Source organism: Microbispora hainanensis (assembly GCF_006874475.1).
In the GTDB taxonomy this organism is placed as follows: domain Bacteria; phylum Actinomycetota; class Actinomycetes; order Streptosporangiales; family Streptosporangiaceae; genus Microbispora; species Microbispora hainanensis.
The window spans coordinates 112257-167685 of record NZ_VIRM01000008.1 but is presented as its reverse complement, the minus strand read 5'-3'; the positions used below and the strand labels follow the sequence as shown (position 1 = coordinate 167685).

57 protein-coding genes (2 of these 57 only partly in view) are annotated in these 55429 nt (G+C 71.4%); 29 read left to right on the top strand and 28 right to left on the bottom strand.

Annotated features, from left to right (window positions below):
• Nucleotides 1–419, bottom strand: the 5' end (the start) of a protein-coding gene (locus FLX08_RS09570) for a globin domain-containing protein (RefSeq protein ID WP_142617930.1). The gene continues 766 nt to the left of window position 1, outside the view; 419 of the gene's 1185 nt are visible here — the first part of the coding sequence; it begins with the start codon at nt 417–419; its stop codon lies beyond the left edge, outside the window.
• A gap of 74 nt (nt 420–493) precedes the next feature.
• The gene (locus FLX08_RS09565) at nt 494–922 is read right to left on the bottom strand and encodes an RrF2 family transcriptional regulator (RefSeq protein WP_142617928.1); all 429 of its coding nucleotides are present in this window, start codon (nt 920–922) and stop codon (nt 494–496) included.
• A 139-nt stretch (nt 923–1061) separates the two neighbouring features.
• On the opposite strand from FLX08_RS09565, the gene FLX08_RS09560 reads away from it, so the two are divergent.
• Nucleotides 1062–1622, top strand: coding sequence for a cysteine hydrolase family protein (locus FLX08_RS09560; RefSeq protein WP_142617926.1), 561 nt, complete (start codon nt 1062–1064; stop codon nt 1620–1622).
• 156 nt (nt 1623–1778) lie between these two features.
• The gene (locus FLX08_RS09555) at nt 1779–2426 is read left to right on the top strand and encodes a protein-L-isoaspartate(D-aspartate) O-methyltransferase (protein ID WP_244312520.1); all 648 of its coding nucleotides are present in this window, start codon (nt 1779–1781) and stop codon (nt 2424–2426) included.
• Here FLX08_RS09555 and FLX08_RS09550 read toward each other — a convergent pair.
• Nucleotides 2414–4018: a fatty acyl-CoA synthetase gene (locus FLX08_RS09550; protein WP_142618003.1), complete on the bottom strand. Its 1605-nt coding sequence runs from the start codon at nt 4016–4018 to the stop codon at nt 2414–2416. The two genes, FLX08_RS09555 and FLX08_RS09550, sit on opposite strands and share 13 nt — an antisense overlap.
• Nucleotides 4019–4187: 169 nt before the next feature.
• On the opposite strand from FLX08_RS09550, the gene FLX08_RS41990 reads away from it, so the two are divergent.
• Complete coding sequence (locus FLX08_RS41990) at nt 4188–5162, top strand: inositol monophosphatase family protein (RefSeq protein WP_244312519.1); 975 nt, start codon at nt 4188–4190, stop codon at nt 5160–5162.
• 15 nt (nt 5163–5177) lie between these two features.
• Here the strand turns inward: FLX08_RS41990 and FLX08_RS40495 are convergent, their stop codons facing one another.
• The gene (locus tag FLX08_RS40495; protein WP_167530340.1) at nt 5178–5321 is read right to left on the bottom strand and encodes a hypothetical protein; all 144 of its coding nucleotides are present in this window, start codon (nt 5319–5321) and stop codon (nt 5178–5180) included.
• A gap of 107 nt (nt 5322–5428) precedes the next feature.
• Nucleotides 5429–6301 carry a LysR family transcriptional regulator gene (locus FLX08_RS09540; protein WP_142617924.1) on the bottom strand — a complete coding sequence of 291 codons (873 nt, stop codon included), beginning with the start codon at nt 6299–6301 and terminating at the stop codon, nt 5429–5431.
• A gap of 116 nt (nt 6302–6417) precedes the next feature.
• On the opposite strand from FLX08_RS09540, the gene FLX08_RS09535 reads away from it, so the two are divergent.
• Nucleotides 6418–7281, top strand: coding sequence for an aldo/keto reductase (locus tag FLX08_RS09535; protein ID WP_142617922.1), 864 nt, complete (start codon nt 6418–6420; stop codon nt 7279–7281).
• Nucleotides 7282–7402: 121 nt separating this feature from the next.
• On the opposite strand, the gene FLX08_RS09530 is transcribed toward FLX08_RS09535, so the two are convergent.
• Both FLX08_RS09530 and FLX08_RS09525 read right to left on the bottom strand, forming a co-directional pair.
• Nucleotides 7403–8242 (bottom strand): ACT domain-containing protein, encoded by an 840-nt coding sequence (locus tag FLX08_RS09530; RefSeq protein WP_142617921.1) that lies wholly within the window; start codon nt 8240–8242, stop codon nt 7403–7405.
• A gap of 113 nt (nt 8243–8355) precedes the next feature.
• Nucleotides 8356–8742 (bottom strand): VOC family protein, encoded by a 387-nt coding sequence (locus tag FLX08_RS09525; protein WP_142617919.1) that lies wholly within the window; start codon nt 8740–8742, stop codon nt 8356–8358.
• A 114-nt stretch (nt 8743–8856) separates the two neighbouring features.
• Between FLX08_RS09525 and FLX08_RS09520 the strand changes: the two genes are divergently transcribed.
• Nucleotides 8857–9681, top strand: coding sequence for an SAM-dependent methyltransferase (locus tag FLX08_RS09520; protein WP_142617917.1), 825 nt, complete (start codon nt 8857–8859; stop codon nt 9679–9681).
• 159 nt (nt 9682–9840) lie between these two features.
• Here the strand turns inward: FLX08_RS09520 and FLX08_RS09515 are convergent, their stop codons facing one another.
• From FLX08_RS09515 to FLX08_RS09480, 8 genes are all read right to left on the bottom strand, one after another.
• Nucleotides 9841–10644, bottom strand: a complete 804-nt coding sequence (locus tag FLX08_RS09515; RefSeq protein ID WP_142617915.1) for an ABC transporter permease — start codon at nt 10642–10644, stop codon at nt 9841–9843.
• Nucleotides 10641–11621 carry an ATP-binding cassette domain-containing protein gene (locus tag FLX08_RS09510; RefSeq protein WP_142617913.1) on the bottom strand — a complete coding sequence of 327 codons (981 nt, stop codon included), beginning with the start codon at nt 11619–11621 and terminating at the stop codon, nt 10641–10643. Before FLX08_RS09510 ends, FLX08_RS09515 begins: the two co-directional genes overlap by 4 nt.
• 33 nt (nt 11622–11654) lie before the next feature.
• The gene (locus FLX08_RS09505; RefSeq protein ID WP_167530339.1) at nt 11655–12500 is read right to left on the bottom strand and encodes a DUF4097 family beta strand repeat-containing protein; all 846 of its coding nucleotides are present in this window, start codon (nt 12498–12500) and stop codon (nt 11655–11657) included.
• Nucleotides 12501–12586: 86 nt separating this feature from the next.
• The gene (locus FLX08_RS09500) at nt 12587–13132 is read right to left on the bottom strand and encodes a toxin-antitoxin system HicB family antitoxin (protein ID WP_142617910.1); all 546 of its coding nucleotides are present in this window, start codon (nt 13130–13132) and stop codon (nt 12587–12589) included.
• Between the two features lie 312 nt (nt 13133–13444).
• Complete coding sequence (locus tag FLX08_RS41270; protein WP_208761351.1) at nt 13445–14167, bottom strand: TetR/AcrR family transcriptional regulator; 723 nt, start codon at nt 14165–14167, stop codon at nt 13445–13447.
• A 17-nt stretch (nt 14168–14184) separates the two neighbouring features.
• Nucleotides 14185–15801: an MFS transporter gene (locus tag FLX08_RS09490; RefSeq protein ID WP_142617908.1), complete on the bottom strand. Its 1617-nt coding sequence runs from the start codon at nt 15799–15801 to the stop codon at nt 14185–14187.
• 36 nt (nt 15802–15837) lie between these two features.
• Complete coding sequence (gene ligD, locus FLX08_RS09485; protein WP_142617907.1) at nt 15838–16785, bottom strand: non-homologous end-joining DNA ligase; 948 nt, start codon at nt 16783–16785, stop codon at nt 15838–15840.
• Nucleotides 16786–16817: 32 nt separating this feature from the next.
• Nucleotides 16818–17447: a TetR/AcrR family transcriptional regulator gene (locus FLX08_RS09480; RefSeq protein WP_208761350.1), complete on the bottom strand. Its 630-nt coding sequence runs from the start codon at nt 17445–17447 to the stop codon at nt 16818–16820.
• Nucleotides 17448–17535: 88 nt separating this feature from the next.
• Between FLX08_RS09480 and FLX08_RS09475 the strand changes: the two genes are divergently transcribed.
• The 4 genes from FLX08_RS09475 (at nt 17536) to FLX08_RS09460 (ending at nt 22453) form a co-directional block, all read left to right on the top strand.
• Nucleotides 17536–19680: an MMPL family transporter gene (locus FLX08_RS09475; RefSeq protein ID WP_142617906.1), complete on the top strand. Its 2145-nt coding sequence runs from the start codon at nt 17536–17538 to the stop codon at nt 19678–19680.
• A 36-nt stretch (nt 19681–19716) separates the two neighbouring features.
• Nucleotides 19717–20529: a methyltransferase domain-containing protein gene (locus FLX08_RS09470; protein WP_142617905.1), complete on the top strand. Its 813-nt coding sequence runs from the start codon at nt 19717–19719 to the stop codon at nt 20527–20529.
• Nucleotides 20530–20698: 169 nt separating this feature from the next.
• A complete protein-coding gene (locus FLX08_RS09465) occupies nt 20699–21835 on the top strand; it encodes a CapA family protein (protein WP_142617904.1) in 1137 nt (378 codons plus the stop codon).
• A gap of 12 nt (nt 21836–21847) precedes the next feature.
• Nucleotides 21848–22453 carry a CBS domain-containing protein gene (locus FLX08_RS09460; RefSeq protein WP_142617903.1) on the top strand — a complete coding sequence of 202 codons (606 nt, stop codon included), beginning with the start codon at nt 21848–21850 and terminating at the stop codon, nt 22451–22453.
• Here the strand turns inward: FLX08_RS09460 and FLX08_RS09455 are convergent.
• Nucleotides 22450–22902: a MarR family winged helix-turn-helix transcriptional regulator gene (locus tag FLX08_RS09455; protein ID WP_142617902.1), complete on the bottom strand. Its 453-nt coding sequence runs from the start codon at nt 22900–22902 to the stop codon at nt 22450–22452. The two genes, FLX08_RS09460 and FLX08_RS09455, sit on opposite strands and share 4 nt — an antisense overlap.
• Before the next feature lie 97 nt (nt 22903–22999).
• Between FLX08_RS09455 and FLX08_RS09450 the strand changes: the two genes are divergently transcribed.
• From FLX08_RS09450 to FLX08_RS09440, 3 genes are all read left to right on the top strand, one after another.
• Nucleotides 23000–23770 carry a pirin family protein gene (locus FLX08_RS09450; protein ID WP_142617900.1) on the top strand — a complete coding sequence of 257 codons (771 nt, stop codon included), beginning with the start codon at nt 23000–23002 and terminating at the stop codon, nt 23768–23770.
• A gap of 85 nt (nt 23771–23855) precedes the next feature.
• Complete coding sequence (locus FLX08_RS09445) at nt 23856–24191, top strand: GNAT family N-acetyltransferase (protein WP_142617898.1); 336 nt, start codon at nt 23856–23858, stop codon at nt 24189–24191.
• On the top strand, nt 24188–25150 hold the full coding sequence (locus tag FLX08_RS09440) for a pirin family protein (protein ID WP_208761349.1): 963 nt from the start codon (nt 24188–24190) through the stop codon (nt 25148–25150). Before FLX08_RS09445 ends, FLX08_RS09440 begins: the two co-directional genes overlap by 4 nt.
• Here FLX08_RS09440 and FLX08_RS09435 read toward each other — a convergent pair.
• Nucleotides 25143–26606 (bottom strand): MFS transporter, encoded by a 1464-nt coding sequence (locus FLX08_RS09435; protein ID WP_244312518.1) that lies wholly within the window; start codon nt 26604–26606, stop codon nt 25143–25145. The genes FLX08_RS09440 and FLX08_RS09435 overlap by 8 nt on opposite strands.
• A gap of 118 nt (nt 26607–26724) precedes the next feature.
• Between FLX08_RS09435 and FLX08_RS09430 the strand changes: the two genes are divergently transcribed.
• Nucleotides 26725–27648: an SDR family oxidoreductase gene (locus tag FLX08_RS09430; RefSeq protein ID WP_142617894.1), complete on the top strand. Its 924-nt coding sequence runs from the start codon at nt 26725–26727 to the stop codon at nt 27646–27648.
• A 1-nt stretch (nt 27649) separates the two neighbouring features.
• Nucleotides 27650–28489: a MaoC/PaaZ C-terminal domain-containing protein gene (locus FLX08_RS09425; RefSeq protein ID WP_142617892.1), complete on the top strand. Its 840-nt coding sequence runs from the start codon at nt 27650–27652 to the stop codon at nt 28487–28489.
• A 39-nt stretch (nt 28490–28528) separates the two neighbouring features.
• On the opposite strand, the gene FLX08_RS09420 is transcribed toward FLX08_RS09425, so the two are convergent.
• Complete coding sequence (locus FLX08_RS09420; protein ID WP_142617890.1) at nt 28529–29194, bottom strand: TetR/AcrR family transcriptional regulator; 666 nt, start codon at nt 29192–29194, stop codon at nt 28529–28531.
• A gap of 175 nt (nt 29195–29369) precedes the next feature.
• Here FLX08_RS09420 and FLX08_RS09415 point away from each other — a divergent pair, with 175 nt between their 5' ends.
• Together FLX08_RS09415 and FLX08_RS09410 are read left to right on the top strand one after the other, a co-directional pair.
• Nucleotides 29370–30539: an acyl-CoA dehydrogenase family protein gene (locus FLX08_RS09415; RefSeq protein WP_142617889.1), complete on the top strand. Its 1170-nt coding sequence runs from the start codon at nt 29370–29372 to the stop codon at nt 30537–30539.
• Nucleotides 30536–32677 (top strand): acetate--CoA ligase family protein, encoded by a 2142-nt coding sequence (locus FLX08_RS09410; protein WP_244312517.1) that lies wholly within the window; start codon nt 30536–30538, stop codon nt 32675–32677. Before FLX08_RS09415 ends, FLX08_RS09410 begins: the two co-directional genes overlap by 4 nt.
• Before the next feature lie 88 nt (nt 32678–32765).
• Here FLX08_RS09410 and FLX08_RS09405 read toward each other — a convergent pair whose 3' ends face one another.
• Entirely contained in the window at nt 32766–33344 is a 579-nt protein-coding gene (locus FLX08_RS09405; RefSeq protein WP_167530338.1) for a class I SAM-dependent methyltransferase, read from the bottom strand.
• A gap of 241 nt (nt 33345–33585) precedes the next feature.
• Between FLX08_RS09405 and FLX08_RS09400 the strand changes: the two genes are divergently transcribed.
• Nucleotides 33586–34161 carry a TetR/AcrR family transcriptional regulator gene (locus tag FLX08_RS09400; RefSeq protein ID WP_167530337.1) on the top strand — a complete coding sequence of 192 codons (576 nt, stop codon included), beginning with the start codon at nt 33586–33588 and terminating at the stop codon, nt 34159–34161.
• A gap of 36 nt (nt 34162–34197) precedes the next feature.
• Here the strand turns inward: FLX08_RS09400 and FLX08_RS09395 are convergent, their stop codons facing one another.
• Complete coding sequence (locus FLX08_RS09395) at nt 34198–34929, bottom strand: alpha/beta fold hydrolase (protein WP_208761348.1); 732 nt, start codon at nt 34927–34929, stop codon at nt 34198–34200.
• 204 nt (nt 34930–35133) lie between these two features.
• Here FLX08_RS09395 and FLX08_RS09390 point away from each other — a divergent pair, with 204 nt between their 5' ends.
• The gene (locus tag FLX08_RS09390; protein ID WP_142617884.1) at nt 35134–35877 is read left to right on the top strand and encodes an AraC family transcriptional regulator; all 744 of its coding nucleotides are present in this window, start codon (nt 35134–35136) and stop codon (nt 35875–35877) included.
• Nucleotides 35878–36057: 180 nt separating this feature from the next.
• The gene (locus FLX08_RS09385) at nt 36058–36483 is read left to right on the top strand and encodes a cellulose binding domain-containing protein (RefSeq protein WP_142617882.1); all 426 of its coding nucleotides are present in this window, start codon (nt 36058–36060) and stop codon (nt 36481–36483) included.
• 30 nt (nt 36484–36513) lie between these two features.
• Here the strand turns inward: FLX08_RS09385 and FLX08_RS09380 are convergent, their stop codons facing one another.
• Nucleotides 36514–36963 carry a winged helix-turn-helix transcriptional regulator gene (locus FLX08_RS09380; RefSeq protein ID WP_142617880.1) on the bottom strand — a complete coding sequence of 150 codons (450 nt, stop codon included), beginning with the start codon at nt 36961–36963 and terminating at the stop codon, nt 36514–36516.
• 85 nt (nt 36964–37048) lie between these two features.
• Here FLX08_RS09380 and FLX08_RS41265 point away from each other — a divergent pair, with 85 nt between their 5' ends.
• A complete protein-coding gene (locus FLX08_RS41265) occupies nt 37049–37708 on the top strand; it encodes a VOC family protein (RefSeq protein ID WP_208761347.1) in 660 nt (219 codons plus the stop codon).
• An 18-nt stretch (nt 37709–37726) separates the two neighbouring features.
• Here the strand turns inward: FLX08_RS41265 and FLX08_RS09365 are convergent, their stop codons facing one another.
• The 5 genes from FLX08_RS09365 to FLX08_RS09345 form a co-directional block, all read right to left on the bottom strand.
• The gene (locus tag FLX08_RS09365; RefSeq protein WP_142617878.1) at nt 37727–38353 is read right to left on the bottom strand and encodes a Uma2 family endonuclease; all 627 of its coding nucleotides are present in this window, start codon (nt 38351–38353) and stop codon (nt 37727–37729) included.
• A gap of 78 nt (nt 38354–38431) precedes the next feature.
• Nucleotides 38432–40738 (bottom strand): hypothetical protein, encoded by a 2307-nt coding sequence (locus tag FLX08_RS09360; RefSeq protein ID WP_142617877.1) that lies wholly within the window; start codon nt 40736–40738, stop codon nt 38432–38434.
• 147 nt (nt 40739–40885) lie between these two features.
• Nucleotides 40886–42013, bottom strand: coding sequence for a thiolase C-terminal domain-containing protein (locus FLX08_RS09355; RefSeq protein ID WP_142617875.1), 1128 nt, complete (start codon nt 42011–42013; stop codon nt 40886–40888).
• Nucleotides 42010–42444, bottom strand: a complete 435-nt coding sequence (locus FLX08_RS09350) for a Zn-ribbon domain-containing OB-fold protein (protein WP_142617873.1) — start codon at nt 42442–42444, stop codon at nt 42010–42012. Before FLX08_RS09350 ends, FLX08_RS09355 begins: the two co-directional genes overlap by 4 nt.
• A 75-nt stretch (nt 42445–42519) precedes the next feature.
• Nucleotides 42520–43032: a VOC family protein gene (locus tag FLX08_RS09345; RefSeq protein WP_142617871.1), complete on the bottom strand. Its 513-nt coding sequence runs from the start codon at nt 43030–43032 to the stop codon at nt 42520–42522.
• 177 nt (nt 43033–43209) lie between these two features.
• On the opposite strand from FLX08_RS09345, the gene FLX08_RS09340 reads away from it, so the two are divergent.
• Nucleotides 43210–44529, top strand: coding sequence for an MFS transporter (locus tag FLX08_RS09340; RefSeq protein ID WP_142617869.1), 1320 nt, complete (start codon nt 43210–43212; stop codon nt 44527–44529).
• Nucleotides 44530–44532: 3 nt separating this feature from the next.
• On the opposite strand, the gene FLX08_RS09335 is transcribed toward FLX08_RS09340, so the two are convergent.
• Complete coding sequence (locus FLX08_RS09335; RefSeq protein WP_142617867.1) at nt 44533–45168, bottom strand: TetR/AcrR family transcriptional regulator; 636 nt, start codon at nt 45166–45168, stop codon at nt 44533–44535.
• Nucleotides 45169–45244: 76 nt separating this feature from the next.
• On the opposite strand from FLX08_RS09335, the gene FLX08_RS09330 reads away from it, so the two are divergent.
• The 6 genes from FLX08_RS09330 (at nt 45245) to FLX08_RS09305 (ending at nt 53566) form a co-directional block, all read left to right on the top strand.
• On the top strand, nt 45245–46231 hold the full coding sequence (locus FLX08_RS09330; protein WP_142617865.1) for an ATP-binding cassette domain-containing protein: 987 nt from the start codon (nt 45245–45247) through the stop codon (nt 46229–46231).
• A complete protein-coding gene (locus FLX08_RS09325) occupies nt 46228–47082 on the top strand; it encodes an ABC transporter permease (RefSeq protein ID WP_142617863.1) in 855 nt (284 codons plus the stop codon). The genes FLX08_RS09330 and FLX08_RS09325 overlap by 4 nt, the downstream gene beginning before the upstream one ends.
• A 175-nt stretch (nt 47083–47257) precedes the next feature.
• Nucleotides 47258–48400: a polyprenyl synthetase family protein gene (locus FLX08_RS09320; RefSeq protein ID WP_142617861.1), complete on the top strand. Its 1143-nt coding sequence runs from the start codon at nt 47258–47260 to the stop codon at nt 48398–48400.
• A gap of 272 nt (nt 48401–48672) precedes the next feature.
• The gene (locus tag FLX08_RS09315; protein ID WP_142617991.1) at nt 48673–50046 is read left to right on the top strand and encodes a family 2B encapsulin nanocompartment shell protein; all 1374 of its coding nucleotides are present in this window, start codon (nt 48673–48675) and stop codon (nt 50044–50046) included.
• The gene (locus FLX08_RS09310; protein ID WP_142617859.1) at nt 50046–52238 is read left to right on the top strand and encodes a terpene synthase family protein; all 2193 of its coding nucleotides are present in this window, start codon (nt 50046–50048) and stop codon (nt 52236–52238) included. The genes FLX08_RS09315 and FLX08_RS09310 overlap by 1 nt, the downstream gene beginning before the upstream one ends.
• Entirely contained in the window at nt 52235–53566 is a 1332-nt protein-coding gene (locus tag FLX08_RS09305) for a family 2B encapsulin nanocompartment shell protein (RefSeq protein ID WP_142617857.1), read from the top strand. The genes FLX08_RS09310 and FLX08_RS09305 overlap by 4 nt, the downstream gene beginning before the upstream one ends.
• Before the next feature lie 74 nt (nt 53567–53640).
• Here the strand turns inward: FLX08_RS09305 and FLX08_RS09300 are convergent, their stop codons facing one another.
• Nucleotides 53641–54405, bottom strand: coding sequence for an SDR family NAD(P)-dependent oxidoreductase (locus FLX08_RS09300; protein WP_244312515.1), 765 nt, complete (start codon nt 54403–54405; stop codon nt 53641–53643).
• 54 nt (nt 54406–54459) lie between these two features.
• On the opposite strand from FLX08_RS09300, the gene FLX08_RS09295 reads away from it, so the two are divergent.
• Together FLX08_RS09295 and FLX08_RS09290 are read left to right on the top strand one after the other, a co-directional pair.
• The gene (locus tag FLX08_RS09295; RefSeq protein ID WP_142617853.1) at nt 54460–54804 is read left to right on the top strand and encodes an ArsR/SmtB family transcription factor; all 345 of its coding nucleotides are present in this window, start codon (nt 54460–54462) and stop codon (nt 54802–54804) included.
• A gap of 82 nt (nt 54805–54886) precedes the next feature.
• Nucleotides 54887–55429: the 5' portion of an IclR family transcriptional regulator gene (locus FLX08_RS09290; protein WP_167530335.1), read on the top strand. Its footprint extends 255 nt past the window's final position; only the first 543 of its 798 coding nucleotides appear in the window; the start codon lies at nt 54887–54889; the stop codon falls past the right edge of the window.

Sequence of the window (55429 nt, the reverse complement as noted above, 5' to 3'; positions counted from 1 at the left end):
TCCAGGCCGATCAGCGTCTCGGCCATGAGCCAGTAGACCTCGTCCCACGCCCGGGCGACCTCGGGCGTCACGGCGTCGCCCAGCACCTCGGCGATCGCGCCGAACAGGTACTTGTGCACCACGGCGTACTGCTCCTCGGTGACGCCGAGGGAGGCGTGCTTGTTGGCGATCCTGGACAGCATCGTGCGGGGCGGTTCCCCGGAACGCTCCACCAGCGCGGACGCGAACGCGGCGATCGAGCCCGCCAGTGCCACGCGCTGCTCGCCGTTGGCCTGGTTGCCGCGGTTGAACAGGTCGCGCAGCAGTTCGGGGTTGTCGGCGAACATCGTGTCGTAGAAACGGGCGGTGATGTCCTGGATCGCGCCCGCGATCACGGGCAGGGTGGCGCGGACGGTCGCGGCCGACTCCGGGGAGAGCATGACATCCTCCAAATTGGTATGACAGATGCAAATTTAACGCCATGAACCTGCGTGTTCTTTTTTGTTGACGCAGGTCAGGAGAGGCTGAGCAGCACCGGCCTCGACGTGGAGGAGGCCAGCTGATCCACCGTGATGGGATCGAGGGAGGCGTAGAAGGCCTGCTGCGCCGCACGCAGCGCCCCGCGCAGGCTACAGGCGGCCCGCAGCGGACAGGGGACATCCCCCTCGCAGGTCACGACCTCCTCCTCTCCCTCCAGCTCGCGGACCAGCCAGCCGATCGAGGCCGTGTGGCCGAACTCGGTCAGCTCCAGGCCGCCCCCGCGTCCCCGGCGGGCCTCCACGACGCCGAGGTGCTGCAGGCGGGCGATGGCCTTGGCGGTGTGGTTGTAGGGGATGTCCATCGCGTCTGCCACCTGGCGGGTGGTGAGCGACGCCCCCGGTTCCAGGACCGCCAGGCGCATGGTCACGCGCAGGGCCAGGTCCGTGAACTTCGTCAACCTCACGCCTCTGACGCTAGCAAATCGGCATGTAGCACTCCAATTTGGGGTGCTTCGTGTTTGGGGTACTTCGCGCGTGGGCTGAATGTCGGTGGCCCGTTCTAGGGTGAGATGCACGAGGTACGCGACGAGAACGGGAACCCCCATGACCACTCTTGCCGATCGCCCGAACACCGCGCTGCTGGTCATCGACGTGCAGAGCGGGGTGGTGGCGGGCGCGCCCAACCGCGACACGGTGATCGCGAACATCGACACCTTGATCGGCAAGGCGCGCGCGGAGGACGTGCCGGTGATCTGGGTGCAGCACTCCGACGACCACGATCTCCAGCGGGGCAGCGAGAGCTGGCAGTACGTGCCCGAGCTGGTCCGCCGCGACGAGGAGCCGCTCGTCCACAAGAGGTACGGCGACTCGTTCGAGGACACCGGCCTGGAGGCGCTGCTCGCCGAGCGCGGGGTGGGCGGTCTCGTCGTCACGGGCGCCCAGACCGACGCGTGCATCCGCTCCACCCTCCACGGGGCGTTCGTCCGGGGATACGACGTGACGCTGGTCGGAGACGCGCACACCACCGAGGACCTCACCGCCTACGGCGCGCCGTCCCCCGAGCAGGTGATCGCGCACACGAACCTCTACTGGCAGTGGCAGAGCGCCCCCGGCCGCCACGGGAAGACGGTCGCCACGGCCGAGGTGACCTTCGCCGCCGGCTGAGCCCTCCGCGTCCGGGCTCGGATTCCGCACGCGAATTCAGGGTGCGAATTCAGGGCGCGGATTCCGGGCGCGGATTCCGGGCGCGGCCGAGGGGGCATCACCGGGGATGAGCGGGCCGCCGGGGGAGGGTGCGGCTCATCGCCGAACGTGAGCGTGGTGGACGTGACCGCAGCCGCCTGTCCCGAAGACCTCGTCCGGGCCGTCCGGGCGGTGGGCGTGCGCGACGAGCGCCTGCTCCAGGCCGTGCGGTCGACGCCGAGAGCGGGTTTCGTCCCCCCGGAGCACGCCGCCCACGCGTACGAGGACGTGCCGATCCCCATCGCGCACGGGCAGGTGACCACCCAGCCGTCGCTGTCGGCCACGATGATCGAGGGACTCGGGCTCACCGGCCGTGAGCACGTGCTGGAGGTCGGCACCGGTCTCGGCTACCAGACCGCGCTGCTCGCGCGCATGGCCGCCGACGTGGTCAGCGTCGAGTTGTGGCCCGACCTCGTGCGCGGCGCGCGCCGCAACCTCGCCCGGCAGGGCATCCGCAACGCGGAGGTGCTCGTCGGCGACGGCAGCAGGGGGGTGCCCGAGCACGCCCCCTACGACGCCGTCATCGTCTCGGCCGCCTTTCCCACGGTCCCCACGCCGCTGGTCGAGCAGTTGCGGCTCGGCGGACGCCTGGTGCAGCCCATCGGCACGGGCGGCCGGGAGGAGGTCGTGCTGTTCGAGCGCACGGTCATCGGTCTCGAACCGCTGCGGGTCCTCACGCTGGCCCGCTTCGTCCGCCTCCACGGCCGCCACGGCTACCCCTCCTGACCGCCCGGGGGCCGCAGGCCGGGGATGCGGTCGGCGAGGGCGGCGTGGCGGTCCCTGAGCTCACGCTTGAGGATCTTGCCGCTCGGGTTCTTCGGCAGCGCGTCCACGAACGCGACGGCCTTGGGCACCTTGAACGCGGCCAGCCGTGCCCGCACGTGGGCCCGCAGCTCCTCCTCGCTGACGGTCATGCCCGGCTTGGTCACCACGATCGCGACGACCGCCTCGATCCAGCTCGGGTGGCGGACCCCGACGACGGCCACCTCCGCGACCGCCGGGTGCTCGTAGACGACCTCCTCGACCTCGCGGCTGGCGACGTTCTCCCCGCCGGTCTTGATCATGTCCTTGATCCGGTCGACGACCGTGAGATAGCCCTCCTCGTCCATCACCCCGAGGTCGCCCGAGTGGAACCAGCCACCGCGGAACGCCTCTGCGGTCTTCTCGGGGTCGTCCAGGTAGCCGAGGATCGCGTGCGGGCTGCGGTGCACGATCTCCCCGATCTCCCCGGGCGGGACGTCATTGCCGTCGGCGTCCACGACCCGCGTCTCGACGTTCAGCGCGGCCTGGCCGGCCGAGCCCGCCTTGCGGATCTGGTCCTCCGGCTGGAGCATCACCGCGACCGGCGCCATCTCGGTCTGGCCGTAGAAGTTCCACAGGCGCACGTCCGGCAGTCGCTCGCCGATCTCCCGCAGCACCTCGACCGGCATGATCGCGGCGCCGTAGTAGCCCTTGCGCAGTGAGGACAGATCGCGCCGGTCGAAGTCCGGGTGGCGCAGCAGCGAGATCCACACCGTGGGCGGCGCGAAGAACTTGGTCACGCCGTGGCGCTCGATCGCCTCCAGCACGGCCGCCGGGTCGGCCCCGGGCAGGATGTGGCCGGACGCGCCGAGCTGGATGTCCGGCACCAGGAAGCAGTGCTGCTGGGCGCAGTGGAACAGCGGCATCGCGTGCAGTTCGACGTCGTCGCGGGTCATCCCGCCGTCGATGACGCAGCTCGCATACTGGGCGATCAGCGCGGCGTGGGACAGCACGGCGCCCTTCGGGCGCGACTCCGTGCCCGAGGTGTAGAGGATCTGCGCGGGGTCGTCGGGCCCGATCGGCACGACCGGCTCGGCCACGTCTTCGGCGAGCAGCGCGTCGAACGGCTCCCAGCCCTCCTCGGGCGCCGTGCCGAACACCATGCGCAGCCGCAGCCCGTCGGCCTGCTTGGCCGCGTCCCGCGCGACCGAGAGCAGCGCGTCCTGCGCGATCAGCGCGACCGCGCCCGAGTGGGACAGCACGTAGGCGATCTCGTCGGCGCCGAGCATGAAGTTGACCGGCACGAGGACGGCCCCGGCGCGGGCCACGCCGAAGATGGTCCGCACGTAGTCCACGCTGTTGCGCGACAGCACCGCCACGCGGTCGCCGGGACGCACGCCCCGGGCGATCAGTGCGCCCGCCACCCGCGTCACGTCCTCGTCGAGCTCCGCGTACGTGCGCACCTGCGCGGCGTCCGCGACGGCCAGCCGGGCGGGCTGCCGCCGGGCGGAGCGCCGGAGCAGGTCCGCGAGCGACTGACGGCGGGCGAGGGCGACATCCGGCGAGGCGGGGGACATGAGCGGCTCCAGCACCTGAACAGAGGAAACTTCTGGATCAGCCTAGTGAGAACCGATCGCCTTGGGGAGATCCCCGGAGACGCCGCCCGCGCGGCATGACGGCACGGGTCGGCGGCACGGGTCGGCGGCAGCGGTCGGCGGCGCCGGGAGGCGTGATAGTCCTGTCCTCGTGTCGATCACAGATGAGGAACTGGCCCTGGCGGCGGCGCGAGCCGGAGCCGCCGTCGTGCGCGCCATGTGGGGGACGTCGCTGACGCGCTTCGCGAAATCCGCGGACGACTTCGCCACGGTCGCCGACATCGAAGCGGAGAAGGCGATCCTCGGCGTCATCCGCGCGGCTCGCCCGGACGACGCCGTGACGGGCGAGGAGACCGGCCGCACCGGGCGGGACGGCGCGGAGCGCATGTGGCTGGTCGATCCTCTGTGCGGCACGCTGAACTACGCCGCGCGCACCATGCTCGTCGGGGTGAACGTCGCCCTGCGGACGGGCTCCGCCGTCACGGCGGCGGCCTGCGCCGATCCCTTCACCGGCGAGGTGTTCTGGACGGACGGCGCGCACGCGTACGTGCGCCGCGACGCCGGAGCGGCCGGGGCTGCCGGGGGTGGAGGGAATGCTGGAGGCGCTGGGGACATCAGGGACGCCTGGGGCGGGGGGGATGCTGGGGACGTCGGGGACGCCTGGGGCGAAGGGGATACGGGAGGCGCTGGGGATGCCGGAGGCGCAGGCTGCGCTGGGGAGGCCGGGGGCGCCGGGGGCACCGGGGACGAGCGGCTCACGCCGTCGGCCGAATCGCGGCTGGTGGACGTCAATCTCGACCCGCCGTTCCCGAACGCACCGGCCTTCCGGGCCGCCGCGCTCCTCGCCGACCCGGGGTTCGCCGAGCGCTTCCGCCCACGGGTCGTCTCCACCACCCTGGCGGTGGCGTGGGTCGCCGCCGGCCGGCGCGCCGCGTACGTCACCGACGGCCACCTGCGCGACAGCGTGCACTTCGCGAGCGGGATCGCGCTGTGCCAGGCCGCCGGTTGCGTGGTGACCGGCATCCGCGGCGAGCCGCTGCACACCGGGGCGGGCGGGCTCGTCGTGGCGGCCGACCGGGAGACGCACCGCGGGTTGCTGGAGATCATCGCCCGCGCCGGGCGGTGAGCACGGTCAGGCGGCTCAGATGTTCTCGGGTTCGCCCTCGTCGGCCTGGAAGAACGTCTCCCAGGAGGCGCCGCAGTGGCAACTTGTCCGCTCCAGTAGCTGACCGTCCTCGGTGACTGCGTAACCGTCGTTGAGGCGGACGTGGACGTGCACGCTCATGGGAGTCGCCTTCGTGGTCGTCGGCCGTTCGGGAGGAGCCTTGGGACCGAACCCCGAAGGCTTGTGAAGGTGTTATATACCAATTTGGGGGATTTTTGACGAGAAAGTCAACGTGAGGCGTGGTAGATCTCCTCCAGCAATGCCGCCCCCGCGGCGCCGCCGGGCGCTGCGCTCACCGCCACCGTCTCCCACATCGGAACGGGATCGGTGAGTTCCAGGAAGCACACGCGCGCGGTCTTGAGGGAGAACGACCGGGGGACCAGGGCGACGCCGAGGCCGTTCCCCACGAGATCGAGCAGGGAGTGGACGTCGGTGACCTCCAGCGCCACGTGGCGGTCGACGCCGGCGGAGGCGAGCGCCTCGTCCGCCCGTGTGCGGGTGCCCCAGTCGGGCGGGAAGTCCACGAACCGCTCGCCCCGCAGCGCCTCCAGCCGCACCTTCCCGTACGCGCTCAGCGGGTGCCCCGGCGCGCAGGCCAGCACGAGCGGCTCGGCCGCGAGAGGGGCCACCACGACGTCGTCGGGCTCGTGCGCCGGGCGGGACACCAGGGCGAGGTCGAGGCGGCCCTCGCGCACCTGCTCGACCAGCTCGCCCGAGCCGCCGTGGCGCAGCCGGATGTCGAGGCCGGGATGAGACTCCACGAACCCGGCGAGCACGGCCGGCAGGTCCACCGCGTGCAGGCACTGCAGCGATCCGACGGACAGCGATCCGCGCAGCAGGCCCTGCACGGCGGCCACGGCCTCACGGGCCGCGTCGCTCGCGGCGAGCGCTCGCCTGGCCTCCACCAGCAGTGCCCGGCCTTCGGGCGTGAGCCGGACCTGCCGGGTGTTGCGGCGGAACAGGGCGGCGCCCAGCTCCCGTTCGAGCGCGCGGATGGACGCCGACAGACCGGACTGCGCGATACGCAGGCGATCGGCCGCTCGTGTGAAGTGGCTCTCTTCGGCGACCGCCACGAAGTACCTGAGCTGCCGTAACTCCACCGCTTATCACCCACGCTGCTCAATGCGATCGGAATCTTCTGTTGGACGGCTTAATGCCAAATCCGCAGGATAGGACACAGAACTCTGATCTGTGTCATTCGAGGGGGGATCTTCTTATGCGGACTCGCCGCATCGGCGACGTGCAGGTCGGCGCGATCGGTCTCGGGGGCATGCCGATGTCCATCGAGGGGCGGCCCGACGAGCAGCGCTCCATCGCGACCATCCACGCGGCCCTGGACGCCGGGGTGACGCTCATCGACACGGCCGACGCCTATCACCTGCACGCGAACGAGGTGGGCCACAACGAGACGTTGATCGCCAAGGCTCTGGCGAGCTACGGCGGCGACACCTCGGACGTGCTGGTCGCCACCAAGGGCGGGCACCTGCGCCCGGGCGACGGCACCTGGACGCAGAACGGCTCGCCCGACTACCTCAAGCAGGCGTGCGACGCCTCGCTCAAGCGGCTGGGCGTCGACGCGATCGGCCTCTACCAGTTCCACCGGCCCGACCCGCGGGTGCCGTACGAGGACTCGGTCGGGGCGATCCGCGACCTGCTGGACGCGGGCAAGATCCGCTACGCCGGCATCTCGAACGCCAACCCCGACCAGATCCGCCAGGCCAATGACATCCTCGGCGGCCGTCTGGTCAGCGTGCAGAACCAGTTCTCCCCGGCCTTCCGTTCCAGCGAGCCGGAGCTGGAGCTGTGCGCGGAGCTGGACATCGCGTTCCTGCCCTGGAGCCCGTTCGGCGGCATCACCAAGGCGGGCGAGCTGGGTTCGCGCTTCGCGCCGTTCGCGGAGGTGGCGCGGGAACGCAACGTGAGCCCGCACCAGGTGTGCCTGGCCTGGATGCTGGCCAAGGCGCCGGTGGTCATCCCGATCCCCGGCTCGTCGCGCCCGGAGACGATCCTCGACTCGGTCAAGGCCGTGGACCTGGAGCTGTCGTCCGAGGAGCTCGGCCGCCTCGACGCGGCGGGCTGAGGACCGGTACGCCCATCCGGGGACGGGCGGCTCACCCGTCCCCGGACGGAACCGGCTCGTCCAGGGGCGGCTCCGGGGCCGAGCCGAATTCTCCGGACGAGCTGATTCGTCCGGAGCCGGCTCACTCGTCCGCCCACTGGCGGTGCCGGGCCGCCGCGGCCAGCGCGGCGGCCCGCGCCGCCTCGGTCGGCGTGAACGGCAGGTCCGGCCGCCGCGCCACCAGCACGCCGCCGGGCAGGGGAATGGTCATCACGGTCGGCTCCTCCGCGGGGACCGGCTCGCCGGGGCCCTGCCTGCCGATGTCGGCCGTGCGCAGCAACTCGGTCATGGCCGCGACCAGCTCGCCCGGGTCGTCGCGTACGCGCCGGCCCAGCAGCAGCGCCTGGATGCCGGGGTCGATGAGGTCCCTGACCTGGGCGGGGACGATCACGGCGTCCGCCCCGCCGGCCCGGTCGACCGCGCGCCGCAGGTCGCCGGGCGTCAGCGAGGCCGGGGCCTCGACGATGAACTCGTCCAGGGCGTCGCAGCCTCCCGGCAGCATCGACGCGCTTCCGGCGGGCGCGATCTGCAGGGCGAGGATGTTGCAGCGCAGCCGGGCGAACGCCCCGGCGAGCGCGGCGAGGCGGCCGGGGCGCTCGGCGACCCGGGCACGCACCCGCCACAGGCTCGTGGGCTGCTCCGCGGCAGCCTTTGCGCGCAGCCGTACGCCTCCGGGGGCCGACAGCCGCCGGTGCGCGGCCGAGCCGAGGATCAGCGCCAGGCCGAGGCCGACGAGGATCACCGGGCCGGGGTCCCGGTGGCCGAGCAGGGTGGTCAGCACGTGGGCGAGGCCGACGGCGAGGAAGAGCGCGGCCAGTTCCGCGACCTCCCGCCGCCAGGACCGCCGGTGATGCGGGTGCCGGTGATGCGGGCCGGGAGACGCGTGACCGCCCCCGTCGGCGGCATTTCTCGGTTCGCTCATACTCCGGAAGTCTGACCAGGCGTTGTTACGTGGTCACCGTCCGTGGAATGTCGCCCGCATTAATCCGTTTTCACCGGCCCGCCGTCCTCACCGCCAGATCATCGGGGCGCGGGTCAGCCCGTCCTGATCCACAGGCAGAACGGGTGCCCCGCCGGATCGAGGTAGACCCGCACGTCGTCCTGCGGCTGATGGCCGGCGAGGGTCGCGCCCGCTTCGACGGCGTGGGCCCCGGCCGTGCCGAGATCGTCCACCTCGATGTCCAGGTGGAGCATCATCTGCTGCTCCCCGGGCGCCGCGGGCCACACGGGCCGCTCGTATCGCTTCTCGGTCTGGAACGACAGGCCCGTCCCGCCGCCCGGCGGGCGCAGCGTGACCCATCCGGGTTCGTCGTCGATCGGCCAGCCCAGCAGCCGCTGGTAGAAGAGCGCCAGCTCGCGTGCGTCGGGTGCGTCGAGCACCGCCGCCGTCAGGGTCATGCGCGGTGGCATGCGTGGTGTCATGCGTCCTCCTTAGGTCGTCCCATCGCGCTGCCCCGTTGCCCCTGGGCGAATCTCAGGGGATGATCATCACCGTACGGAATTCGTGGGAGCGGTCCCACCAGCGAGGAGCGACGTATGGACGACTTCGGACGGGCACCGGCGGGCATCGATCCCAGCGTGCCCAGCGTCGCCCGGATGTACGACTACTACCTGGGCGGCAAGGACAACTTCCCGGCCGACCGGGAGGCCGCCGAGAAGATGCTCGCCATCGGCCGCCAGATGGGCAACGACGGGCGGGAGATCGCCCGGGAGAACCGCGGCTTCCTCGGCCGCGCCGTACGGCACCTGGCCGAGTCGGGCGTCACCCAGTTCATCGACATCGGCGCCGGGCTGCCCACGCAGGAGAACGTCCACCAGGTCGCGCAGCGGCACGCCCCGGGATCGCGCGTCGTCTACGTGGACAACGACCCCGTCGTCCTCGTCCACGCGCGGGCGCTGCTGGCCGACAATCCGGACACGATGGTCATGAACGGCGACCTCCGCGATCCCGGCGCCATCTTCGACGACCCGGCGGTGCGGGCCCACATCGACTTCACCCGGCCGTTCGCCGTCCTCCTGGTCTCGGTGCTGCACTTCGTGACCGAGGACGAGACCGCCGCCCGCGTTGTGGCGGAGGTGCGGGAACGGCTGATCCCGGGCGGCCACCTCGTGCTGTCGCACATCTACAGGGGCGACATCCGGGAGGAGGTCGTGGAGGCGAGCAAGCAGGTCTACTCGGCCACGTCCTCGGGCGGGCTGGCGGGCCGGTCGCTGGCGCAGATCACGTCGTACTTCGACGGGCTGAAGATCCTGGAGCCCGGCGTGGTCCCCGTGCAGGCGTGGCGCCCCGACGTCCCCTGGGCGGTGCCGGCGGACCCGGGCAACTCCGGCATCCTGGGCGCCGTCGGCCGCAAGCCCTGACCCGGCGCCCGCTCTGGGCACCGCGCACCCGGTCTGGCCGAACGAACGGCCGGACGAGCGGGCCGGACGAGCGGGCCGGACGAGCGGGCCGTACGACGGGCCGGCTCGCGAGAGCCCGCCACCGGCTCCGGCGGCGGGCTCTCGCGACGGCGTGCGTGGTCAGGCGCTGACCGCCTTCTTGTAGAGCCGGGTCGCCAGCGGGACGAACACGACCAGGATGACCGCGATCCAGAGCAGCGACGCCGGGACGGCGTGCTGCAGGGGCCAGGCGTCCGCGGTCTTCATCGCGGCGCTGGTGTTGCCGAAGAGCTCGCGCACGCCCTGGGTGATGGTCGAGACCGGGTTCCACTCGGCGACGACGCGGAGCGGCGTGGGCAGCGCGGAGCTGTCGAGGAAGGCGTTGGAGACGAACATCAGCGGAAAGGAGAGCGTGGTGGCGACGTTGTTGAAGCTCTCCGGGGTGCGCAGGGCCAGCGCGACGGTCGCGGTGAACCAGGAGAACGCGTAGGCGAACAGCAGCAGCAGCCCGAAGCCGAGGACGGCCTCGTGCGGCGCGGTGTGCACCCGCCAGCCGACGATCAGCCCCATCACCGCCATGACGACCAGGCTGGCGAGGTTCATCAGCAGGTCGCTCACGGTCTGGCCGATCAGCACCCCGGACGGGGCCATGGGCAGCGAGCGGAACCGGTCGAAGATCCCCTTCTGCAGGTCCAGGGTCAGCGTGTAGCCCGTGACCTGCGCGCTCACGAGCACGGCCTGGACGAAGATGCCGGGGATCAGGAACTCCCGGTAGGACATCCCCGGGACGTGGATGACGCTGCCGAAGACGTAGGCGAACATCAGCACGAACACGATCGGGAACATGATCGCGGAGCCGAGCAGGTCAGGCGACCGCCTGATCTTGAGGGTGTTGCGCTTGGCGATGGTCCAGCCGTCGGCGACGGGCATGGTGAGCGCGTTCATCGGGCGGCCTCCCGGGCCTCGGAGTCGGAGTCGGTGCCGGACGCCTGGTGCCCGGTCAGGGTGAGGTAGACGTCGTCGAGGGTGGGCCGCCGCAGGCCGGCGTCGCGCACCCGGACCCCGGCGTCGGCGAGCAGGCCGAGGACCTGGCGCAGCGCCTCGGGGCCGTCGGTGACCGGGACGGTGATCTGGAGCGATTCCGGCACGGTCCGCATATCGCCGGCGGCGAACCGGGCGAGGGTCTGCCGGGCCGTCTCCATTTCGGCGGCGTCGGTCACGGTCAGCTCGATGCGGCTGCCGCCGACCTGGTCCTTGAGCTCGTCGGCGGTGCCGCGGGCGATGGCGCGGCCGTGGTCGACCACCATGATCTGGTCGGCCAGGTGGTCGGCCTCCTCCATGTACTGGGTGGTGAGCAGCAGCGTGCTGCCGCCCGCGACGAGTTCGGAGATGGTGTCCCACAGCGCGGCCCGCGCGCGGGGGTCCAGGCCCGTGGTGGGCTCGTCGAGGAACAGCACCGGCGGGTCGGCGACCAGGGCGCCGGCGAGGTCGATGCGGCGGCGCATGCCGCCGGAGTAGCCCTTCACCGGACGGTCCGCCGCCTCGGTGAGGTCGAAGCGTTCGAGCAGCTCACGGGCGCGGGCCTTGCTGTGCCGTGCGCCCAGGTGATAAAGCCGCCCGATCATCTCCAGGTTCTCGGCGCCGGTGAGGTGCTCGTCGACGGCGGCGTACTGGCCGGACAGTCCGATGGACGAGCGCAGCCGCCGGGCGTCGCCGACGACGTCGCATCCGGCGACGGTGGCGCGGCCTTCGTCGGGCCGCAGCAGCGTGGTCAGGACCCGCACGGTCGTGGTCTTGCCGGCGCCGTTCGGGCCGAGCAGGGCGAGCACCGTCCCCTGCGGGACGGTGAAGCTCAGCCCGTCGAGAGCGGTCACCTCGCCGTATCTCTTGACCAGTCCTTCGGCCGTGATCGCGTCGCTCATAGGGGGTCTCCTTGCCGGGTGTGGTGTGCGGAGTCAGGACCGGTGGACGTCGATGTCGCCCCAGTTGGTGTTGACGTGCACCTCGGCGACCCTGTCGGTGGTCCCGGGGCCTTCGGCGGGGTCGAGGGCGTTGCGCACCACGCCGTTCTTGGAGTGCAGATCCAGCCACGCGGACGTCCCCTCGGCGATGCCGACGCCGATCTTGCCGTAGCCGGTCTCCAGGTGGACGGTGCCGCTCGACACCGCGTGCACCCGGATGCCTCCGTGCGCGGTCTTGGCGGTGAGGTCGGCCACCGCGCGGTCGACGATGATGTCGCCGTGGGCGGTTTTCAGCTGCAGCGCACCGGCCGCCTCGCCGAGGGTGATGCCGCCGGTGGAGGTTCGCAGCGTGCCGGGGCCGTCGATGGTCTCGATCCGGATCGTCCCGGTGGACGTGGTCACCTCGGCGGGGCCGATCACCCGGTCGATCGAGACGTCGCCGTACGACGCCTTGATCTCCAGGGGGCCGGTCTCGTCCAGGCGCAGGCCACCGTACGAGCTGTGCAGGACGGCCTGGCCGAGCGGGCCGGTGGCGACGAGATCCATGGCGCCCTGGGTCTCGACGCGGGAGCCGGCCGGCAGTTCGACGGTCACCTCGACGGAGCCGCGCCAGGGCAGCAGATATCTCAGGGCCTTGGGCTTGGGGTCCTTGACCAGCAGCCGTCCGCCGGAGAACTCGACGATGATCCGCTCGGCGACCTGCACGCTCGCCTCGTTGGAGGGGTCGCTGGGACGCACCTCCACCACGGTGTCGGCGCGGTCGCTCGCGTGGACGCGGACCTGGCCGAGGTAGATCTGGATGTCGGCCGTGATCGGCTCGGGGGTGTCGAAAGCGGGCATGGCGGAGCCCTCCTCATGGGTCCGGTGGAACATCCCGGCCTCGGGGCCGGGCGAAGAGTGGTGGCGGGTGACGAGGCCGGGCGGGGTTAACGCACCCAGCCGGTGTAGCTGCGCCCGCTCCGGGGCTGCTGGGGGCGGCCGGCGGGAGCACTCCCGGCGCCCGGCTCGAACGCGGCGGAGACGGCGCGGACCAGCCAGGCGTTGACCGAGACGCCCTGCCGGGCGGCCGCCTCTTCGACCCGCACCTTGAGGTGCTCGGGCAGCCGCAGGGTCACCCGCGCGGTGCCGCCCTCCTCGCCGTACGGCTGCGCGGCGGGCGGGGCGGCCTCCGGCGCCGCCGGTGGCGCGGTCTCCGTCACGCCGGCCGCGTCATCCGACGACGGTCCCGCGTGCGGTGGCGTCACCACGAACGCCGGGTCGCCGCCGCGGAGCCGCACGTCGACCGAACCGGGGGCGAGATCTCGGGTGATCTCGTCCGCCGCCGCCGACAGCGCCTCCAGCAGGGTGAGCCTGGTCGCCGATTCGAGAGCGCTCGTGAGGCGCTCGGCGAGCGCGCGCGCATCGGGACCACCCGCCTCGGCGGCGACGGCGAGCTGACGGCGGAGGTTCTCGACGTACGGCATCAGATCCATGACCCAACTATGACGCCATAATGACGTCATGTCAATCGGCAATGACGTCATCAAGCATCATGGTGATGTCATGCGAGGGGGTCACTCACGAAACGGCAGCAAGGGAGTGGCGCAGGACGACGTCACGGGCGCGTCACATGCCAGCGGAACAGGGCAGCGGGGAGCGGGGAGCGGGGAGCGGGGAGCGGGAAGCGAGGATGGTGCAGCAGGATACGGTGCAGCAGGATGACGCCATGAGCGGCTCGACGCCGCCCTCGCGCATCAAGCGTCCCGCGCACCGACCGGTGTTCGCGTCCGCCTGTCGGCAGGGGGTCAGCGCAGGGCGCGGGTGAGCACGTCGAGGGTGATCTCGATGATGTCGTCCGGGTCCGCGTCCGCCGTCGCGGACTCCGGCTCGTGAGCCGTGGACTCCGGGCCGTGAGCCGTGGACCCTGGGTCGTGAACCGTGGACCTCGGATCGTGAACCGCCGGCTCCGGATCGTGAACCGCCGGGTCCGGGTGGTGTGCCGCCGCGTCGGGCATGAGGCGGCGGGCGCCCGCCCGCAGCACGCCCCACGCCAGCTCGGCCCGCAACGCCGGATGGTCGGCCCCGGCCTCCCGTAGCGCGTCGGCGAGCGGTGCGATCAGCTCGCCGTGCAGCTCGTCCACCCGGACCCGGCACTCGCCCGGCAGTCCGATCGCCTGCAGCGCCGGAATCAGCGCATAGTCGGGGCTGCCGACGAAGTCGAGCGCGGCCCTGCCGTACGCGCGGATCCTGGCGGGCAGGGACGCGTCAGGACCGGCAGGGGCGATGGCGGCGCGCAGGCGGTCCGACCAGCGGGGAAAGGCGTCCTCCACGAGCTGGGCCAGGATGTCGGCGGTGGAGGAGAAGTAGCGGTAGACGCTGGAGCGGGCGAGGCCGATGCGGGCGCCGACGGCCGCCGGGGTGAGCGCGTGCACGCCCTCGGAGACCAGGATCTCCCGCGCCGCCTCCAGCAGGGCGGCGTGCTGGTTGGCCCGGTGATCCGCTACGGTCGCCGCGCTGATCCTCGGCATTACCCCCTCCAGGGTCGCTACATGTCCAGGTCGCGACCTCCAGTATCCGGCCCGCCCGCGGCGACCGGCTCCGGCGGCTCGTCCTTGGCGGCCGGTGTGCGGGGGAGCAGGAGGGTGACGCCGACGCCGGCGAGCAGCGCCAGCGCCGTGATGAACGTGACCCTGCGGGTCGACTCGGCGGCGGCGTCGACCGCCACCGCGTGGATCACCGGGTCGCGGAGCGCGGGGATGGCGGCGCCGGCGCTCTCCTCGACCGCGCGCGCCGCGCTCGTACGCACCTGTTCGGGCCGGTCGGCGAGCCCGCGCTCGACGGCCGAGCCGAGCCCGGACACCAGCACCCCGCCGAGGATCGCGACTCCCAGCGCCGCGCCGAGCTGGCGGACCGTGCTCTGGAGCGCGGACGCGCCGCCCGACAGCCGTGCCGGCACGTCGGCCATGAGTACGCCGGTGAGCTGCGCGGTGGCGAAGCCGATGCCCGCGCCGTAGAGGAGCAGCCACGGCACGGGCCGCCAGGCGCCCATGTCGGCGGACAGGGACAGCCCGATCCCGGCCGCGCCGACGGCCTCCAGGGCGAGGCCGATCCGCACGATGGTCCGCGGCGACCACCTCTTCGACAGCGGGGGGACCAGCCCGCCCGCGAGGAAGGTGCCGAGGGCCAGCGCGGCGATGACGAGGCCGGCCCGGAAGGCGGTGTAGCCGAGCGCGGACTGCAGGAAGAGCGGCAGCACGAGGATCATGCCGAACTCGCCGAGCGCCACGATCACCGCCGCCATCGCGCCGTAGCGGAAACTCGGCAGCTCGAACAGCGTCAGGTCGACGAGCACGGGCAGGCCGGCGCGCCCGCGCCGCCGTTCGCGCACGACGAGGACGGCCAGTGCGAGGATGCCGATGCCGAAGGCGAACGGCACGGGGGAGACGCTCGCGAACCGCAGGCCGAACACGTCCGCGATCCGCCGCGGCTCCCACCAGCCGTACTTCTGGCCCTCGATCAGGGCGAAGACCACGCCGGTCGTGCCGAGCACGGCGAGGACGAGTCCGAGCAGGTCGCCGCCCGTCGCGTGGCCGTCCCGCGACTCGGGCACCCGCAGCGAGCCGAGCAGGAGCAGCGCGGCGATGGGCAGGTTGATCCAGAACGCGGCCCGCCAGCCGTGCTCGGTGACGAGCCAGCCCCCCGCCAGTGGCCCGACGGCGGCCATGCCGCCGATGATGGAGCCCCAGACCGCGAAGGCGATCACCCGCTGACGGCCCACGTAGACGCGGTTGATGATCGCGAGGGTCATCGGCACGGCCATCGCCGCCCCCACGCCCTGCACGGCTCGTACGCCGATGAGCATGGGCCCGTTCACCGACATCGCCGCCAGCACGCTCGCCAGCAGGAAGACCGCGACCCCCAGGGCGAACAGGCGGCGCCTGCCGTAGCGGTCGCCGGCCCGGCCGAACGGGATGAGCAGCGCCGCGAACATCAGCGAGTAGATCGAGTTGACCCACTCCACGTCGGTGGCGCCGAGGCCCAGGTCGGCGATGATGGCCGGCACCGCGACGTTCACGATCGTGGCGTCGATGACGACCATCGACACGCCCGTGGCGAGCACGACGAGGGGGATCCAGCTCTGGCGCGTTGTTGGCGACGACATGTCGCGAACTATAGCAACACGCTGTCGCCAACTCACTCACGAGCGCCGGGCGCGGGCACGGCGCTTGCCCTCGTGCATGGCCCGCACGCGGGCGACCGGGATGGTGTGACCCTCCTCGATCAGGTCGCGGGGGAGCCGCTGGGGCTCCGGCATGAGCATGGCCCAGGGGTCGCGGTCCCGCAGCAGCCCGGCCGCCGTGTGGATGGTGAAGTCGCCGGGGGTGACCCGATCCAGGTCGTCCCAGGCCACCGGGAACGACACGGGAACGCCGGGCCGTACGCGCGGGCTGTAGGCCGCCACCACGGTCGCGCCGCCCGTCCGGGTCGAGTCGATGAACACCTTGTCTCCCCGGTCCTCGCGGATGAACGCCGTCGTGGCGAGGGCGGGGTCGAGGCGCTCGGCGCGTACGCCGAGCGCGCGGGTGGCCGCGGCGACGTCCTCGGTCGTGTGCGCCTCCAGCGGCACGAACACGTGCAGGCCCTTGGCGCCGCTGGTCTTGACCGCGCCCGACAGGCCGGCGTCGGCCAGCGCCCGGCCCACCAGGTGGGCGGCGGCGACGGCCCGCGGGAACGCCTCGGCCGACGGCGGGTCGATGTCGAGCACGAGATGGGTGGGACGGTCCCATTCGCCGACACGGACGAGTGTCGGGTGATACTCCACCGCCCTCTGGTTGGCGAGCCACAGCAGGGTGCGCCGGTCGTCGCACAGCGCGTACGACACCCGCCGCTGCGACGACTCGGCCCAGACGGTGACCCTACGCACGAAATCCGGGGCGTAGGAGGGCAGGTTCTTCTGCATGAACGGCGCCTGGCCCTGCCGCACCCGCACCACCGTCAGGGGCCGGTCGCGCAGCACCGGGATGATGCGGTCGCGAACCGCGTCGAGGTAGTCGACAAGGTCGCGTTTGGTCGCGCCCGCGTCGTCGAAGAGCGGCTGGTCGAGGTTGGTCAGCGTGACTCCGTCGCGCACCTCATCGCTGGTCATCCGATCACCATGCCCGCGCTGGGGCCGGGGAATCAACCGTCGAGCGGGGCCAGGTAGCCGCGCAGCACCTTCTTCAGCTCGCGCACCTCGGCCTCCCGCTCCTCCTCGGAGGCCGCCGCCACCACGACCGGCGTCATCGCCTGGAAGATCTGCACGAGAACCCGCGCGCTGCGGGCCCGCTCGGGGGCGGACAGGCCGGGCGACCGTACGGCGAGGATCGCCTCGACCCGGCCGAGCAGCGCCGACTGGATCGGCCCGGCCGCCGTCGCGAGACCCGGCGGCATGTCCGGACGGGCGAACAGCGCCTTGAACCCCGGGTTGGCGATGTTGAACGCCACCAGCGGATCGACGACCCGGTCGATCAGGTCGTCCAGGTCGAGGGCGGCCAGGGCGGCCAGGCCGGCCGGGGCGAACGCCTCTCCGTGCGCGTCGCGCATCTGGGCGGTGAACCGGTCGGTGAGCGCCTGCGCGACGGCCTCCTTGCTGCGGAAGAACTGGTAGAGCGATCCGGGGGAGATCCCGGCCGCCGCCGCGATGGCGTTCGTCGTGGCCTTCTCGTAGCCCTGCTCGGCGAACACGGCCGCCGCCGCGTCGAGGATCTCGCTCATCCGCCGCTCGCCGCGCGCCTGCCGCCGCCGGGGCCGCGCCTCCTCGCTCTCCATTGCACCCCTCATTGTCAATACGAGTAATTGCTCGTATTCTCGGGCCGTAAACACGAATGATCGCTCGTAACACTATCAGGGGGGCTCGTTGCCGGCCGGAATCGTCGTACGCGGAGCGCGGTGGGTCGTCGTGGTGAGCGTGCTGATCACGCTCGCCGCCGGGGTCGTGGGCGCCGGGACCGTCGGCGCGCTGTCCCTCAACAGGTTCGAGGCGCCGGGCTCGGAGTCGGCGCGGGCGCGCGACGACCTCGCCCGGCTGTTCCGCACAGGCAGCCCCAATGTGGCGCTGCTGGTCACCGCCCGGCAGGGGACGGTGGACAGCGGCCCCGTGGAGGCCGCAGGGCGGGCGCTGACCCGGGAGCTCGCGGCCTATCCCGGCGTCGGCGACGCCTGGTCGTACTGGACGAGAGGCGCGCCCGCGACGCTGCGCTCCGGCGACGGGCGGCAGGCGATGGTGCTCGCCTGGGTGCCCGGCGACGCCGACAGGGTGCGGCGTGCCGTGCTGCCCGCCCTGACCCCGCGCTTCAGGCGGAGCGACGCCGTGATCGACGTCCGCGCCGGAGGTTCGGACGAGGTCTTCCGCGCCGTCATGGAACAGGCCAGGCAGGACTTCGTGCGGGCCGAGCTGGTCGTGCTGCCGATGGTCCTGTTGCTGCTCTGGCTGGTCTATCGGCGGCTCGCGGCGGCCCTGGTCACCCTCGGGGTCGGGATCTTCGCCGTGGCCGGGTCGCTGGCGCTGCTGCGCGGCGTCGTGCTCGTCACCGAGGTCTCGACGTTCGCCTCGAACATCGCCCTGGTCATGGGCGTCGGGCTCGGGGTCGACTACGGGCTCTTCGTGATCTTCCGGTTCCGTGAGGAGCTGCGGCGCGGCCTGCCGGTGCCGGAGGCGGTGACGCGGACCGTCCGCACCGCCGGGCGCACGGTGCTGTTCAGCGGGGTCACCGTCGCCGCCTCGCTGTCGGTGCTGTTCGCCTTCCCCTTCCCGTTCCTGCGCTCGTTCGCGTACGCGGGGATCGCGGTCGTGGTCGCCGCGGTGGCCGGCGCCACCGTCGCGCTCCCGGCCGCGCTCGCCCTGCTGGGTCACCGGGTCGCCCGTGCCGCGCCCGTCTGGGCCGCGCGTCGCGGGTTCTGGCACGGTCTCGCCCTGCGCGTGGTGCGGCGGCCGCTGGCGTTCGGCGGGGCCGCCCTGGCGGTCGTGCTGCTGCTCGGGTCGCCCTTCCTGGGCATCCGCTTCGGCCTGCCCGACGATCGCGTGCTGCCGTCCTCGGCGCCCGTACGCCAGATGTACGACCAGATCAGGGCGGGCTTCTCCCAGGAGGAGGCCGACGCGGTCCATGTGGTCGCGCCGGAGGGGAGCGCCGCCGAGGCGGGGCCGTACGCCGCCGCGCTGTCGCGGATCGACGGCGTGATGCGGGTGGACTCGGCCGCCGGGTCCTATACGGATGGACGGCCGGTGGCGGGGCCCGCGGACACGCGGTTCGCCGCCGCACGCGGCACCTGGCTGTCGGTGGTGGCGGCGAGCGACCGTCTCGACGCCGACGCGCCCGGGCTGGTGCGCCAGGTGCGGGCCGTCCCGGCGCCCTTCCCGGTGGAGGTGGGCGGCTACCCCGCCGAGCTGACCGACTATCGCGACGGCGTGACCGCGCGTCTGCCGCTGATCGGTCTGCTGATCGTGCTCGTGACGTTCGCGGTGCTGTTCGTCATGACCGGCAGCGTCGTGGCGCCGCTGAAGGCGTCGGCGCTCAACCTGCTGAGCCTGTCGGTGATGTTCGGCGCGCTGGTGTTCGTCTTCCAGGACGGCCACCTGTCCGGGCTGCTCGGCTTCACGCCGACCGGGTCGATCGAGCCGAGCATCCCGATCCTGATGTTCTGCGTGGCCTACGGGCTGTCGATGGACTACGAGGTCTTCCTGCTCGCGCGCATCAAGGAGGAGTGGGACCGGACGGGCGACGCCGTGACGTCCGTGCCCGCGGGCATCGCCCGCAGCGCGCCGCTGGTCACCGCGGCCGCCGCCATCCTGGCCGCCTCGTTCGCGGCGTACGCCACGGGACGGGTGGTGTTCCTGCAGCAGCTCGGCGTCGGCATGGCGCTCACGGTCGCCGTCGACGCCACGCTGATCCGCGGCGTGCTCGTGCCGGCGCTGATGCGGCTGGCGGGTGCGGCCAACTGGTGGGCCCCGGCGCCGCTGCGCCGCCTGCACAGGCGGCTGTCTGTCTCTGAATATGAGACATAATTGCTCAAATATCGAGATATGTGGAAGGGTGTTCGCATGGCACACGAAACGGCCGTGTACACCCACGGCTTTCACGAGTCCGTCCTGCGCTCCCACCGCTGGCGTACGGCCGCCAACTCGGCGGCGTACCTGCTGGGCGCGCTGAAGCCCCACATGCGGATCCTGGACGTCGGCTGCGGGCCGGGCACGATCACCGCCGACCTGGCCGAGCTGGTGCCGGAGGGCGAGGTGATCGGCCTGGACACCGGGCCCGAGATCCTGGAGCAGGCCCGCCGCGAGGCGGAGGGGCGCGGGCTGGGCAACGTGAGCTTCGCGACCGGCGACGTGCACGCGCTCGGCTATCCCCACGCCTCCTTCTGCGTGGTGCACGCCCACCAGGTGCTCCAGCATGTCGGCGACCCGGTGGGCGCGCTGCGTGAGATGCGGCGGGTGACCAAGCCGGGCGGGATCGTCGCGGTGCGCGACTCCGACTTCGCCGGCTTCGTCTGGTATCCGCAGATTCCGGCCATGGACGACTGGCTCGATCTCTATCGCCGGGTGGCCCGCGCCAACGGCGGCGAGCCCGACGCCGGGCGGCGCCTGCACGTCTGGGCCAGGGAGGCCGGATTCACCGACGTCACCTCGTCGTCGTCCACCTGGTGCTACGCCACTCCCCAGGAACGGGAGTGGTGGGGCGGGCTGTGGGCCGAGCGCACGGTCCAGTCCTCCTACGCCGGCCGTGCGGTCGAGAGCGGCCACGCCACGCGGGACGACCTGCGGCGGATCGCCGACGGCTGGCGGGAGTGGGCCGCGAGCGAGGACGCCTGGTTCAGCGTCCTGCACGGCGAGATCCTCTGCCGGGTGACCTGAGCGCCGCGCTCGCGCGGACCGCCGCCGGGGGAGGCGATTGGCGGCCCGCGCCCGACGCCGCCCGGTGGCGGCGGGCGGCCAGGGGGGAGGATGGAAGTGTGACGTCCATCGGCGCGCACGGCCACCGGGCTGCTCCGCCCTGGTGAGCCCGTGCCGGAGGAGGGGTGACATGCGGTCGGCGGCGGGGGACCCGGTGACGCTGTTCCTGTGCGGCGACGTCATGCTGGGCCGGGGCATCGACCAGATCCTTCCGCACCCCGGCGATCCCGTGCTCCAAGAGCCGTGCGTCCGGGACGCCCGCGTGTACGTCCAGCTGGCGGAGGCGGTCAACGGCCCGGTCCCGAGGGAGGGCGGCTACTCGTGGCCCTGGGGTGACGCCCTGGAGGTGCTCGACGAGGTCGCCCCCGACGCACGCGTGCTCAACCTGGAGACGAGCATCACCCGCAGCGACGACTTCGCGCCGGGCAAGCAGGTCCACTATCGGATGAACCCGGCCAACATCCCCGCCCTGGCGGTGGCCCGGCCCGACGTGTGCGTGCTGGCCAACAACCACGTGCTCGACTTCGGCGTACGCGGGCTCGTCGAGACGCTGGACGTGCTGGAGGAGGCGGGGCTCGACCAGGCGGGCGCGGGACGGGACGAGGACGAGGCGCGGCGGCCCGCGATCGTGACGCTCCCGGGCGGCGGGCGGGTCCTGGTGTTCGCGGTCGCGATGCCGTCCAGCGGCGTCCCCGCCGGATGGGCGGCTGCCCCCGACCGGCCCGGGGTGGCCTTCCTGCCCGAGGCGTCGCGCGACGCCGCGGCGGATATGGTCCGCCGGGTCAGGGAGGTCAAGCGGCCGGGGGACATCGCGGTCGTCTCCATCCATTGGGGTTCCAACTGGGGTTACGAGGTCGACGACGACCAGGTCGAGTTCGCGCACGCGCTGGTCGACGGCGGCGTCGATCTCGTCCACGGCCACTCCTCGCACCATCCCCGCCCGATCGAGGTGTATCGGGACCGGCTGATCCTCTACGGCTGCGGGGACTTCATCGATGACTACGAGGGCATCTCCGGATACGAGGCATACCGCGACGACCTGCGGCTGCTGTACTTCGTCACCGTCGAGGCGACGGCCGATCCGGCCTCGGGGCGGCTGCTGGAGCTGCGGATGGTGCCGATGCGGGCCGTACGGCTGCGGCTGCGGCACGCCGGCGGCGAAGACCGCGAGTGGCTGCGGGCGACACTCGACCGCGTCAGCCGGGACTTCGGCGCCCGGATCGTCCCGGCGCCCGGCGGCACGCTCGCCCTCGCGCCGGCCGGGTAGGAGGTGGTCACGATGCTGGTCCGCGAGATCATGACGACGCCGGTGGTGACGGTCCCGCACACGGCGACGATCAAGCAGGCCGTCCGCCTGCTGCACGAGCAGGACATCACGGCCGCGCCGGTCGTGGACGGGACCGGGCGGATGGTCGGGATCGTCAGCGAGATGGACCTGCTGCGCGGGGAGTTCGGGGCCAACCCCCGGGCCTTCCTGCGTCCCGAGGCCCTGCCCACGGGCAGGCCGCCCGCGCTCGTCGAGGAGGTCATGACCCCGCGCGTCGGCACCGTGGGGGAGGACGCCGACACCATGGACCTGGTCGAACTGATGATCACGACGGGGGTGAAGAGCGTCCCCGTCGTGCGCGGCGGCGAGCTCGTGGGGATGGTCAGCCGCCGCGACCTGATGGGCCTGCTGGCCCACGGAGACGAGCGGATCCGCGAAGACGTGCTCGTGGCGCTGCGCGACTGCGCCGACACGGCGTCCTTCGGCGCGGCCGTGCGCGACGGCGTCGTCGAGCTGTACGGCCCGGGCGACGAGCGGTCGGCCCGCATCGCCGAGCTGGTCGCCAGGACCGTCCCCGGAGTGGTCGACGTCGTCTTCCCCGAGGGGATCGTCAGTTAGTCGAGGCGGTCGAGCACGTCGGTGGCGAGCCGTTCGAGCGCGGTGACCTGGTCGCGGGTGAGGCCGTCGAAGAACAGGCCGCGCACGGTCTCCACGTGCCCGGGGGCCGCGGCCGTGATGGCCCGGCGGCCCTCCTCGGTGATCACGATGTACGCGCCGCGGCCGTCGTCGGCGCACTCCTCCCGCCTGACGAGCCCGCGGCGCTGCATCCGGGTGAGCTGGTGGGACAGCCGGCTCTGTTCCCATTGGAGGTCGCGCTGCAGCTCGTACGGCCGCAGCCGTCCCTCCTCGCGGTCGGTGAGGTGCACGAGGACGTCGTAGTCCGCCAGGGACAGGCCCGAGTCGGCCTGCAGCTGCCGGTTGAGCCTGGCGGTCAGGCGGCCCTGCATGCGCAGGTACGCCCGCCAGGCGCGCTGCTCGTCCGCGTCGAGCCACCGGGGGCTGTTCATGCTCTCCAGGCTATCCGGAATCAATGACTCGTCATGTATGTTGTGAGGCACCAGTAGATGACACATCATCTACATGGCGACGAGGAAAGGGCATCCCATGACCACGACCAGGCCGACCCCTCGTGTGGACGTCCGCCGGGCGGCCGAGCGCTTCGCCACCCGCATCTCCTGGCTGGATTCCAAGCACTCGTTCTCGTTCGGCGGCCACTACGACCCCGACAACACCCACCACGGGCTGCTGCTGGTCAACAACGACGACGTCGTCCACCCGGGCACCGGCTTCGAGACCCACCCGCACCGCGACATGGAGATCGTCACCTGGGTGCTCCAGGGCTCCCTGGTCCACCAGGACTCCGAGGGCCACTCGGGCGTCATCTACCCGGGCCTGGCCCAGCGCATGAGCGCCGGCACCGGCATCCTGCACTCCGAGAAGAACGACTCCTGGCGGCTGACCGGCGGCGACACTCACGACAAGCCGGTGCACTTCGTCCAGATGTGGGTGGTCCCCGACGAGCCCGGCATCACGCCCGGCTACGAGCAGCTGGAGATCGAGAACGAGCTGCTGGCCGGCGGCCTGGTGCCGGTCGCCAGCGGCATGGACAAGCACGCCGGCGAGGCGGCCATCCGGATCAAGAACCGGTACGCCGCGCTGTACGCCGCGCGTCTCCAGCCGGGCCAGAGCGTGGAGCTGCCCGAGGCGCCGTTCCTGCACCTGTTCGTACCCCGGGGGAGCGTCACCCTGGAAGGTGCGGGCACTCTGGAGACCGGCGACGCCGTACGATTCACCGCCACCGGCGGCCAGAAGGTCACCGCGACGGAGTCCGCCGAGATCCTGGTGTGGGAGATGCACGCGACGATCGCCGCCTGACGACGATCCCGGAATGAACGGTCCCGGAATGAACGGTCCCGGAACAGACGATTCCGGAATAGACGTCCCGGAAGAAGGAGAACCGATGCAGCAGTCAGAACCGCAGGTCGCCGACAACCCGGAGGCGAGCCGCTTCGAGATCACCGTGGACGGCGCCCTCGCCGGTTTCGCCGAATATCGGCTCAACGGGCCGAGGATCTCCTTCACCCACACCGAGATCGACCCGGCCTTCGGGGGCCGGGGCCTCGGCTCGACGCTGGTCAAGGCGGCACTCGACGCCGCCAGGGACGCCGGGCTGTCGGTCCTGCCGTTCTGCCCGTTCGTGCAGCGCTACATCGAGCGCCACCCGGACTACCTCGACCTGGTGCCCGCCGACCAGCGGGCCAGGTTCTCCCTGGACGGCGGGGAGGGATCGAAGTGAGCCCGGGGGAGCCGGCGCTGTACGGATGCACGGTGGCGGCCGAGGCGGAACCGGAGAGCGTGCTCCTGCCCGGCCACGACGTGCCGCTCGGCCGCTACACGACCGTGCGCCGGCTGCTCCCGCAGCGCCCGCGCCGGATGGTCGGCGCGTGGTGTTTCGTCGACCACTTCGGGCCCGACGACGTGAGCGGCCGGCCGGGCATGCAGGTGCCGCCGCATCCGCACACCGGCCTGCAGACGGTCACGTGGCTCGCGGAGGGCGAGATCCTGCACCGCGACAGCCTCGGCAACGTCCAGTCGATCGTGCCGGGTCAGCTCAACCTGATGACCGCCGCCCACGGCATCGCGCATTCGGAGCAGTCGCCGCCGGAGCACCCGCCGGGCATGCACGGCCTGCAGCTGTGGGTCGCGCTGCCGGAGGAGGCCCGGCACGGCGAGGCGCGGTTCGAGCACCACGCCGCGCTGCCCGTCCTGCGCGACGGCGACGTCACGGTGACCGTCGTGGTGGGCGAGGCCGGGCCGCTGCGCTCGCCCGCCATCGTGCACACCCCGCTGCTCGGGGCCGAGGTGCTGTTCGCGGGGCACGGAGAGCACCGGCTGCCGGTGGACCCGGCCTTCGAGACGGCGGTGCTGGCCATGTCGGGCACGGCCGGCGTCGCCGGGGTCGCGCTGAGCCCCGGCTCGCTGCTCTATCTCGGCCAGGGCCGTACGGAGATCACGATCGAGGCGGCCGGTCCGGCCCGGCTGTTCGTGCTGGGCGGCACGCCGTTCGAGGAGCCCCTGGTGATGTGGTGGAACTTCGTCGGCCGTTCGCACGAGGAGATCGCGCGGGCGCGCGACGACTGGATGCGGGGCGGCCGCTTCGGCGTCGTCCCGGGCGGGCAGGAGCCGCTGCCCGCCCCCGAGATGCCCACCGTGCGGCTGAAGGCCCGCGACCGGCACGGCCGCGTCCTCAGCTGACCGGCGAGCCCGCCCGCCTTCTGGTGAAGCAGGTCAGCACGGCCAGCGCGGAGACGGCGGTCATGCAGGCCAGCGCCCAGCGATAGCCGGTCACGAGCTGCTCGACCGCCGTGGACGAGACGTGGGACAGCGTTCCCGCGAAGACGGCGTCGTGCAGCCCGGCCGGCAGCGGCACCGTGATGATCGACAGGACCAGCGCGGTGCCGACCACCACCCCGGTGTTCTGCAGCATCAGGCGCATGGCGTTGACGATCCCCAGCCGGTGCGACGGCACCCCGTCGAGGATCGCGGTGGTGTTGGACGGCAGGAACATGCCCGAACCGACGCCGATCAGCACGAGGGCGGCCATGAGCGCCGCGGACGAGACGCCGGGGGAGATCAGGCACAGCAGGACGGCCAGGCCCGCCGTCGTCAGCGAGGTCGCGGCGACGGCCACCGTGCGCGGGCCGAGGCGGCGCAGCACGAAGCCCGCCCCGACCGACGCCGCCATCGCCGCGATCGAGAGCGGCAGCACCTTCAGCGCCGCGCGCACCGGGTCCTCCCCGCGTACGGCCTGGTAGAACAGCGACACGAGGAGCACCACCCCGACCCGGGCGGTCGAGTTGAGGAACGACGCCAGCGTCCCGAGGGCGAACGTGACGTCGCGGAACATCCGGATGTCCACGACGGGATGACGGGCCCGCAGCTCCCGCACGACGAACAGCGGCAGCGTCACGGCGAACACGACGAGCCCGGACACCACCATCGGATGTCCCCAGCCGAGCCGGGTCACCTCCGACAGCGCGAGCAGCAGGCCGCCGAGACAGGCGAGCACGAGCGCGTTGCCGGACAGGTCGAGCCCCCGGTCGCGGCCCTGCGGCGGTCCGGGACGCAGCGCCACCGCACCCCAGACCAGGCACGCGACGCCGAGGGGCACGTTGTACCAGAACACCCAGCGCCAGCCGAGATGCTCGGTGAACAGGCCGCCGAGCGACGGGCCCGCGAGCTGGGCGATGGAGAACGACGCGGTGTAGACGCCCATCCCCTCGCCGAGCCGCGACTTGGGGAAGGCGTCGGTCACCAGGGCGGCGCTGTTGGTCAGCAGCATGGCCCCGCCCGCCGCCTGCAGCACCCGCAGCGCCACGATGACCCACGCGCCCGGTGCGAGCCCGGCCAGCAGGCTGGCGACGGTGTAGGTGGCCAGGCCGCCGAGATACATCGCCCGCCGCCCGAACAGGTCGGCGAGCCGGCCGAACACGACCATGAGCACGGTCGTCGTGAGCTGGAAGGCGAGCAGGATCCAGCTCGCGGCATCCGCGCTCGCGTGCGTCTGCCGTACGACCTCGGGGAGCGCCACGTTGAGCGCGCTGCCGCCGAGCGCGGTCAGGACGCTGGCCATGCTCACGACCGACAGCGTCCGCCAGGCGCGGCGCAGCCGCTCCCGCTCGCCGGGGTCCGCCGCGATGGTCCGCGGCACGGCCGTCATCGTACGGCGAGCTGGATCATGACCGGCTCCTCCCTACCGAATTCTAGATTCCATTACTAGAATCACGTTCACACGCGGTCGGGTCAAGGTCGAGTCAAGGGAGCTGCGCATGGGCGGAATCGTGGAAGGCCGGGTCGTGATCGTCACCGGCGCCGCGCGGGGCATCGGGCGGGGACACGCGCTGGAGTTCGCGCGCCAGGGCGCCAAGGTCGTCGTCAACGACCTGGGCGCGGAGGTCGACGGCACCGGGTCGTCCACCGGCGCCGCGGGCGAGGTGGTCGAGGAGATCAGGGCCATGGGCGGCGAGGCCGTGGTCGACGGCGAGGACGTCTCCGACTTCGACGGCGCGCAGCGCATGATCAGGAGGGCCGTGGAGACCTTCGGCGACCTGCACGTCCTGGTCAACAACGCGGGCATCCTGCGCGACCGGATGCTCGTCAACATGACCGCCGACGAGTGGGACGCGGTCATCCGGGTGCACCTGCGCGGCACCTTCGCCCCGCTGCGGCACGCCGCCGCCTACTGGAGGTCCAGGGCCAAGGCCGGCGAGCCGGTGGACGCCCGGGTGATCAACACCACGTCGTCGTCCGGCATCTACGGCAACGCGGGCCAGGGCAACTACGGCGCGGCCAAGGCGGGGATCGCCTCGCTGACGATCATCGCGGCCAAGGAGCTGGCGCGTTATGGCGTGACGGTCAACGCGGTCGCGCCCGCCGCGCTCACCCGGATGACCGAGAACCTCATCCCGGGCGGGCGGCGGCCCGCCGAGGGCGGTTTCGACCCCGCGGCGCCGGACAACATCGCGCCGCTCGTGGTGTGGCTGGCGAGCGCGCAGTCGCGGGGGATCACGGGCCGGGTCTTCAACGTGCGCGGCGGGCACATCAGCGTGGCCGAGGGCTGGCACGCCGGGCCGGGGGTGGACAAGGACGCCCGGTGGGATCCGGCCGAGCTGGGCGAGGTGATCCCCGCCCTGGTCGACAAGGCCGCGCCGAACGCCCTCACCAGCGGGCGCATCCCCAGCGGGGAGGACTGACATGCCGCTCGACTACAGCCTGATCGGGGTGGAGAGCGCGCCGCACGAGCGGTCGTGGACGTCCGCCGACACCCTCCTGTACGCGCTGGGCGTCGGGGCGGGCACCGGCGAGCTCGCCTTCACCACGGAGAACTCGGCGGGCGTCCGGCAGCGGGTGCTGCCGACGTTCGCGGTCCTGGCCGCCCAGGCCCCCACGGGGCGGCGGCTCGGCGACTTCGACCCGGCCATGCTCGTGCACGCCGAGCAGGCGTTCGAGCTGCACCGCGAGCTGCCGCCCGCCGGTCGCGTACGGACCACCTCGACGGTGACCGGCATCTACGACAAGGGCTCGGGGGCGCTGGTGACGATCGAGGCCAGGGCGGCGGACGCCGAGAGCGGCGAGCCGCTGATCACGAGCCGCAGCTCGGTGTTCATCCGCGGCGAGGGCGGGTTCGGCGGCGACCGGGGTCCCCGCGACGAGTGGGCAGAGCCCGGCAGGCCGCCGGACCACACGGTGACCTACGAGACCCGCCAGGACCAGGCATTGCTCTACCGCCTGTCCGGAGACCGCAACCCGCTGCACTCCGACCCCGTCTTCGCCGCCCGCGCCGGCTTCCCCCGGCCGATCCTGCACGGGCTATGCACGTACGGGATCACCGGGCGGGCGCTGCTGCACGCGGTGGCGGGGTCGGATCCGGCGCGCTTCGCGGCCATGTCGGGGCGGTTCAGCAAGCCGGTCTTCCCGGGCGAGACGCTGACGGTGTCGATCTGGGTGGACGGCCTGACCGCGTCGTTCCGTACGGCGAAGGAGGACGGCACGGTGGTCATCGACCGGGGCAGGGCGGCCTTCCGCCCCGCCTGACGAGGCGCGTCGCGCGAGGCGTCGGAGGGGCCTGCCGGGTCAGCCGAGCGCGGCCTCGGCGTCGCCCACGGCGTCGGTGGCGGCGTCGTGGGTGGCCAGGGGGTCGCCGAAGCGGCGGATCAGCGCGATCGCCGCCTCGACGACCTCCTGGGCCTCCTCCTCGGTCTCGCTCGTCGCGACCTCGCGGCCCGCCTCGCCGATCACGCTGGTGAGCACCGAGACGGTGAGGCGGTCGGTCGGCGTGTTCGCCGCGCCGAGCAGGACGGCGTTCTGCCTGACCCACTCCCGGCCGCGGGTGCGCCGCATCAGCTCGAACCCCGGCGGGCCGTCGCCGTCCATGAACAGCCGGGCCAGGTCGCGCCGCTGCCACGACCCTTCGAGGAACGCCCTGGCCCCGGCGATGAACAGCTCGACGGGATCCTTCACGCCCGCCTGCTTGGCCGCGGCGACGCTGGCGGCGGCGGCCTCCTCGTGGGCGGCCTGGTGCTCCTCATACAGCGCGAGGAACAGCTCGGTCTTGCCCCCGAAGTGGTGATAGAGGCTGCCGACGCTGGAGCCCGCGCGCTCGACGACGTCCGCGACGTTGGCGTCGGCGAAGCCGTGCTCGGAGAAGACATCACGGGCGGCCTGAAGCATGCTCTTTCGCGTCTGGGCGGTGCGGCTCCACTCCCACGAGCCGCTCTTGCCGCCGGGCTTGCGTGCCATCTGGGGCTCCTTGTTTCCGGGGACGGCGTGTCCGCGGTCGGCGCGTTTTCCAGGGACGAGGCCATCGTAGCCGGTCTAATTCTAGAAACTGATTCCAGACCTCTTGACACCCCTCCGGCGGGGAACCAGGCTGGAACCGATTCCTAGAGAGAAATTCTAGAAAAGAGTCGCGTCGATGGACTTCTCCCTGAGCCCAGAGGAACTGCAGATCCGTGACACCATCCGCGCGTTCGTGGAGCGGGAGATCATGCCGCTCGAACCCGAGGTGCTGCGCAGCGAGCGCGCCGGCGGCCCCGGGCTCGATCCCGGGGTCCTGCGCGACCTGCGGCTCAAGGCGAAGAAGATGGGCTTCTGGGGCATCAACACCCCCGAGGAGTACGGCGGAGCCGCCCTGGGCCCGGTCATGTCCGCGATCATCGCCATGGAGATGGGGCGGACGTTCGTGCCGTTCAGCTTCGGCGGGTCGGCCGACAACATCCTCTACGCCGGCACCGAGGAGCAGAAGCGGCGCTACCTCATCCCGACCATCGAAGGCGAACGGCGTTCCTGCTTCGCCATCACCGAGCCGGGTGCGGGCTCGGACGCCCGCAACATCCGTACGCGTGCCGTCAAGGACGGCGGCGACTGGGTCATCAACGGCGAGAAGACCTTCATCACCGGCGGCAACGAGGCCGACTTCGTGATGGTGTTCGCGGTGACCGACCCCGACAAGGGCGCCAACGGCGGCGTCACCTGCTTCCTGGCCGACCGCGACATGGGCTGGAAGTCCGAGCCGATCCCGACGATGGGGCAGTGGGGCCCGGCCTCGCTGGTCTTCGAGGACGTCAGGGTGCCGGAGGAGAACATCCTCGGCGAGCTCGGCAGGGGCTTCGAGCTGGCGATGCAGTGGATCGGCCAGGGCCGCTACATGATCCCCGCGCGGGCGGTCGGCTCGGCCGAGCGCATGCTCCAGATGGCGATCGACTACGCCAAGATCCGCGTGTCGATGGGCAAGCCGATCGCCGAATATCAGGCGATCCAGTGGATGATCGCCGACTCGCAGGTGGAGATCGAGGCGGCCAAGTGGCTCACCCTGCACGCCGCCTGGCGCGTGCAGCAGGGCATGGACGCCCGGCACGCCTCCTCGATCGCCAAGCTGAACGGCGCCGTCATGGCCAACGAGGTCGTCGACCGCGTGCTGCAGATCCACGGCGGCATGGGCTACACCAAGGAGCTGCCCATCGAGCGGTGGTATCGCGAGCTGCGCCTGTTGCGGATCTTCGAGGGCACCGACGAGATCCAGCGCCGGACGATCGCCCGCAACCTGCTCAGGGGCCACGCCCGCCTCGGCACGATCGGGGAATGAGGATGCCGGTAGGAGAGCTGTTCAACCCCCGGTCGATCGCCCTGGTCGGGGCGACGGACAAGTCCGGCTGGTCGATCAGCACGCTGACCAACCTCCGTACGCACGGCTTCCGCGGGCCCGTCCACCTGGTCAACCCGCGCGGCGGCGTCGTGCACGGCGAGCAGGCCCATCGCAGCCTGTCCGGCATCCCCGGCCAGGTCGACCTCGCGTACGTGATGGTGCCGACGACGGCCGTGCTGTCCGTGCTCCGCGAGGGAGCCAAGCTCGGCATCCGCCACTACGTGATCCTCACGGCGGGCTTCGGCGAGACCGGCCCGGAGGGCGCCGCCCTGGAGGTGGAGGTCGTCGACTTCGCCAGGGAGAACGACCTCACCGTGCTCGGCCCCAACGGCAACGGCTTCATCAACGCCGCCGCCGACGTCACGCCGTACGGCCTGCCGATCCCGTCGCCGCTGCTGCGCGGGCCGGTGGGGGTGGTGCTGCAGAGCGGCGCGCTGGCCAGCTCGGTGCTCGGCTTCGCCCAGGCCCGCAACGTCGGGATCAGCCTGCTCACCTCGATGGGCAACGAGTCGCTCGTCACCGTCACCGACGTGATCGACTACCTGGTGGACGACCCGGCGACCAAGGCCATCGCGCTGTTCCTCGAATCGGTCCGCGACCCGGCGGCGTTCTCCCGGGCGGCGCGCCGGGCGCTGCTCGCGGGCAAGCCGATCGTCGCGCTGAAGATCGGCCGCAGCCGGCTCGCCTCCCGCACCGCCCAGGCCCACACCGGCGCGCTCGTGGGCGACGACAACGTGATCGACGCGGCGTTCCGGCAGCTCGGGGTGGTGCGGGTGCGGTCGCTTGAGGACCTCATCATCACCGCGGGCCTGCTGGCCGAGGTGGGCCCGCTGCCGGGCCCGCGGATCGGCGTCGTCACGCCGTCAGGCGGCGCGTCGGAGATCATCGCCGACCGGGCCGAGGACGAGGGGCTGGAGCTGCCGGCGTTCGCCCCGGAGACCGTCGCGCGGCTGCGGGAGATCGTGCCCGCCTTCGGCACCGTGCAGAACCCCCTCGACGTCACCGGCTACGTGCTCATCGACCGCACGCTGCTCGGCCGCGCGCTGGAGGCCGTCACCGCCGACCCCGGCGTGGACGCGGTCATGCTGCTGTCGGACCTCCCGCGCGTCGCGCCGCCCGACCCCGCGCCTGTGTACGCCACCTACTCGGCCAGCGCCAAGCGGATGGCCGAGGCGCCGATGCCGGTCGTCGTCGTGAGCAACGTGCTGACCGACGTCACCGAGTTCGGCCGCGACGTCCAGCGGCAGGCGGGGTTCCCGTACGTCGCGGGCGGCATCGAGCACGGCATGCACGCCATCGGCGCGGCCGTCCGATGGGGGAGGGCCTACCGCGCCGCCGTATCGGCCGGCGGCGCCGCTCCAGGGAGAGCCGCGGTGAACGCGCCGGCGATCGAGGCGGCGATCGAGGCGGGGACGGGGGTGTGGACCGAGCACCGGGCCGCCGCCCTGCTGGCGTCCGCCGGGATCCCGGTCGTGCCCGGCGAGCTGGTGCACGACGAGGAGTCGGCGGTGGCGGCGGCGGTCGGGTTCGGCTACCCGGTCGTTCTCAAGGCCGCCGCAGAAGGCCTGGGGCACAAGAGCGACATCGGCGGGGTCCGGCTGGGCCTGTCCGGCGCGCGGGACGTCGAGCGGGCCTACCGCGAGGTCGTGGCCGCCGCCGCGGCGGTCCCCGGCGCCGGCCGGGTGGGCGCGCTCGTCCAGCCGCAGCGCGGCGGCGGCGTGGAACTGCTGGTCGGCGTCGTACGCGACCCGGCGTGGGGGCTCACCCTGGCCGTCGGCCTGGGTGGGATCTGGGTCGAGGCGCTGCGTGACACGGCGCTGCGCGTGCTGCCGGTGGACGCGGCCGAGGTGCGGTGGGCGCTCGGCGAGCTGCGCGGCGCCGCGCTGCTGCGGGGCGCCCGAGGCGCGGAGCCCGCCGACCTCGACGCCGTCGCCGAGGTCGTGGCCCGCGTCGCCGCCCTCGCCGAGAGCCTCGGCGAGGGCCTGGAGTCGCTGGAGATCAACCCCCTGCTCGTGCGCGGCTCCCACGTGGAGGCCCTCGACGCGCTCGTCGCCTGGCGCGACCGGCCGGGCCGCTGACCTCGAGACTGACCCCGTAGTACGCCTGTGCGCGGCCGGCCCGCCGCGCACAGGCGGCTCGCCCGGCCGCGCGGGCCCGTGAGGTGTTTCAGGAACGGGAATCGAGTGGGCGAACGGCGTTGACGTAGTACAGCACCGGTCCCACGGTGCCCGTGCTCTCGACGCGAAGGCCGGCGGCGGGAACCAGACCGGCGAGCAGTTCCGGCATGGTGGGCCGCATGGCGGGACCGGCCAGCACGGCCGCGAGGCGGGCGGCGAGGGGGTTGGCCGGCGGACGGAACTCGGCGATCAGCACCTGTCCGCCCGGCCGCAGGACGCGGAACATCTCCTTCACGGCGGTGCCGCGGGCGGAGACGGGCATGTGGTGAACGGCGAAACTGGAAACCACGATGTCGAACGAGGCGTCGGGGAAAGGCATCGCCTGCCCCTCGCCCACCTCATAAGAGCAGTTGCCGGGTGAACGCCGACGGGCGTGGGCGATCATCGCCGGCGACGGGTCGAGGCCGGTCACCCGCCCTTCGCGCCCCACGAGCGGAGCCAGCATCCGGGTCAGATAGCCGGTGCCGCATCCGACGTCCAGGATCTGATGGCCCGTCCCGGCGCCCGACAGCGCGGCCAGACGCGTGAAAACGCTGCGGCGGCGTCCGAGGAAGCCGATTTCGGCCAAGACGTCGTATCCCCGCGGGTAATCGATCGTGCCGCCCCCGTCACCGTGTTTCGAGTGACCGTGCAGGAGCTTTCCTGCGCTCAATGGGATTCTCCTCCTTGTTTCGAAACAATGTGTTCGGTTATAAATGATCGATTCGTGGCCGTGAGGCGGTCAACAAGCAGATTCGGCAGGCTGTGCCGTACGGGACAGGGGTGGGAAGGTGTCCGGGAACCCGCGGCGGGAGAGCTCCGACCGCCGGGTGCGGCGCACCCGGCGGGCCGTTCAACAGGCGCTGACCGAGCTGATCCTGGAGAAGGGCTATGAGACGGTGACGGTCACGGACCTGATCAACCGCGCCAACGTCGGCCGCTCGACCTTCTACGCGCACTTCACCGACAAGCAGGATGTGCTGTTCAGCAACCTGGACGAACTCTCCGGCCTCCTCCATCTCGCTCCCGCGTCCCGGCCGGGCACGTTGTTCGCCTTCAGCCTGCCGATGTTCGAGCACCTTCAGGAGCAGCGCCGCCTCGTACGAGCACTGCTCGGACGGCGTGGGGGCAGCGTCGTGATGGCGCGCGGAGAGCAGATCATGGCCGCGGTCGTCCGTGACGAACTGCTGGCGGGGCTGCCCGCAGGCAGCACACCGCCGGCATCGCTCGATCTGATGGTCACCTGCGTCGTCGGAGCGTTCATGGCACTGTTGCGCAAGTGGGCCGACGGCGAACTCACCGCCACGCCCGCCGAGATGGACGCGGCGTTCCGAGCGGTGGTGACGCCGGGCGTGGAAGAGGCGTTGGCCGCGAGTCCGCAAGGTCGCCGGTCCGCGCCGAGCTGACGCGCCCGGATCGAGTGGGGCGCTCGTGGCTCCGCGCTACTGCAGGGCGCTCGTGGCGCCGGGTCCACCGATCTCGACGCCATCGCGGAGGTCGTGGCCCGCGTCGCCGAGCAGCAGCGCGGCGACCGCCTCCGGGGCCTCGTGCATCGCGTCGTGGCCGGTCGGGAGGTCGTGGACCTGCCACTCGGGATCGGCGTGGAGCCGGGCGCGGAGCCCGGCGAAGGGCGTCCGGTCCTCCCACCCGGAGCAGTAGACGAACTCCCTGCGGGGGACCCGGGCGAGCGCGCCCGTGAGCCGGATCGCCTGCAGGAACGAGGCGAGGGGATGAGGACGGCGGCGGGGATCGCCGCCGTCCGGCGGACGCACGGCGTAGCCGGTGCTCGCGGCGCCGGCCGCGATCACTTCCCGGAAGTACTCGTTCGCCGACGACCACCACGACTCGCCGTCGCGCGGGACGAAGGCGTCGAGATGCACCAGCCGGGAGATCCGCCCGTCGGCGCGATCGGCGGCGGCGGCGATCACCATCCCGGCATAGCTGTGGCCGACCAGCGTCGCGCTGGTGATGCGGGCACGATCGAGGAGCCGCAACACGTCGCCGGCGTGCGTGTCGAGGTTGGCGGTCGCGACCGTCGCGGTGTCGTCGTCCGGCCGCAGACCGGTCAGGGTCAGGGCGTGAACGGTATGACCGGCGCCCTCCAGCAGCGGAACCACCGCCTCATACGCCCAGGAGCCCTTCCAACCGCCGGGCACAAGAACGAACGTCGCCATGTGTCTCTCCTTCTCTCTCGCTCCGCGGCGCAGAGGCGCGCGGCATCGCCTTGAGGAAGTGTCACGAGATCACGGCATGGCCGGCCACCGATACGATGCCACCCGATGCCCGTTCCCCGCCAACCTCGCCCCGTCGCCGGTGTGACCTCGCATATCTGGCCCTCGGGAGGGCGTCACCTGTGGGCGTCCGGTGAGACAAGCGGGGTGCAGTCGCACGCACGCGGGCACCTGGTGTACGCGGCGAGCGGCGTCCTGGCGGTCCACACCGAGCGCGGCACGTCGATCGTTCCCGCCAACCGGGTCGCCTGGACCCCGGCCGGGTTCACGCACTACCACCGCGCCCACGGCGACACCGACATGCGGATCGTCTTTCTCGCGCCGTCCCTCGCCCGGCTCATACCGGAGCATCCCGCCGTGTTCCTGGCCTCCGGCCTCGCCCGCGAGGTCCTGCTCGCCCTGACCGGCCCCCGCAACTACGGCGACGCCGCGCCTGCCTACAGCCGCTCCGCGCGCCTTCGCCTCCTTCGCGTCCTGGTCGACGAACTCCGCGAGGCACACGAACAGCCACTGCACCTGCCGGAGCCGCGGGACGACCGGCTGCAGGCCATCGCCTGGATGCTGCGGGAGAATCCGGCGGACAACGCCTCACTGGCCCAGCTCGGGAAGACGATCGGAGCGAGCACGCGCACCCTCAGCCGGCTGTTCCGCAACGAACTCGGCATGACCTTCTACGAGTGGCGCACGCAGCTACGCGTCCATCACGCGCTCGTGCTCCTCGCCGACGGCCACGACGTCACCCGGATCGCGTACGCCTGCGGATGGGCCAACCCCAGCGGCTTCATCGCGGCGTTCACCGACATCATCGGAACGACCCCGGGCCGTTACCGAAGTGGTCACCAGGTCACCGTTCCGGCGCGCGTGAAAAGCACGATTAACGACGTCGAGTAATGTCCTTCGTCACGCGGGCGGCGGTGAAACTTTCAGCGCGGCCGGTCGAAGTGGCGAACGTACGTATGGCAGAGCCGAGGCGCCGCGAATATGCCCCGGGAATTGTTTGACAGCGAATTTCGAGCGGCTCACGATCACATCGAAATCGGTTGTCACGGAACGCCGCCCTGAGGGGGATCGATGCGTTTTCTGCGGGCTTCGTCGGGGATCGGTATCGCCGGGCTTCTCCTGGCCACGGTGTTGACGGGGCCCGCCCAGGGGGCGCCCACGGACGTGCCGGCCGGGTACGACTGTGCGGTGACCTACGCCAGCCTGGGATGGGTCACCGGGTTCACGACCAGAGTGACGATCACCAACACCGGGACCCGGGCGTTCAGCCCCTGGATCCTGCAGTTCGTCTTCCCCGGCGGCCAGACGCTCATTCAGGGGTGGAATGCGACCTTCTCGCAGACTCCACCGAGCGTTCAGGCCGCTTCGAGCTGGCAGCCGAGCATCGATCCCGGCACGAGCTTCTATATCGGTTTCAACGCCTACGGGGCCGACGAACACCCCAGCGGCTTCACGCTCAACGGCGTTCCCTGCACGGTGACCTTCGAGCCTTACTGAGGCGGCGCCGTCCGGGGCGGCCTTCCGCCGTCAGGCCGAACCCGGGCCGGGGAGGAGGTCGACGTCGCCGGCGTGCATCGGCTCTCCGCAGTGACTGCAGCGGGGGTCGACGTGGGCGATCTGCCCGCAGGCGTGGTGACGGTAAAGGACGGGAGGCCCGGCCTCACCGGCCAGCCAGCGGTCACCCCACCGGGCCATCACCATGAGCATCTCGACGAGATCGGCGCCCTTGTCGGTGAGGTGGTACTCGTAGCGAGGGCGGGCGTCGTAGGGCCGCCGCTCGAGCACGCCCTGTTCGACCAGGTGGTTGAGCCGCTCGGTGAGCACCTTGCGGGAGATCCCCAGGTCGGCCTGGATGTGGTCGAAGCGGCGCACCCCGGCCCACACGTCGCGCAGGATCAGCGGCGACCAGGGCTCGCCGATCACGTCCAAGGTGCGCGCGATGGAACACGCCATGTCCCCGAACTGCGTTCGCTGCATGGCGGCAGTCTATCAACCGGGGTTCCCTCAAGGAACTTGAGGTGTTACCTTTGGGGTCTCTTCAAGAGACTTCGAAAGGAATCCCATGACCTTCGTCAGGCGCTTCGACCACGTCGGCATCACCGTCGCCGATCTCGATGCCGTGACGGCGTTCTTCGTCGGCCTCGGCCTGGAGGCCGATCCGAAGATGGCGGTCGAAGGTGAGTTCCTCGACACGGTGATCGGCATGAGCGGCGCCCGCACCGAGATCGTCATGCTGCGAGCGCCCGGGGGAGGCACGACGCTGGAGCTGTCGAGCTTCACACGGCCGGACCACCTCCCGGGTTCGCCCGCCGCGCCGGCCAACGAGCTTGGCCTGCGCAACGTCGCCGTCGCTGGCCGAGCGCATCGAGAAGTAGGAGACAGCATGAGCACGACCGTGACCGACGAACAGATCCGGGCTCTGGCCGCCACCGCGAAGCCGTACAGCCTGGCGCTCCTTCGGTGGGGGCCGGAACGGACCATGGACGGCGCGGACGCCATCGAACTCGAACACCAGCGGCGCATGGTGTCGCTGCGCGCCGAGGGGGTGATCGCGATCCTGTGCCCGGTCGCCTCCGACACCGTGGCCGGCGTCGCGATCATGACCGTGCCGGCCGAGGAAGCCGCGGAGATCATGGCCGGGGACCCCTGCGTCCGAGCTGGAATGATGCGCTGCGAGGTCCACCCCTGCCACGGCTTCCCCGGAGACACCCTCCCCGGATGAGGATGCCGCCGAGCGGGTTCAGAACTGTAGTTCGGCCCAGTCGACGGTGATGGGGATCGGGTTGCTCACGACAGGAGCCTCCCCGGGCTCGTCCTTCATGAGGGTGCCGATGTGCTTGTAGAGCATCGCCGCCCGGTCCAGCCGATAGCGTTCGATCGCCGATATGCCGGTGCCGTCGATACGGACGATCCAGTAGTGCGGGATGCCGGCCTTGGCATACTCACCGAGCTTGTCCGTCGTGTCCTGGGTCTCCGATCCCGGAGACACGATCTCCACGACAAGCAGCGCGTGCTCGGCGCGCAGACGCTCGCCCCGCTCTCGGTCGAGGCACCGGTAGAGCGCGACATCGGGCCTGCGGTTGAGCAACGGCACGTCCCTCAGGCGCAGATCCACGTCGTTGTTGACAGTGAGGCACTCATGCCCCTTGCTCATGGCGGCACGGGCATGTCGCTCCAGCAGGTTCGCCAGTCGCCTGCCGGCGGTCTGGTGATCAGGTGTGGGAGCCGCGCAGTAGACCACGTAGCCGTCGACGATCTCGATGGCCTTGGCGATCTCCTCGGGGAGCGCGTCGTACTCCTCCGCCGTGACGCGGGCGGGTTGAGGGCGAATGCTGAGAAGCCAACTGTCATCCGGCAGAGCTGTCATCCAGCTTCTCCTCGTCACTGTCCACTCGACGGAGCCAAGCCTACGGTCTGACGTGCCGAAGCGCCGCCGACGGAGCGGTCAGAGGGTCGGAGACGGCTGCAATCCGAAGGGGCCGTGCCACTCGGCCTCGTTGTCCCAGCTGTCCAGGCCCCAGGCCGAGCGCGCTTCGCTCGTCAGTCTCCACGCCAGCTCCGTGTTCGTGCCGAGGGCCGAGCGAGCGGACGCCAGCATGTCGAACAGGCACTGCCCGTGTGAGTCGTCGGCGGCGGATCTCACCCGGTCCTCGTCGAGGCGTTCGTTGAACACGTCTTCCAACGTCATCGACAGGTAGAGGAAGGCGATCAGTTCCCGGCGCAGGAGATCGGCTTCCGAATCTGGCTTCCGCTGATTTTTTGGCCATGCGGCCCGGACGTCATGGAGCAGGTCGGACAGCTCCTTCTCGGCGTAATATCCGACTTTGACCCTGTGGAGCACGTGAAGCAGCGCGGTGTCATTCCTGATCGCCTCGATCTGGCTCAGTGCTCCCGTCTTCCGCCGGACGTCGTCTCTGACCAGACGTCTCACGATCGAATCGAACTCGTCGGGCTTCCCGTGCTCCGTGGCCGATCGGATGACGTGCCGAGCCGAACGAATAAGATCACGGGCCAACCCGCCGGAGAGCGCATGGCACAGCGCCACGTACGGCTCCGACAGACCGATCACCCGCCTGTAGAGCATGCGCCGTGACTCCCGATAGCTGAGCAGCTCCACTCGCAGAATCTCGTCGAAAGAGCTGTCGAAAGCGTCGCGAAGACGTATGCCCCTGCGTTCGAACGCCGTCAACGCGTCATCGGACACGGTTATGAGGAAGTAGACCCCGGGGACCCCGAAGATGCTTTTGATCTCGTTGAGGAACTTCTCCCCCTGATCGGCGGAGGAGATCTTGTCGAGTTCGTCAATGCCGATCAGGACACGGCCTCCCTGTCTCCGTGCATGTGCGGACGTCATGCTCGCGAACACGCGGAACAGGCGAACGATCTCGGGATATCCCAGGGGCTGCTCCGCCCGGGAGACGCCGCGCGATCTCTGCCCGTCGAGACCCAGGCCCAGCTTCGTCCCGAGGCTCGCCTTCAGGGTCCCGGACCACGATTCGGTGTGCGTCTGGAGATATCGGATCCGGGCGAGATTTCGTAGCGCGGCCCTCCGCAGCCGCCGGTCCGCGCGGTGCCTCCACCACCGTTTCACGAGATCGAGCCCGAAGCTGCCGTAGTAAAGCAGCAGGACGGAGCCCCCGACCACGATCGCGCCGGCCGACAGCGTCTGGAGCGCCGGCGATCCGGAAAAATTGTGCAGCCCGAACCAGACCATGCCGCCGAATATCGCGTTCACAGGGATGCCGAACACGATCAATATGAACAGCTGTCCCGGTGAAAGCGAGCCTCGCCGTCTCCGCTTGACCTTGACGACGACGGACCGGCATAGTGCCGCGAACATGTGAAGCACGAAATCGCGTGCCAGGTAGTCGACGGGCGCCGACACCAGGCAGCAGATATCCGCAGAGGAGGCGTGCCGTCGAGGGGCGCAATAGAGCCCCAGCAACGACGACTTCCCCGACCCGCGCGGCCCGGCTATGCCGATGCTCCCGCCGGTGAGCTGGCGGATGAGCTCGCCCACCTCCCGTTCGACGGGCGTCGGGACGTAATACAGCGTGCTGTGCAGATCCCCGAGGCCGGGACTGGCCTTGACGGCGAAACGCCGGCTCAGCCTGTCGACGCGCGCCTGGTTCAACGCCAGACGGAGAGTGGGAACGACCAGGTCGCGCTCGACGATGGTGGACAGAAGTGCTTCCCGTTTCGAGGTGTAGTCCTTGCGATGCCGTTTGCCGGTGACGACGAACAGGAATCGCTGCCCGGTCATCGTCTTGCGTACGCGCAGATGAATCGCGACGAGTGCGGCGGCCAGCAGCATCAGGCCGCCGACGAACCGGAGCGCGCCGAGGACGTCGAACAGGCCGCCTGCCAGCAGGCCGATCGAAAGGATCACGCCGCCCGCGCTGCCTCCATAGGCGGCCAGCCGGGGCAGAACGCGGTTCCACATGTCGTCCGCGGCGTCCCGCCTGGCGGTGCTGAGAGCCGCTTGATAGTCACCGAGTGCTCTGCAAAACCGGTCGTACTCGTCCGGGGCTTCACATGGAATCTGCTCGAGCATGCCGGAGGCGATCTCGAACAGCTGATCTTCCTCGACGCCGACGTCTGCCATCGAGTTCCGGATCTCCTCCCGGATCAGCTCCTTCTCCAGGAGCCGCCGGAGTCTCGGCCGGAGCGCTCTGTCCGGAGGAATCTCTTCTTCTCCGAGAATGTCAGCGATCGCCTCGACGAAATCTTCGAGCCGCCGCTGAATGCTCATCTGCTGCTCCTGTGCCTTCCGGGCTCCCCGGAAGGTTCGGCCGGCCGGACGTCAACTCCCCCGACAGGTAGTCGCCGGGTGGGCGTCGGCCATTACAGCGGCGTACGCCGCCGTCGGCCCTCCGGCGGATCGCCGGAGGGCCATAAGTCAGGGGCGGTGGCTGGACAGGACGAGGGTGGCGGCGGAGGCGAACATGCCGCCGTTGCCGAGGACGACGCTGACCTCGACGTCCGGCACCTGGGCGGCGGCCTCGCCGCGCAGTTGCCGTACGGACTCCTGGATGGCGAACATCCCGTACATGCCGGTGTGGGTGTAGGAGAGACCGCCGCCGTTGGTGTTGAGCGGCAGGCGCCCGCCGGGGGAGGTGTGGCCCTCGGCGATGAACGGCCCCGCCTCGCCGCGCTTGACGAAGCCGAGGTCCTCCAGGCCGTAGATGGGCACGTGCGCGAAGGCGTCGTAGATCATCAGGTGGTCCACGTCGTCGTGCGATATGCCCGCCTCGGCGAAGGCGGCCTCGCCGGAGCGCCGGAAGGCGGCCGAGGTGGTGAAGTCCTCCATCTGGGAGATGATCGGCGACTCGGCCGACTCGCCGGAGCCGAGCAGGTGGACCGGAGACCTGCGGGCGCGCTCCTCGGTCGTCACGATCAGCGCGCCGCCGCCGTCCGTGACGAGGCAGCATTCCAGCAGGTGGAAGGGGTAGGCGACCATCCGGGAGGCGAGCACGTCCTCGACGGTGATCAGGTCCTGATACATGGCCCGGGGGTTGCGGTGCGCCCACCGGCGCTGCGCGACCGCGACCTCCGCGAGCTGCTCGTGCGTGAGCCCGGTCTCCTTCATGTAGCGCAGCGCCGTCAGCGTGAACATGGTGGGCGGGCCGAGCACGCCGTACGGCAGCTCGAACTGGCCGATCAGCGAGTCGGGGCCGAGGGCCGGCCGGGGCGCGCCGACCCGCGACCGCCCCGACTCGCCGTGCGTGATGAGCACGGTGGTGCACAGCCCGGCCCGGATGGCCGCCGCGGCGTGCCGTACGTGGAAGAGGAAGGACGAGCCGCCCACCCCGGTGCCGTCGAGCCAGGCCGGGGCGATCCCGAGCGCGTGGGCGATCTGGATCGGGCCGGGCACGCCGACGGTGGCGACGCCGTCGATGTCGTCCTTGGTCATCCCGGCGTCGGCGAGCGCATTGCGCGCGGCCTGGAGGTGGAGCTGCGTGGTGGACATGTGGGGCAGCTTGCCGAGCTCGTCGGTCTCGGCCGCGCCCGCGATGACGATGTTCATCGGGCGGAACCTCCGGCGGGCTCTCCGGCGGGCTCGAAGAGGGGTACGTACACGTCGCCGCGCTGTTCGAACACCACGCGCAGCTCCATGTCGAGGGGCAGGTTCTCCGGGGTGATCTCGACGCCCACGATGTTGGTCATCATCCGCACGCCCTCCTCCAGCTCCACGACCGCGATGGCGTACGGCCCGTCCTGCTCGAAGCCGGGAGCGGGGCGGTGGCTGATCACGTACGAGTAGAGGGTGGCCCTGCCGCCGGCCGTCACCCAGGTGACGTCGTCGGAGCCGCAGTGCGGGCAGGCGGGCCGTGGATAGAAGTAGTGCCGCGAGCAGGCGCGGCAGCGCTGGATCCGCAGCTCTCCCTCCGCCGTGCCGTCCCAGAACGGCTGGGTGTCCGGTGTCGGCTTCGGGACGGGTTTGTGCGATGCGGTCATCGTTCTCCTACGAGGCGGAGGAAGTCTTAGAGTCGGATTCTAGAACTCCAATCTAGAGATGGCGAGGGTCCGTTGTCACGGGCTGGGGACGCCGTTGCCGCGCCGGCCGCGACCGGCCAGCACGTCGTCGAGCGACGGCACCGGCTCGGGCTTGCGCGGCCCGCGCTGGGCGAGCTGGACCAGGACGCCGTGCGCCTCCTTCGGGTGGAGGAAGACCTCGCGCCAGCGGGGTTCGGCGAGGTTGAGGCCGAACAGCCGATAGCCGCGCTCGCGCAGCGCCGCCACGGCGGCCTCGATGTCGGTGACGTGGAAGTTGAGGTGGTGCACCCCGCCTCTGCCGCGCGTGAGAGCGAAGAAGCTGTCGAAGAACGTGGACCCGGCCAGCGGCTCCATCAGCTCGATCTTGCTCCCGTTGGCGTACCCGAGCTGGAGCGTCCGGTAGCCGTTCACCACGTTGTCGCCCCCGCCGAGGTAGGCGCCTCCCAGCAGGTCGCGGTAGATCGGCAGCAGGTCCCTGATGCGCGGCGCGGCGACGGCCGTGTGGTCGAAGGCCGCGTCCAGTCCGGCCAGCTCCTCGGCGATGTCCACCCGTCCTCCTTCGATCGAAATCCTAGAATCTCATTCTAGTCATCCGATGCCAAAGAGACACATCCTCACAGCCCCTTGACTCCGGGCGTGAGGTGGCGGAGCATTCGTGGAAATGAATTCTAGAGCTTACTTCTAGAACTCATCGCTGGGACGGGGGCTGACGAGAAAGGCGTGTCAATGGGCCTGTCCTACGTACGCGAGCTCGACGAGTACCCCACAGGTGCGCGTCGTATGAAGATCCTCACGATGGCCGTGCTGGCCGTCCTCATCGGCTCCTATGAGGCGCAGATCGCCCCCGTGGTCCCGCTGCTCCTCAAGGACCTCGACATGTCCCTCGCGACGTACGGCGCGGTGTCCGGGGCGGCGGCGCTCGCGGGGGCCATCGCGTCGGCGCTCGGCGGCAGGCTCACCGACCGGCTCGGCCGGGTGCGCCTGCTGGTCCCGCTGATGCTGCTGACCGCCGTGTGCTGCTTCGCCATGACGCTCGTCCACAGCCCACGCGACCTGCTGATCGCCAGGATCGTGCTGGCCTTCGTCGACGGAGTGGCGATGGCGAGCACGGCTCCGCTGGTCCGCGACTTCTCGCCGCGCCTCGGCAGGGCCCAGGCGTTCGGCTTCTGGACCTGGGGTCCGGTGGGGGCCAACTTCCTCGCCGCCGCCGTCGCGGGCTGGACGTTGCCGATCTTCAATGACTCCTGGCGGTCGCAGTTCGTCATCATGGGCTGCTTCTCGCTGGTCATCTCGATCGTCATCGCCTTCAACATCGCCGACCTGTCACCCGAGCTGCGCGCGCAGATCCAGCACACCGAGCGCCAGGCCAGGGACGTCGTCGACCTGACCAGGCCGGCCAAGGTCTCCTCGCTGTTCGTACGGCCCAACATCTGGGCCCACGTGATCGGCATCTCGCTGTGGCTGGTGCTCTACATCACGCTCACGCTCTTCGGTCAGACCATGCTGGTCGGCGCTCTGGGCATCACGGCGGCCGAGGCGTCCACGATCATGGCCTGCTTCTGGAGCCTCAACCTGATCACGCTGATCGTCGCCGGCCGCGTCTCCGACCGCACCCAGCTCCGCAAGCCGATCACGCTCGCCGGCACCGTCGCGGCCGTGCTGGTCACCGCCTATCTGGCGTACATCCTCGGCGGCGAAGGCGTCTCCAGCGGCGCGCTCATGATCGTCGGTGCGCTGCTCGGCGGCTCGCTCGGCGTGGCGTACGCCCCCTGGATGGCCAACTACTCGGAGGACGCCGAGGACGTCGACCCTCGGCTGCAGGGCACGGCGTGGGGCCTGTTCGGCTTCCTCACGAAGGCGATCGCCGTGGTCGGCCTGCTGGTCATCCCGCGCGTGGTCGAGGCCACGAGCTGGCAGACCTGGCTGGTGGTCTCGCTGGTGTGCCTGGCGCTGTTCGCGCCCGCCGTCTTCCTGTTCCACGGCCCCTGGCGGCGCGAGCGCGCCGCGATGGACGGCCAGGAGGCCAGGGTCGCGGTGGCCGAATAGCGGTCAGACCGGCGGGTAGCCGCCGAGGCCCGTGCCGAGCAGGTCGAAGACCCGTTCGACGTCCGCGCGGTGGGCGCGCCCGATCTCCTCGTCGGGCCCGCCCTCCCGCACCCGCTGCCGCAGCCGCCGGTAGAGCGCCCGCTGCGCGGAGACCAGCGTCGAGGCGACGACGTGCGGCAGTGGGTCACCGGGCTCCGCGCCCGCCTCGGCCGCCAGCGCGTCGGCGAGCACCCGGACGATCCGCTCGTTGACCTCGTGCATCTTCCGCTCCAGCGAGGGGTTGCCGCTGACGAGGTCGAAGAAGCTGCGCGGATGGTCGAGGTCGCGCCGCATGCCCGGGATGAACCTGGTCTGCGCCAGGCACATCGCGCGGAAGGAGTCGAGGATCGAGAACCCGGCCGGGCGGTCGGTGACCGCCGCCAGCGACATGGCCTCCCGGTCCTCGGCCCGGTAGAAGACCAGGTCCTCCTTGGTCGGGAAGTGGTTGAACACCGTTTTCTTCGACACCTGGGCGGCCGCCGCGATCTCGTCGACGGTGACCTCGTCGAACCCCCGGGCCCGGAAGAGCGCGTTCGCGGTGTCGGCGATGAGCTGCCGGGTCTGGTTCTTCTTCAGCTCCCGCAGTCCGCCCGCTCTCATGGGCACAGCGTATCGGCCTTTCCTTTGTTACACCTGGTGTACTGTTACACCAAGTGTAAGTTATGGGGGAGGCGGGATGACGCATCCGGCGGTGGAAACCACCGGCCTGACCAAGAACTACGGCGACGTCGAGGCCGTACGCGGCATCGACCTGACCGTGCACAGAGGGGAGATCTTCGGCTTCCTCGGCCCCAACGGCGCCGGGAAGTCCACGACGATCAGCATGCTCTGCACCCTGACCACGCCCACGGCCGGCACGGCGCGCGTGGCCGGCCACGACGTGGTGCGCGAACGCGACAGCGTGCGGCGCTCGATCGGGCTGGTGTTCCAGGACCCGACGCTCGACGGCTATCTGACGGCGGAGCGCAACCTGCGCTTCCACGCCGAGCTGTACGGCGTGCCCCGCGCGGACATCGGTCCGCGGCTGCGGGGGGTGCTCGAAATGGTGGGGCTGTGGGACAGGCGCGCGGCCAGGGTCGCGACGTTCTCGGGCGGCATGAGACGACGGCTGGAGATCGCCCGTGGCCTGCTGCACTCGCCGCGGGTGCTGTTCCTCGACGAGCCCACCGTGGGCCTGGACCCGCAGACCAGGAGCTCCATCTGGTCCTACATCCGGGAGCTGAAGGAGGCCGAGGACATCACGGTCTTCCTGACCACCCACTACATGGACGAGGCCGAGCACTGCGACCGCATCGCCATCATGGACGGCGGCCGGATCATCGCGCTCGACACCCCCGCCGCGCTGAAGGCCGGCGTCGGCAAGGACCGCATCCAGATCCAGACCGACGACGGCGCGGCGGCCGTCGCCGCCCTGGACGAGCGGTTCGGCATCAAGGCCGTCGCGTCCCGCGACGTCGTCGTCTTCCAGGTGGAGGAGGGGGAGCGGTTCGTGCCGGAGCTGTTCAGCCGGTCGGGGCTGCCGATCCGGTCCGTCAGCGTGGCCAGGCCCAGCCTGGACGACGTCTTCATGTCCTATACCGGCCGGTCGATCCGTGACTCGGAATCGGCCGGCGGCGCGCGCGGTGCGGCCGCGCTCGCCGCGGCGCGAGGAGGCCGGCGATGACGCTGCCCGTCACGGCGGTCCGGGTGCCGGGGCGCAGCGCGATGAGCGAGCTGCGCGCCGTCAAGGTGGTCTGGCAGCGCGAGATCATCCGGTTCTTCAACGGCCCGCTGCGCATCCTCACCTCGCTCGTGCAGCCGTTCCTGTTCCTGTTCGTCCTCGGCACCGGCCTGTCCCAGCTCACCTCGGGCGGCACCGGCGGGCTCGGCCTGCGGACCTTCCTCTATCCGGGCATCCTCGCCATGGCCGTCCTCTTCACCGCCATGTCGTCGGCCGCCTCGATCGTCTGGGACCGGGAGTTCGGCTTCCTGCGCGAGATGCTGGTCGCGCCGGTGTCCCGGGGGTCCATCGTGCTCGGCAAGTGCCTGGGCGGGGCCACCGTCGCGGCCTTCCAGGGCCTCGTCGTCATCTGCATCGCGGGTCCCGTGGGCGTGCCGTACGCGCCGGGGCTGATGCTCGGCGTGTTCGGCATCCAGGTGCTGCTGGCCTTCACCATCACGGCCTTCGGGGTGGCGATGTCGGTGCGGGTCAGGCAGATGCAGTCGTTCATGGCGCTCAACCAGCTGCTGATCATGCCGTTGTACTTCATGTCGGGCGCGATGTTCCCCGCGTCGAACCTGCCCGCGTGGCTGACCGTGCTCAACCGGATCGACCCGCTCTCGTACGCCGTGGACCCCATCAGGCGGCTCGTCTTCTCGCACCTCGACCTGGCGCCCGCCGTACAGGCCCGGCTCGCGCCGGGGCTGACGTGGGGCGGGTGGCACGTGCCCGTCGCCGTCGAGGTGGGGGTCCTCGCGGTCCTCGGGCTCGCCCTGCTCGCCACCGCGATCGCCCAATTCGGCAAAGCCGACTAGGGAGCGCAGTTCGGCAAGGCCGACTAGGGAGCGCCGTCGGCAAGGCCGACTGAGGAGCGCCGCATCCTGCGGCTCGGCGAGAAGTTCCGACTATCGGAACGACCGGTTCTACTTTGCGTGTTCATTAAGTAACTTTCCGCAAGGGAGATCGGCGCGCCGAGCGAGGAGGCCGTGCATGACCGCGGACACCGTGGACACGTCCATCAAGGGGATCACCGGCGTCGGTGAGACCGGCGGCGTCGCCGCCGTCACCAGCGCCGTCCGGGGACGGGTCGACGAGCTGCTCGCCGGTTTCCTCGACGCCCGGCGTCCCCCGGTCGGCGATCCGGACGTCGCCGAGGGCTACCGGCTGCTGCGCGAGTTCGTCGTCGACGGCGGCAAGCGCATCCGGCCGCTGCTGTGCTACTGGGGCTGGCGGGGCGCGGGCGGCGAGGAGCCGCACGACGACCGCGCCGCCGACGACCGTGCCGCCGACGACCGGGCCGTCGTCACCGGCGCGGCGCTGGAGCTCTACCACGCCGGTCTGCTGATCCACGACGACGTCATGGACGGCAGCGAGCTGCGCCGCGGGCGCCCGACCATCCACCGGGGGCTGGCCGGGACTTCGCGGTGGACGGGCGCGGAGGCGTTCGGCCGGTCCGCCGCCATCCTGCTCGGCGTGCTCGCGCAGGCGTGGGCGGACGAACTGCTCGCGGACGCCGCAGCCGGCGACGCGCGGGGGCGGGCGGCCCGCGAGCTGTTCAACCGGATGCGCACGGAGGTCGTCACCGGGCAGTACCTCGACATCCTGGCGCACGCCCGCGCCGACGCGGACGTCGAGCGGGCCCTGACGGTCATCCGCTACAAGACGGCCCGATACACCGTGGAGCGCCCGCTGCAGATCGGCGCGGCGCTCGCCGGGGCCCCGCCCGCCCTGCTGGAGGCGTACTCCCGGTTCGGCCTGCCGCTCGGAGAGGCGTTCCAGCTGCGCGACGACGTCCTCGGCGTCTTCGGCGACCCCGCCGTCACCGGCAAGCCGGTGCTCGACGACCTGCGCGAGGGAAAACGCACCGTGCTCATGGCGTACGCGTACGCGCGGGCGCGCGGGCCCGAACGCGACCTGCTGCGGACCTGGCACGGCGCACCCGACCTGGACGAACGCCGGGCGGCCGAGCTCCGCCGGATCATCGTGGGCACCGGCGCCCTCGGCGAGGTCGAGGGCCTCATCGCCCTGCGGGCCGGGCAGGCGCTCGACGCGCTGCGCGACTGCGCGATCGCCCCGGAGGCGGCACAGGCGCTCACGATGCTCACCGAGCGGCTCACCCGCCGCGTCCGGTGAGGCGCGCGACCGTTACGCCCGCCTCTCTCACGACTCCCGCTTCTCTGCCGGTTCCCGCCTTTCCTGCGACTCCCGTGGCCGGGGAACCCGCTCCGGCCGCCTCCGCACGCTGCCGTACGGGCGGCCGGCGATGCGGTGTGGCCCCGTGTGGGCCGGTAGGACCCTGACCTCTCCCTCCCCCTCCGCCGCTCGGCGACGAGCGTGACCAGTCACCGAACAACCGGCCGCCGTGCCGACCACAGATGGGGTGATGTGCTGTGACCGAAAACACCATGCCGACCGACAACCGGTTGAGCCTCAGCACCAGGGCCGCGCGCAACCTGGCCACCACGACCAAGACGCCGCCGCAGATGCAGGAGATCACCTCCCGTCATCTGCTGCGCGTGCTGCCCTGGGTCGAGGCGGTGGGCGGCGCCTACCGGGTCAACCGGCGGCTGACCTACCAGATGGCCGACGGGCGGGTGACGTTCGTCTCGACCGGGGCGGACGTGCGGGTCATCTCGGCCGAGCTGTGCGAGCTGCCCGCCCTGCACGGCTTCGGCGACGCCGAGGTGCTCGCCGCCATGGCCGACCTGTTCACCCAGCGGGAGTACGAGGCCGGCCAGGTCATCGCCCGGGCCGGCACCCCCATGGACGAGGTCGTGCTCCTCGCCCACGGCAAGATCGACAAGATCGGCGACGGCGCGTACGGCAACGAGACGCGCCTCGGGGTGCTGGCCGACGGCGAGTACGTCGGCGAGCAGATGCTGGTGAACGCGGACGCGCGGTGGGGGTGGACGGTCAAGACCGTGACGCCGTGCACCGTGCTCGCGCTCGGCAGGGAGGAGTTCGAACGGCTGCTCACCCTGTCCGACAGCCTGCGTGAGCACGTGCAGGCATACCGGGAGAACCCGGACCGGCCGGTGAACCGGTATGGGGAGGCGGAGATCGCGCTGGCGGCGGGGCATGAGGGTGAGGCGACGCTGCCGGGGACGTTCGTGGATTACGAGCTGGGGCCGCGTGAGTACGAGCTGAGTGTGGCGCAGACGATTCTGCGGGTGCACTCGCGGGTGGCGGATCTGTACAACGAGCCGATGAACCAGACCGAGCAGCAGTTGCGGCTGACGATCGAGGCGTTGCGGGAGCGTCAGGAGCACGAGCTGGTCAACAACCGCGACTTCGGCCTGTTGCACAACGCCGACCTCAAGCACCGCGTCCACACGCGTTCCGGCCCGCCCACCCCCGACGACCTCGACGAGCTGCTCGCCACGGTCTGGAAGAACCCCAACGTCATGTTCGCCCACCCGAAGGCCATCGCGGCCTTCGCGCGCCAGTGCAACGCCCGGGGCATCTATCCGCAGACGGTGGAGTTCAACGGCCAGAAGGCGCCGGCCTGGCGCGGGGTGCCGATGCTGCCCTGCAACAAGATCCCGGTCGACGACAAGGGCATCAGCTCGATCATGGTCATGCGGCTGGGGGAGAAGGAGCAGGGCGTCGTCGGCCTGCGCCGCACCGGGCTGGCGGACGAGTACGAGCCCGGCCTGTCGGTGCGCTTCATGGGCATCGACGACAAGGCGATCATCTCCTACCTGGTGACCACCTACTATTCGGCGGCCGTCCTGGTCCCCGACGCCCTCGCCATCCTGGAGAGCGTCGAGGTCCTCTGATGTCGTCCTACCGGCTGCCGGACTTCTACCTCCCCTATCCGCCCCGGCTGAACCCGCATGTGGAGACCGCCCGGGCGCACACGCGGGGGTGGGCGGCGGACATGGGCATGCTCGACGACCCGGACATCTGGACCGGGGAGTCGCTCGACGCGATGGACTACGGCCTGATGTGCGCCTACACCCATCCCGACTGCTCCGCCCCCGAACTCGACCTGGTCACGGACTGGTACGTGTGGGTCTTCTTCTTCGACGACCACTTCCTGGAGACGTTCAAGCGCAGCAGGGACCTGGACGGCGCCCAGGACTACCTGGACCGGCTCGACGCGTTCATGATGGACGACCTGCCCGAGCCGTCCAACCCCGTGGAGCGCGGCCTGGCCGACCTGTGGCCCCGGACCGTGCCCGCCATGTCGGACGCGTGGCGCCACCGGTTCGTCCGGGTCACCCGCGACCTGCTGCAGGAGTCGATGTGGGAGCTGTTCCACATCGAGCGCGAGGCCGTCTCCAACCCGATCGAGTACATCGAGGAACGCAGGAAGGTCGGCGGCGCCCCGTGGTCGGCCGCGCTGGTGGAGCACGCGGCCGGCGCGGAGCTGCCGGCCCGGCTGGCGGGCTCCCGGCCGATCCGGGTGCTGACGGAGTCGTTCGCCGACGCCGTCCACCTGCGCAACGACCTGTTCTCCTATGAGCGGGAGGTGCGGCAGGAGGGTGAGCTGTCCAACTGCGTCCTGGTCTGCGAGCGTTTCTTCGGCTGCGACACCGCGCGGGCGGTGGAGATCACCAACGACCTGCTCACCTCCCGGCTGCACCAGTTCGAGCACGCCGCGCTGACCGAGCTTCCGGCGCTGTTCGCCGACGAAGGGGTGCTGCCGCCCGAGCAGGCGCTGGTCCTGAGCTACGTCAAGGGACTGCAGGACTGGCAGGCGGGAGGCCACGCCTGGCACACCGCCTCCAGCCGCTACACCAAGCTTCGAAGTCATTCCGGGTCCCTGGGCCTGAACGTGTCGCGTGCCCACCTCACCGGCGCCGGCGGGCTGCGCAACCACACCCACCGGCCCTTCTCCGAGGCGGCGGTGCGGCTGCCGCAGCCGTACATGCCGTTCGAGGTGCGCGACAACCCGCACCTGGACGCGGCGCGGGCGGCGGACGTCGAATGGTGTGCCGCGATGGGCTTCTTCGACGGCGTCCCCGGCCTCCCGGCGACCGCCGTGTGGAACGAGCCGCAACTCGTCGGCTTCGACCTCGCGTTGTGCGCGTCCGGCATCAACCCGGACGCCACGGCCGACGAACTGGTCCTGGCCGTCAACTGGCTGGCCTGGGGGACGTACGGCGACGACTACTATCCCCGGGTCTACGGCGCGGCGCGCGACCTGGTCGGCGCGAAGCTCGGCAACCGGCGGCTCAAGGAGTTCATGCCGCTGGACCTCGTTCCGCGCCTGGCCCCGATGACGGGGCTGGAACGCGGGCTGGCCGACCTGTGGGCGCGCACCGCCGCGCCGTTGCCCGAGGACTCCCGCAGGGCGTTCCGCGTCTCCGTGGAGGAGATGATCGACAGCTGGGTGTGGGAGCTGGCCAACGAGGCCCAGCACCGCGTGCCCGATCCGGTCGACTACATCGAGATGCGGCGCAGGACGTTCGGCTCGCAGATGACGATGAGCCTGGCCAGGCTGACGCCCGGCCGGGTCATCCCCGCCGAGATCCATCGTACCCGCGAGTTCCTCGGCATGACCGACGCCGCGCAGGACTACGCGTGCCTGCTGAACGACCTGTTCTCCTATCAGAAGGAGATCCAGTTCGAGGGGGAGCTGCACAACGCCGTCGTGGTGCTGGGCACCTTCCTCGACTGCGCCCCCGACGAGGCGGTGAGTGTGGTGGACGCGCTGATGACCAGCCGGATGAGGCAGTTCGAGCACATCACCACCGTCGACCTGCCCATCCTGCTCGACCGCATCGAGGCGGGTGAGGCGGTGCGGGAGTCGGTCGAGGGATACGTCTCCGACCTGCGCAACTGGATGGCGGCGATCCTGCGCTGGCACCAGCGGTCCCGGCGCTACGTCGAGGAGGAGCTGCGCAGGGGCCCGGCCGTCCGGTGGTCCCAGGGCCCGACGGGCCTCGGCACGGCCACCGCGCGCATCCTCTCCCTGGCGCCGCCGGCACACGGCTCGCCCGCGCTCCCGGTGGGGGCGCCATGACCGCGTCGCACCTGACCCTGAGCACGGCCGCCGCACGCAACCTGGCGACCACCACCAAGACGCCGCCGCAGATGCGGGAGATCACCCCTCGGCACCTGCTGCGGGTGCTCCCGTGGACGGAGGTCCAGGGCGGCGTCTACCGGGTCAACCGGCGGCTCACCTGCACGGTGGGGGACGGGCGGGTGAGCTTCGTCTCCACCGGGGCGCGGGTGCGGGTCATCCCGGCCGAGCTGTGCGAGCTGCCGTCCCTGCACGGCTACGGCGACCTGGACACCCTCGGCGCGCTGGCGGACCGGTTCGTCCAGCACGAGCTGGGACCGGGCGAGCCGGTGCCGCGGGGACAGGTCGTGCTCGTCGCCCACGGCAAGGTCGCACGCGTCGGCCCCGGCCCGTACGGCGGCGAGGCGCTGCTCCAGGTGCTGGCCGACGGAGACCACCTGGGAGACCTCATCGGTGCGGGGGCCTCGCCCGCCAAGGCCCTCACCTCCTGCATCGTTCTCGTCCTCGACCGGTCGGCGCTGGACAACCTCACCGCGCTCGCGGGCGGGCTGCGCGACCACCTCGCGCGTCCTCCCGTGGCACGGCCGGTGAACCGGTATGGGGAGGCGGAGATCGCGCTGGCGGCGGGGCATGAGGGTGAGGCGACGCTGCCGGGGACGTTCGTGGATTACGAGCTGGGGCCGCGTGAGTACGAGCTGAGTGTGGCGCAGACGATTCTGCGGGTGCACTCGCGGGTGGCGGATCTGTACAACGAGCCGATGAACCAGACCGAGCAGCAGTTGCGGCTGACGATCGAGGCGTTGCGGGAGCGTCAGGAGCACGAGCTGGTCAACAACCGCGACTTCGGCCTGTTGCACAACGCCGACCTCAAACAGCGCGTCCACACGCGTTCCGGCCCGCCCACCCCCGACGACCTCGACGAGCTGCTCGCCCGCCGGCGCAGCTCGCACTACTTCCTCGCCCATCCCCGGGCCATCGCCGCCTTCGGACGGCAGTGCACCCGGCGCGGGCTCTATCCGGACGTCACCGAGGTGAACGGGGCGACCGTCATGGCGTGGCGCGGGGTGCCGATCCTGCCCTGCGACAAGATCCCGATCAGCGAGGGCGGGCTCAGCTCGATGGTGGTGATGCGCACCGGGGCGGAGAAACAGGGCGTCGTCGGCCTGCGCCGCACCGGGCTGGCAGACGAGTACGAACCCGGCCTGTCGGTGCGCTTCATGGGCGTCGACGACAAGGCGATCATCTCCTACCTGCTGACCACCTACTATTCGGCGGCCGTCCTGGTCCCCGACGCCCTCGGCGTGCTGGAGAGCGTCGAGGTGAACTGAGTCACTGAGTCACTGAGGCGCGCCTGCGGCCGGAGGCTCCCCGAGGGCCCCCGGCCGCAGGCGGTTTCCCCGGGTCAGGTGAGCTCCAGGCCCCCGTCGAGGGTGAGGACCTGACCGGTGAGCCACGTGGCGCCGGGATCGGCGAGGCGGAGGATCCACTCGGCCACCTCTCCGGGTTCGCCACGCCTGCCGAGGGGGATGCTGCGTGCCTCGTCCTGCTTCACTTGCTCGACGACGGCGTCGGGCAGGCCGGCAGAGGCGAGCGCCTCACTCTCGGTCGGCCCGGGCGCCAGCGCGTTGACCCGGATCCCGTCCCCGGCGAGCTCCAGCGCCCAGCTGCGGGTGAGCTGCTCGATCGCGGCCTTCGACGCGGCGTAGTGCGCCGCGCCGGGCAGCGGCCGGTGCCCGTACGTGCTCGAGACGTTGACGATCGACCCGTGCGTCCGGCGAAGGTGGGGCAGCACCGCCCGGGCGAGAAGGCTGGGCGCGGTGACGTTGAGGGCGAACAGATCGGTGACACGTGCCGCCGTCGTCTCGGCCAGCGGCATCATCATGGTCGCGCCGGCGTTGTTGACCAGCACGTCCACCCGGCCCCAGCGGTCGACCGCCGTACGGACGATCGTCTCGGGCGAATCGGCGGCGCGCAGGTCGGCGGCGAGCGCGGCGATGCCCGGGTGCTGCCGGGCGGTCTCCTCAAGGGCGTGTGCGCGGCGGCCCACCCCGAGGACCCGCGCTCCCGCCCGGGCGAAGGCGAGGGCGGTGGCGCGTCCGATGCCCGAGCCCGCACCGGTGACGACGACGACCCGGTCGGTGAAGCGGCCACCATCCTGTCCGGTCAACGCGACTCCCAATGTTCGATGTTCGATGAACACCGAACAAGCTATCATGTGCCCATGAAGCAGGCGCACCACCCCGAACTGGACGAGATCTCGCTCACCGCGGTCATGGGGGCACTCAGCGATCCGATCCGGGTCGGCCTGGTCCGGCTGCTGGCCGACGGGCGGGAGCGTGGGTGGGGGGAGCTACGGGCCCCCGTCGCCAAGTCGACGCTCAGCCATCACCTGCGCGTCCTGCGCGACGCCGGGATCACCCGCACCCGCCAGGAGGGCACCCGCTGCTTCGTCGTGCTCCGCCGCGACGACCTGGAGACCCGCTTTCCCGGCCTGCTCGCCCCCGTGCTGGCCGCGGCCGACTGCGACGGAGTCGGCCGCCAGGTCGAGCTGGCGGCCTCGGCGTAGCAACGGCGTTCTCCCTGCATACGCGGCGCGGCGCGGCTAAGGTGACCGCTGGCCGATCAAGATGTGCTTCGAGCGTCGCGGGGTGGGGTTGTTCGTACCGTTGGATCGCGCCCGCCGAGCGGAGGCGGCCTCCGCCCTGGGCAGCCTGGAACGCGGGATAGAGATCCTCCTGTGCCTCGCCGCCGGCATGCGGCCGATGAACCTGACCCAGGTGCACAGGTCGACCGGGTTCTCCAAGACCACCACGCATCGCCTGCTCGGGACCCTGCAGCGGCGGGGCCTGGTCACGCGTACGGGCGGCGACTACACCGTCGGCGGGCGCCTCGCCGAGCTCGTGGCGCCGCGCGGCTGGGCGGTGCAGGGCCGCCGGCTCCCCGGCTCGCGCAGGGTGGTCCTGCCGCACCTGCTCCAGCTCTACGAACTGACCCGGCAGACGGTCAACCTGGCCGTGCCGGACGGGTCCGAGGTCGCGTACGTCGAGCGGTTGTACGGACACAACCGGGTCACGTCGCCGTCGGACGGCGTCGACCGGGCGCCGCTGCACTGCACGGCCACGGGCAAGGTGCTGCTCGCCCACGACGCCGGTCTGCGCGCCGCGTTCCTCGCCGCCCCGGCCCTGCGGCGG

Coding starts and splice junctions, on each gene's coding strand:
- FLX08_RS09560 (WP_142617926.1), top strand. CDS start 1,062: ATGACCACTCTTGCCGATCGCCCGAACACCGCGCTGCTGGTCATCGAC.
- FLX08_RS09550 (WP_142618003.1), bottom strand. CDS start 4,018: ATGTCCCCCGCCTCGCCGGATGTCGCCCTCGCCCGCCGTCAGTCGCTC.
- FLX08_RS40495 (WP_167530340.1), bottom strand. CDS start 5,321: ATGAGCGTGCACGTCCACGTCCGCCTCAACGACGGTTACGCAGTCACC.
- FLX08_RS09535 (WP_142617922.1), top strand. CDS start 6,418: ATGCGGACTCGCCGCATCGGCGACGTGCAGGTCGGCGCGATCGGTCTC.
- FLX08_RS09530 (WP_142617921.1), bottom strand. CDS start 8,242: ATGAGCGAACCGAGAAATGCCGCCGACGGGGGCGGTCACGCGTCTCCC.
- FLX08_RS09525 (WP_142617919.1), bottom strand. CDS start 8,742: ATGACACCACGCATGCCACCGCGCATGACCCTGACGGCGGCGGTGCTC.
- FLX08_RS09520 (WP_142617917.1), top strand. CDS start 8,857: ATGGACGACTTCGGACGGGCACCGGCGGGCATCGATCCCAGCGTGCCC.
- FLX08_RS09515 (WP_142617915.1), bottom strand. CDS start 10,644: ATGAACGCGCTCACCATGCCCGTCGCCGACGGCTGGACCATCGCCAAG.
- FLX08_RS09510 (WP_142617913.1), bottom strand. CDS start 11,621: ATGAGCGACGCGATCACGGCCGAAGGACTGGTCAAGAGATACGGCGAG.
- FLX08_RS09505 (WP_167530339.1), bottom strand. CDS start 12,500: ATGCCCGCTTTCGACACCCCCGAGCCGATCACGGCCGACATCCAGATC.
- FLX08_RS09500 (WP_142617910.1), bottom strand. CDS start 13,132: ATGGATCTGATGCCGTACGTCGAGAACCTCCGCCGTCAGCTCGCCGTC.
- FLX08_RS41270 (WP_208761351.1), bottom strand. CDS start 14,167: ATGCCGAGGATCAGCGCGGCGACCGTAGCGGATCACCGGGCCAACCAG.
- FLX08_RS09490 (WP_142617908.1), bottom strand. CDS start 15,801: ATGTCGTCGCCAACAACGCGCCAGAGCTGGATCCCCCTCGTCGTGCTC.
- ligD (WP_142617907.1), bottom strand. CDS start 16,785: ATGACCAGCGATGAGGTGCGCGACGGAGTCACGCTGACCAACCTCGAC.
- FLX08_RS09480 (WP_208761350.1), bottom strand. CDS start 17,447: ATGGAGAGCGAGGAGGCGCGGCCCCGGCGGCGGCAGGCGCGCGGCGAG.
- FLX08_RS09470 (WP_142617905.1), top strand. CDS start 19,717: ATGGCACACGAAACGGCCGTGTACACCCACGGCTTTCACGAGTCCGTC.
- FLX08_RS09465 (WP_142617904.1), top strand. CDS start 20,699: ATGCGGTCGGCGGCGGGGGACCCGGTGACGCTGTTCCTGTGCGGCGAC.
- FLX08_RS09460 (WP_142617903.1), top strand. CDS start 21,848: ATGCTGGTCCGCGAGATCATGACGACGCCGGTGGTGACGGTCCCGCAC.
- FLX08_RS09455 (WP_142617902.1), bottom strand. CDS start 22,902: ATGAACAGCCCCCGGTGGCTCGACGCGGACGAGCAGCGCGCCTGGCGG.
- FLX08_RS09450 (WP_142617900.1), top strand. CDS start 23,000: ATGACCACGACCAGGCCGACCCCTCGTGTGGACGTCCGCCGGGCGGCC.
- FLX08_RS09445 (WP_142617898.1), top strand. CDS start 23,856: ATGCAGCAGTCAGAACCGCAGGTCGCCGACAACCCGGAGGCGAGCCGC.
- FLX08_RS09430 (WP_142617894.1), top strand. CDS start 26,725: ATGGGCGGAATCGTGGAAGGCCGGGTCGTGATCGTCACCGGCGCCGCG.
- FLX08_RS09425 (WP_142617892.1), top strand. CDS start 27,650: ATGCCGCTCGACTACAGCCTGATCGGGGTGGAGAGCGCGCCGCACGAG.
- FLX08_RS09420 (WP_142617890.1), bottom strand. CDS start 29,194: ATGGCACGCAAGCCCGGCGGCAAGAGCGGCTCGTGGGAGTGGAGCCGC.
- FLX08_RS09415 (WP_142617889.1), top strand. CDS start 29,370: ATGGACTTCTCCCTGAGCCCAGAGGAACTGCAGATCCGTGACACCATC.
- FLX08_RS09410 (WP_244312517.1), top strand. CDS start 30,536: ATGAGGATGCCGGTAGGAGAGCTGTTCAACCCCCGGTCGATCGCCCTG.
- FLX08_RS09395 (WP_208761348.1), bottom strand. CDS start 34,929: ATGGCGACGTTCGTTCTTGTGCCCGGCGGTTGGAAGGGCTCCTGGGCG.
- FLX08_RS09385 (WP_142617882.1), top strand. CDS start 36,058: ATGCGTTTTCTGCGGGCTTCGTCGGGGATCGGTATCGCCGGGCTTCTC.
- FLX08_RS09380 (WP_142617880.1), bottom strand. CDS start 36,963: ATGCAGCGAACGCAGTTCGGGGACATGGCGTGTTCCATCGCGCGCACC.
- FLX08_RS41265 (WP_208761347.1), top strand. CDS start 37,049: ATGACCTTCGTCAGGCGCTTCGACCACGTCGGCATCACCGTCGCCGAT.
- FLX08_RS09365 (WP_142617878.1), bottom strand. CDS start 38,353: ATGACAGCTCTGCCGGATGACAGTTGGCTTCTCAGCATTCGCCCTCAA.
- FLX08_RS09360 (WP_142617877.1), bottom strand. CDS start 40,738: ATGAGCATTCAGCGGCGGCTCGAAGATTTCGTCGAGGCGATCGCTGAC.
- FLX08_RS09355 (WP_142617875.1), bottom strand. CDS start 42,013: ATGAACATCGTCATCGCGGGCGCGGCCGAGACCGACGAGCTCGGCAAG.
- FLX08_RS09350 (WP_142617873.1), bottom strand. CDS start 42,444: ATGACCGCATCGCACAAACCCGTCCCGAAGCCGACACCGGACACCCAG.
- FLX08_RS09340 (WP_142617869.1), top strand. CDS start 43,210: ATGGGCCTGTCCTACGTACGCGAGCTCGACGAGTACCCCACAGGTGCG.
- FLX08_RS09335 (WP_142617867.1), bottom strand. CDS start 45,168: ATGAGAGCGGGCGGACTGCGGGAGCTGAAGAAGAACCAGACCCGGCAG.
- FLX08_RS09330 (WP_142617865.1), top strand. CDS start 45,245: ATGACGCATCCGGCGGTGGAAACCACCGGCCTGACCAAGAACTACGGC.
- FLX08_RS09325 (WP_142617863.1), top strand. CDS start 46,228: ATGACGCTGCCCGTCACGGCGGTCCGGGTGCCGGGGCGCAGCGCGATG.
- FLX08_RS09320 (WP_142617861.1), top strand. CDS start 47,258: ATGACCGCGGACACCGTGGACACGTCCATCAAGGGGATCACCGGCGTC.
- FLX08_RS09315 (WP_142617991.1), top strand. CDS start 48,673: ATGCCGACCGACAACCGGTTGAGCCTCAGCACCAGGGCCGCGCGCAAC.
- FLX08_RS09310 (WP_142617859.1), top strand. CDS start 50,046: ATGTCGTCCTACCGGCTGCCGGACTTCTACCTCCCCTATCCGCCCCGG.
- FLX08_RS09305 (WP_142617857.1), top strand. CDS start 52,235: ATGACCGCGTCGCACCTGACCCTGAGCACGGCCGCCGCACGCAACCTG.
- FLX08_RS09295 (WP_142617853.1), top strand. CDS start 54,460: ATGAAGCAGGCGCACCACCCCGAACTGGACGAGATCTCGCTCACCGCG.